The 43,285-nt window shown below is 72.8% G+C and carries 34 protein-coding genes, 1 tRNA gene and 1 rRNA gene; 22 read left to right on the top strand and 14 right to left on the bottom strand.

Going from position 1 to position 43,285, the window contains the following annotated elements; genetic code table 11:
• Window positions 1-8 precede the first annotated feature (8 nt).
• From rrf to ACOTKD_RS22380, 3 genes are all read left to right on the top strand, one after another.
• A 5S ribosomal RNA gene (rrf, locus tag ACOTKD_RS22390) occupies window positions 9-125 on the top strand.
• Window positions 126-217: 92 nt separating this feature from the next.
• Window positions 218-901: a DegT/DnrJ/EryC1/StrS family aminotransferase gene (locus tag ACOTKD_RS22385; protein ID WP_424890762.1), complete on the top strand. Its 684-nt coding sequence runs from the start codon at window positions 218-220 to the stop codon at window positions 899-901.
• A gap of 95 nt (window positions 902-996) precedes the next feature.
• Window positions 997-1,069, top strand: a tRNA-Thr gene (locus ACOTKD_RS22380).
• A 48-nt stretch (window positions 1,070-1,117) separates the two neighbouring features.
• Here the strand turns inward: ACOTKD_RS22380 and ACOTKD_RS22375 are convergent.
• Window positions 1,118-3,769 carry a SpoIIE family protein phosphatase gene (locus ACOTKD_RS22375; protein WP_424890761.1) on the bottom strand — a complete coding sequence of 884 codons (2,652 nt, stop codon included), beginning with the start codon at window positions 3,767-3,769 and terminating at the stop codon, window positions 1,118-1,120.
• Between the two features lie 214 nt (window positions 3,770-3,983).
• Between ACOTKD_RS22375 and ACOTKD_RS22370 the strand changes: the two genes are divergently transcribed.
• The 10 genes from ACOTKD_RS22370 to ACOTKD_RS22325 all read left to right on the top strand — a co-directional run bounded on the left by ACOTKD_RS22370 (window position 3,984) and on the right by ACOTKD_RS22325 (window position 18,601).
• The gene (locus ACOTKD_RS22370) at window positions 3,984-9,500 is read left to right on the top strand and encodes a HAMP domain-containing protein (RefSeq protein WP_424890760.1); all 5,517 of its coding nucleotides are present in this window, start codon (window positions 3,984-3,986) and stop codon (window positions 9,498-9,500) included.
• Between the two features lie 266 nt (window positions 9,501-9,766).
• Window positions 9,767-10,453: a response regulator gene (locus tag ACOTKD_RS22365; protein WP_030368719.1), complete on the top strand. Its 687-nt coding sequence runs from the start codon at window positions 9,767-9,769 to the stop codon at window positions 10,451-10,453.
• A 161-nt stretch (window positions 10,454-10,614) separates the two neighbouring features.
• Window positions 10,615-13,395 carry a DNA translocase FtsK gene (locus ACOTKD_RS22360; RefSeq protein WP_424890759.1) on the top strand — a complete coding sequence of 927 codons (2,781 nt, stop codon included), beginning with the start codon at window positions 10,615-10,617 and terminating at the stop codon, window positions 13,393-13,395.
• A 198-nt stretch (window positions 13,396-13,593) separates the two neighbouring features.
• Window positions 13,594-14,424, top strand: a complete 831-nt coding sequence (locus ACOTKD_RS22355) for a helix-turn-helix domain-containing protein (RefSeq protein WP_030368717.1) — start codon at window positions 13,594-13,596, stop codon at window positions 14,422-14,424.
• Window positions 14,425-14,552: 128 nt separating this feature from the next.
• Window positions 14,553-16,028 (top strand): 30S ribosomal protein S12 methylthiotransferase RimO, encoded by a 1,476-nt coding sequence (gene rimO / locus ACOTKD_RS22350; RefSeq protein ID WP_424890758.1) that lies wholly within the window; start codon window positions 14,553-14,555, stop codon window positions 16,026-16,028.
• Entirely contained in the window at window positions 16,025-16,645 is a 621-nt protein-coding gene (gene pgsA, locus ACOTKD_RS22345) for a CDP-diacylglycerol--glycerol-3-phosphate 3-phosphatidyltransferase (RefSeq protein ID WP_424890757.1), read from the top strand. The genes rimO and pgsA overlap by 4 nt, the downstream gene beginning before the upstream one ends.
• Complete coding sequence (locus ACOTKD_RS22340; protein ID WP_424890756.1) at window positions 16,642-17,190, top strand: CinA family protein; 549 nt, start codon at window positions 16,642-16,644, stop codon at window positions 17,188-17,190. Before pgsA ends, ACOTKD_RS22340 begins: the two co-directional genes overlap by 4 nt.
• Window positions 17,191-17,284: 94 nt before the next feature.
• Window positions 17,285-17,668, top strand: coding sequence for a helix-turn-helix domain-containing protein (locus ACOTKD_RS22335; protein WP_030368713.1), 384 nt, complete (start codon window positions 17,285-17,287; stop codon window positions 17,666-17,668).
• Window positions 17,669-17,834: 166 nt separating this feature from the next.
• On the top strand, window positions 17,835-18,305 hold the full coding sequence (locus tag ACOTKD_RS22330) for a Dps family protein (protein WP_030368712.1): 471 nt from the start codon (window positions 17,835-17,837) through the stop codon (window positions 18,303-18,305).
• Between the two features lie 83 nt (window positions 18,306-18,388).
• On the top strand, window positions 18,389-18,601 hold the full coding sequence (locus tag ACOTKD_RS22325; protein WP_235487252.1) for a hypothetical protein: 213 nt from the start codon (window positions 18,389-18,391) through the stop codon (window positions 18,599-18,601).
• Window positions 18,602-19,025: 424 nt separating this feature from the next.
• On the opposite strand, the gene ACOTKD_RS22320 is transcribed toward ACOTKD_RS22325, so the two are convergent.
• The 3 genes from ACOTKD_RS22320 to ACOTKD_RS22310 form a co-directional block, all read right to left on the bottom strand.
• Window positions 19,026-19,865 (bottom strand): DNA-formamidopyrimidine glycosylase family protein, encoded by an 840-nt coding sequence (locus ACOTKD_RS22320; RefSeq protein ID WP_424890755.1) that lies wholly within the window; start codon window positions 19,863-19,865, stop codon window positions 19,026-19,028.
• A gap of 58 nt (window positions 19,866-19,923) precedes the next feature.
• Window positions 19,924-24,672 (bottom strand): ATP-dependent helicase, encoded by a 4,749-nt coding sequence (locus ACOTKD_RS22315; RefSeq protein ID WP_424890754.1) that lies wholly within the window; start codon window positions 24,670-24,672, stop codon window positions 19,924-19,926.
• Between the two features lie 163 nt (window positions 24,673-24,835).
• Complete coding sequence (locus tag ACOTKD_RS22310) at window positions 24,836-25,756, bottom strand: hypothetical protein (RefSeq protein WP_424890753.1); 921 nt, start codon at window positions 25,754-25,756, stop codon at window positions 24,836-24,838.
• Window positions 25,757-25,835: 79 nt separating this feature from the next.
• Here ACOTKD_RS22310 and ACOTKD_RS22305 point away from each other — a divergent pair, with 79 nt between their 5' ends.
• The 4 genes from ACOTKD_RS22305 to recX all read left to right on the top strand — a co-directional run bounded on the left by ACOTKD_RS22305 (window position 25,836) and on the right by recX (window position 29,178).
• Window positions 25,836-26,030 carry a DUF3046 domain-containing protein gene (locus tag ACOTKD_RS22305; RefSeq protein WP_030368707.1) on the top strand — a complete coding sequence of 65 codons (195 nt, stop codon included), beginning with the start codon at window positions 25,836-25,838 and terminating at the stop codon, window positions 26,028-26,030.
• A 64-nt stretch (window positions 26,031-26,094) separates the two neighbouring features.
• Window positions 26,095-27,234, top strand: a complete 1,140-nt coding sequence (locus tag ACOTKD_RS22300; RefSeq protein WP_424890752.1) for an AI-2E family transporter — start codon at window positions 26,095-26,097, stop codon at window positions 27,232-27,234.
• A 186-nt stretch (window positions 27,235-27,420) separates the two neighbouring features.
• A complete protein-coding gene (gene recA, locus ACOTKD_RS22295; RefSeq protein WP_189382889.1) occupies window positions 27,421-28,548 on the top strand; it encodes a recombinase RecA in 1,128 nt (375 codons plus the stop codon).
• A 3-nt stretch (window positions 28,549-28,551) separates the two neighbouring features.
• Window positions 28,552-29,178, top strand: a complete 627-nt coding sequence (gene recX / locus ACOTKD_RS22290) for a recombination regulator RecX (RefSeq protein WP_424890751.1) — start codon at window positions 28,552-28,554, stop codon at window positions 29,176-29,178.
• Between the two features lie 278 nt (window positions 29,179-29,456).
• Here recX and ACOTKD_RS22285 read toward each other — a convergent pair whose 3' ends face one another.
• The 8 genes from ACOTKD_RS22285 to ACOTKD_RS22250 form a co-directional block, all read right to left on the bottom strand.
• Window positions 29,457-29,852: a rhodanese-like domain-containing protein gene (locus ACOTKD_RS22285; RefSeq protein ID WP_424890750.1), complete on the bottom strand. Its 396-nt coding sequence runs from the start codon at window positions 29,850-29,852 to the stop codon at window positions 29,457-29,459.
• Window positions 29,849-30,403 (bottom strand): cysteine dioxygenase, encoded by a 555-nt coding sequence (locus tag ACOTKD_RS22280; RefSeq protein ID WP_424890749.1) that lies wholly within the window; start codon window positions 30,401-30,403, stop codon window positions 29,849-29,851. The genes ACOTKD_RS22285 and ACOTKD_RS22280 overlap by 4 nt, the downstream gene beginning before the upstream one ends.
• Before the next feature lie 84 nt (window positions 30,404-30,487).
• A complete protein-coding gene (locus ACOTKD_RS22275) occupies window positions 30,488-30,574 on the bottom strand; it encodes a putative leader peptide (protein WP_353620253.1) in 87 nt (28 codons plus the stop codon).
• A 32-nt stretch (window positions 30,575-30,606) separates the two neighbouring features.
• Window positions 30,607-32,376, bottom strand: coding sequence for an FAD-dependent monooxygenase (locus ACOTKD_RS22270; protein ID WP_424890748.1), 1,770 nt, complete (start codon window positions 32,374-32,376; stop codon window positions 30,607-30,609).
• A gap of 234 nt (window positions 32,377-32,610) precedes the next feature.
• Entirely contained in the window at window positions 32,611-33,519 is a 909-nt protein-coding gene (locus ACOTKD_RS22265) for an amino acid ABC transporter permease (RefSeq protein ID WP_424890747.1), read from the bottom strand.
• Window positions 33,516-34,166, bottom strand: a complete 651-nt coding sequence (locus ACOTKD_RS22260; protein ID WP_424890746.1) for an amino acid ABC transporter permease — start codon at window positions 34,164-34,166, stop codon at window positions 33,516-33,518. Before ACOTKD_RS22260 ends, ACOTKD_RS22265 begins: the two co-directional genes overlap by 4 nt.
• 88 nt (window positions 34,167-34,254) lie before the next feature.
• Window positions 34,255-35,178: a glutamate ABC transporter substrate-binding protein gene (locus ACOTKD_RS22255; RefSeq protein WP_424890745.1), complete on the bottom strand. Its 924-nt coding sequence runs from the start codon at window positions 35,176-35,178 to the stop codon at window positions 34,255-34,257.
• A gap of 159 nt (window positions 35,179-35,337) precedes the next feature.
• The gene (locus ACOTKD_RS22250) at window positions 35,338-36,114 is read right to left on the bottom strand and encodes an amino acid ABC transporter ATP-binding protein (RefSeq protein ID WP_424890744.1); all 777 of its coding nucleotides are present in this window, start codon (window positions 36,112-36,114) and stop codon (window positions 35,338-35,340) included.
• A 270-nt stretch (window positions 36,115-36,384) separates the two neighbouring features.
• Between ACOTKD_RS22250 and ACOTKD_RS22245 the strand changes: the two genes are divergently transcribed.
• Both ACOTKD_RS22245 and ACOTKD_RS22240 read left to right on the top strand, forming a co-directional pair.
• Window positions 36,385-37,092, top strand: coding sequence for a response regulator transcription factor (locus ACOTKD_RS22245; RefSeq protein WP_424890743.1), 708 nt, complete (start codon window positions 36,385-36,387; stop codon window positions 37,090-37,092).
• Between the two features lie 15 nt (window positions 37,093-37,107).
• Window positions 37,108-38,550 (top strand): sensor histidine kinase, encoded by a 1,443-nt coding sequence (locus ACOTKD_RS22240; RefSeq protein ID WP_424890742.1) that lies wholly within the window; start codon window positions 37,108-37,110, stop codon window positions 38,548-38,550.
• A gap of 132 nt (window positions 38,551-38,682) precedes the next feature.
• On the opposite strand, the gene ACOTKD_RS22235 is transcribed toward ACOTKD_RS22240, so the two are convergent.
• Together ACOTKD_RS22235 and ACOTKD_RS22230 are read right to left on the bottom strand one after the other, a co-directional pair.
• Window positions 38,683-39,681, bottom strand: a complete 999-nt coding sequence (locus ACOTKD_RS22235; protein WP_424890741.1) for a TAXI family TRAP transporter solute-binding subunit — start codon at window positions 39,679-39,681, stop codon at window positions 38,683-38,685.
• A 167-nt stretch (window positions 39,682-39,848) separates the two neighbouring features.
• The gene (locus ACOTKD_RS22230; protein WP_424890740.1) at window positions 39,849-41,276 is read right to left on the bottom strand and encodes an MFS transporter; all 1,428 of its coding nucleotides are present in this window, start codon (window positions 41,274-41,276) and stop codon (window positions 39,849-39,851) included.
• A 110-nt stretch (window positions 41,277-41,386) separates the two neighbouring features.
• On the opposite strand from ACOTKD_RS22230, the gene ACOTKD_RS22225 reads away from it, so the two are divergent.
• From ACOTKD_RS22225 to ACOTKD_RS22215, 3 genes are read left to right on the top strand one after another with little or no spacing between them, the layout of a single operon-like run.
• Complete coding sequence (locus ACOTKD_RS22225; RefSeq protein WP_424890739.1) at window positions 41,387-42,466, top strand: GlxA family transcriptional regulator; 1,080 nt, start codon at window positions 41,387-41,389, stop codon at window positions 42,464-42,466.
• Between the two features lie 48 nt (window positions 42,467-42,514).
• The gene (locus tag ACOTKD_RS22220) at window positions 42,515-42,745 is read left to right on the top strand and encodes a tautomerase family protein (protein WP_424890738.1); all 231 of its coding nucleotides are present in this window, start codon (window positions 42,515-42,517) and stop codon (window positions 42,743-42,745) included.
• A gap of 41 nt (window positions 42,746-42,786) precedes the next feature.
• Window positions 42,787-43,218 carry a carboxymuconolactone decarboxylase family protein gene (locus ACOTKD_RS22215; protein WP_424890737.1) on the top strand — a complete coding sequence of 144 codons (432 nt, stop codon included), beginning with the start codon at window positions 42,787-42,789 and terminating at the stop codon, window positions 43,216-43,218.
• Window positions 43,219-43,285 lie beyond the last annotated feature (67 nt).

Raw genomic sequence — 43,285 nt, 5'->3', positions numbered from 1 at the left:
CATAGTGTTTCGGTGGTCATAGCGTTAGGGAAACGCCCGGTTACATTCCGAACCCGGAAGCTAAGCCTTTCAGCGCCGATGGTACTGCATGGGGGACCGTGTGGGAGAGTAGGACGCCGCCGAACAAATTTTAGAAGCTCCGGTAGCTGAACTCATGTTCAGCTACCGGAGCTTTTTTATTTGCACCGCGTTCACGTCCTGCGGAAACCCTCCCCTCATGGGGACAGTGGAAGCTCTCACGGCAGCCGGCATCGGTGCAGGTGACGAGGTCGTCGTACCGTCGTACGCCACAGCGGACGCGGCCGAGGCCGTCCGCCGGGCCGGGGCCGTGCCCGTGTTCGCGGACATCGACCCGGACAGCCTCTGCCTCGACCCCGCCTCGGTCGCCGCGACCCTCACGCTCCGCACCGCCGCACTGATGCCCGTTCACCTCTTCGGCCGCCGCGCCGACCTGGCCGGCCTGCGGGCCGTCGCCGAACGGCGCGGGCTGATCGTCGTCGAGCACGAGCCCTCAAGCCCCCTGGACGAGAACACCCGGAGGAGGCAGGCGAACGCCGCGTACCTCAACACCCGGCTCAGGGGCGTGGTGACGCCCGCCACCGGCCCGGGCATCGAACACACCTACCGCACCTACGTCGTCCGCATCCCGGGCAACGGCCGGCCGGACCGCGACGCCTTCGCGCGGGCACTGCGGGCCCGTGGCGTACGCTGCCACATCCCCGTACAGACACCCGTGCACCGACTGCCCGCCTACCGGCGGGAGTTGTGGCTCGCCGAAACCGAGCGGGCCGCCGACCAGTGCCTCGCCCTGCCCGTGGACGCCGCACTCACCCCAAGGGAACTCCACCGCGTCGTGGCGGTCTGCAACGCGCTCGGCGGACTGGTCCCGGAAGCCGCCTGAACCGCTGACCGGGGCGGGTCCGGCACCTTTCGCCCCACCCCGTCCACGTGGTCAAAAGGGCGTACGAACATGGGGTATGCTTTATCTCGTTGCCGGCCCCAATAGCTCAGTCGGCAGAGCGTCTCCATGGTAAGGAGAAGGTCAACGGTTCGATTCCGTTTTGGGGCTCGATAAAGAAGGCCCCCGCCAAATGGCGGGGGCCTTCTTCGCGTTCACTCACTGCAGTTCCGGCACCCGCATCGCCAGGATCGCCATGTCGTCCGACGCGGGCTCGGCGGCGAAGCGCTCGACCGCCCGCAGCACCCGCGCGGCCACCGCGCCGGCCGTCAGGCCCGTACACGTCGTCAGCAGGTCCGTGAGGCCGTCGTCGCCGAGCATGCGCGTGCCCTCGCGGCGCTCGGTCACGCCATCCGTGACGCACAGCAGCACGTCACCCGGCTCCATAGTGACGGTCTGCTCGTACAGCTCCAGGTCCTCCATGACGCCCAGCAGCGGCTGCGGGTCGGCCGCGGCCTCCACCGTGCCGTCCTGGCGCAGGCGCAGCGGGAGCGGGTGCCCCGCGCAGACGACCTTGAGGACCGCGCTGCCGTCCTCCTGCGGCCGCAGCTCGCCGTACAGCAGCGTCAGGAAGCGGCTGCGGGCGCCCTCGTCGAGGATGGCGGCGTTCAGGCGCTCCAGGACGGCCGGGCCGCCGTAGCCCTCGCGGGCGAGCAGGCGCAGTGCGTGCCGGGCGAGGCCGGTGACCGCCGCGGCCTCCGGGCCCGTGCCGCAGACGTCGCCGATGGCGAAGCCGTACGCGCCGTCGCGGATCGGGAAGAGGTCGTAGAAGTCGCCGCCGACCTCGTTGCCCTCGCCCGCGGCGCGGTAGATGACGTCGACCTCGACGCCGGGGACGTGCAGCAGCTCCGGCGGGAGGAGGCTGCGCTGCAGGGACTGGCTGATGGCGGTGCGCTCGCTGTAGAGGCGGGCGTTGTCGAGGGCGAGGGCCGCCCGGCGCGACAGGTCCTCGGCGAGCTCCAGGATCTCCTGGCGGAAGTGGTCGTCGGTGGGCTTGCCGAGCGTGAGCATGCCGATGACGCGGTTGCGGGCCACGAGCGGCAGGACGACGGTCTCGCCGCCCACGGCCGCCGCCGTGGCGAGGGACGTGCTGGGCGCGGCCGGGTGGTCGGTGGAGTCGGCCAGGCCGAGGGAGCGCAGGGAGCCGCGCAGGGCGGAGGCGTGGGCGGCTTCGGAGGGGGCCGTCCAGACGCGGGCGCCGGGTGTGGGGACCGGGTCCGGCGGGGCGAGCTTGCCGAGGAGCGTCTTGAGGCCGTCGATGCGGTCCTCGTCCTCGTGCAGGACGTAGGACAGCTCGGGCTCGGATGCGGGGTCGGCGACGGTGTAGACGGCGCACCAGGTGGCCAGGGTGGGGACCGTCATCTGGGCCATGAGGGCGAGGGTCTGGTCGCGGTCGAGGGTGCCGGCGAGCAGGTCGGAGGCCTCGACCAGGAAGGACAGGGAGCCGCGGCGGAGCCGTTCGAGCTCGTTGAGGCGGGCGCGCTCGACGGCGAGCGCGATGCGGTCCGCGGCGAACTGGAGGCGGAGGGCCTCCTCGTTGCTGTAGCGGCCCGGGGCCTCGGCGGCGACGCCCAGGGAGCCGGTGAGGCGGCCTTCGACCTTGAGGGGGACGGTGACGACGGAGCGCATGCCGGTGTCGGCGAGGAGGGGCACGGCGCCGGGGATGACGGCGAGGTCCTCGTGGACGGCGGGCATGCGGGCGGAGCCGTAGCGGCCGGTGCCGGCCTCGACCGGGACGCGGGCGAAGCGCTGGCGGGCGGACGGCAGGCCGGTGGAGGCCCGTACCTCCAGCTCGGTCTCGTCGTCGGTGGCCAGCAGGAGGTAGGCGGCGTCGCCGTCGAGCATGTCGCGCGCCCGCTCGACGGTGCGCTGCAGGAGGCCGTCGAGGTCGTCGGGGGCGGGGGAGCCGATGAAGACCTCGAAGGGGTCGGCGGTGCTCCGGTCGGCGGCGCCGCTGTCGGGGGCGGGGGAGCGCTGCAGGCTCTGCAGGACGGCCCGCTCCTCCTCGCGCACCAGCAGGCAGACGGTGGAGGGCGCGCCTTCGGTGTCGCGGACGCGCAGGTGGGAGGCGTAGACGGGGGTGATGCGGCCGTCGGCGCCCCTTATGCCGTACGAGCCCTCCCAGCGGGACAGGCGCAGGGCCTCGGCGATGCCGGTGGAGGTGCCGGGGGTGTGCGGCCAGGCGGCGAAGTCGGTGAGCGGCTTGCCGGTGACCTGGTCGGCGGTGAAGCCGAAGAGGGCGGCCGCGTCGTCGTTCCAGCCGGTGATGGAGCCGGTGCGGTCGAGCTGGACGACGCCGACGCGGACGCGCGGGTCGGCCAGGGGCAGGGCCTCGGTGGGCAGGGCGGGGCCCGCGGAGCGGGTGCCGGCGGGGCGGTCGGGCAGGTCGAGCTGGAACCAGACCTGCTTGTGGGTGGGGGTGTACTCGACGCCCCAGCGGGTGGCGAGGGCGGCGCACAGCAGCAGGCCGCGGCCGCCTTCGCGGTCGACGCCGCCGATGCGGCGCGCGGAGCTCTGCAGGGGCACCTCGCGCTCGGGATAGCGGTCGGCGACCTCGACGCGGACGCCGGTGCCGGTGCGCATGCACAGGACGTCGGCGGCGGTGCCGGCGTGGACGACGGCGTTGGTGACGAGCTCGCTGGTCAGGACGACGGCGTCGTCGATGATGTCGGGATGGCCCCAGCCCTGGAGGGTGTCCCGGACGAAGGCGCGGGCGGAGGCGACCGAGCGTCCGACCGGCTCGAAGGTGGCGGCAGCCCGCGCGGTGATCACAGGTCTCCTCGTGTAGGTCTCGGCGGTCTGCTCGCCCATGTCGCAGCGCCCCTCCATTGCCCTGGCCGGATGCCAGGTTACTTACCTTCACCGCACGGGCGGAGGCCGGTGCGAGCTGATTCCACCTTCGGAGTGCCCGCGGACCGTGTGCGATGCTGCCGAACTGTTATGGCCTGGCCGGGCCGGGGTGAAACACTGGGAAAGATTGAAGTGGAAGCCCGACGAGGATGATCGACCCTGCGGGAGGGACACGGTGGAGTCTGGCGCGGCGGCGCGGGGCGTGAGCACGCGCGCGAAGGGCGGACGGTCCCGGGCCAATGGGACGACGGAAGTGGACACGGCGGCCTTGACCAGGCTGCTGACGGCACTGTCCGCCATGCGCGACGGCAACTTCCGGAAGCGGCTGACGGTCTCCGGCGACGGGGTGATGGCCGAGATCGCCGCGGTCTTCAACGAGGTCGCGGACCGGAACCTGCAGCTCACGGGTGAGCTGGCGAGGGTCCGCAGGGTCGTGGGCCGTGAGGGAAAGCTCACGGAGCGGCTGGAGGTGGGTGCCTGCGAGGGCGCCTGGGCGGCCGCGATCGACGCGTCGAACGCGCTGGTGGACGACCTGGTGCGGCCGGTGTCCGAGGTGGGCCGGGTGCTGTCGGCGGTGGCCGAGGGCGACCTGGAGCAGCGGATGGACCTGCGCTCGCAGGGCGCGGACGGGGCGGCGCACCCGCTGCGGGGCGAGTTCCTCAAGGTGGGGCGTACGGTCAACGGCCTCGTGGACCAGCTGTCGGCGTTCACCGACGAGGTGACGCGGGTGGCGAGCGAGGTCGGCACCGAGGGCAAGCTCGGCGGGCAGGCCCGGGTGCGCGGTATGTCGGGTTCGTGGAAGGACCTCACGGATTCCGTCAACACGATGGCGTCGCGGCTCACCGCTCAGGTGCGTGACATCGCGCTCGTGACGACGGCGGTCGCCAAGGGCGACCTCTCCCGGAAGGTCACGGTGCACGTGGCCGGGGAGATGCTCGAGCTGAAGAACACCGTCAACACGATGGTGGACCAGCTGTCGTCCTTCGCCTCCGAGGTCACGCGCGTGGCGCGCGAGGTCGGCACGGAGGGCGAGCTGGGCGGTCAGGCGCAGGTGCCCGGCGTCGCGGGCGTCTGGAAGGACCTGACCGACTCGGTCAACCTCATGGCCGGGAACCTGACCGCGCAGGTGCGGGGCATCGCGCAGGTCACGACGGCGGTGGCCAACGGCGACCTGTCGCAGAAGGTGACGGTCAGCGCGCGGGGCGAGATCGCCCAGCTGGCCGAGACGATCAACCAGATGACGGAGACGCTGCGCACCTTCGCCGACGAGGTGACGCGGGTGGCCAGCGAGGTCGGTGCCGAGGGCCGGCTGGGCGGTCAGGCGCAGGTGCCGGGGGCCGCGGGCACGTGGAAGGACCTCACCGATTCGGTGAACACGGCCTTCCGCAACGTCACGACGCAGGTGCGGGACATCGCCCAGGTGACGACCGCCGTCGCCAACGGCGACCTGGGGCAGAAGGTGACCGTCGATGTCTCCGGCGAGATGCTGGAGCTCAAGAACACGGTCAACACGATGGTCGACCAGCTGTCCTCGTTCGGTGCCGAAGTGACGCGCGTGGCGCGGGAGATCGGTGTCGAGGGCGAGCTCGGCGGCCAGGCGGCGGTGCCCGGTGCGGCGGGTACGTGGAAGGACCTCACGGATTCGGTGAACACCGCTTTCCGTAACCTCACGGGGCAGGTCCGCAACATCGCCCAGGTGACCACGGCGGTGGCCAACGGCGATCTCTCGCAGAAGGTGACGGTCGACGTCTCCGGCGAGATGCTGCAGCTGAAGAACACCGTGAACACCATGGTCGACCAGCTGTCGTCCTTCGCCGACCAGGTCACGCGCATGGCGCGGGACGTGGGCACGGAGGGCCGGCTGGGCGGTCAGGCCCGGGTGGACGGCGTCAGCGGCACCTGGAAGGAGCTGACCGACTCGGTCAACTTCATGGCCGGCAACCTGACTTCCCAGGTGCGGCAGATCGCGCAGGTGACCACGGCGGTCGCCCGCGGCGACCTCTCCCAGAAGATCGACGTGGACGCGCGCGGCGAGATCCTGGAGCTGAAGAACACCATCAACACGATGGTCGACCAGCTGTCCGCCTTCGCGGAGCAGGTCACGCGCGTGGCCCGTGAGGTGGGTACGGACGGCCGGCTGGGCGGTCAGGCGCAGGTGCCCGGTGTGGCCGGCGTCTGGCGGGACCTCACGGACTCCGTCAACGGCATGGCGGGCAATCTGACGGCGCAGGTCCGCAACATCGCGCAGGTCGCCACGGCGGTGGCGCGCGGTGACCTCTCGCAGAAGATCGACGTGGACGCCCGGGGCGAGATCCTGGAGCTGAAGAACACCCTCAACACGATGGTGGACCAGCTGTCCTCGTTCGCCGACCAGGTCACGCGCGTGGCGCGGGAGGTCGGCACCGAGGGCATCCTGGGCGGCCAGGCCGAGGTCCAGGGGGTGTCCGGCACCTGGAAGGACCTCACGCAGTCGGTTAACTTCATGGCCAACAACCTGACGTCGCAGGTGCGCAACATCGCCGAGGTGACGACGGCGGTCGCCAAGGGCGACCTGTCGAAGAAGATCACCGTTGACGCGAAGGGCGAGATCCTCGAACTGGTCACCACCGTGAACACGATGGTGGACCAGCTCTCGGACTTCGCCGAGCAGGTGACGCGGGTGGCCCGCGAGGTCGGCACCGAGGGTCAGCTGGGCGGTCAGGCGCGGGTGCGCGACGTCACCGGCATCTGGAAGGACCTCAGCGACAACGTCAACCTGATGGCCAACAACCTGACCAGCCAGGTGCGGAACATCTCGCAGGTCGCGGCGGCGGTCGCCAACGGCGACCTGACCAAGAAGGTGACGGTCGAGGCGCGCGGCGAGGTCGCGCAGCTGGCCGACACCGTCAACACCATGGTGACGACGCTGTCGTCCTTCGCGGACGAGGTCACGCGCGTGGCCCGCGAGGTGGGCACCGACGGCATCCTGGGCGGCCAGGCCCGCGTGCCGGGCGTGAGCGGCACGTGGAAGGACCTCACGGAGTCCGTGAACGCCATGGCCTCCAACCTGACCGGCCAGGTCCGCAACATCGCGATGGTCACCACGGCCATCGCGCAGGGCGATCTCACCAAGAAGATCGACATCGACGCGCGGGGCGAGATCCTCCAGCTGAAGACGACCATCAACACGATGGTCGACCAGCTGTCGTCCTTCGCCGAGCAGGTCACGCGGGTGGCCCGCGAGGTGGGAACCGAGGGGCAGCTGGGCGGCCAGGCGCGGGTGCGCGACGTGGACGGCACCTGGCGGGACCTGACCGAGTCGGTCAACGAGATGGCCGGGAACCTGACCCGTCAGGTGCGGGCCATCGCCGAGGTCGCCACCGCGGTGACCCGCGGCGACCTCAACCTCAAGATCGACGTGGATGCGGCCGGCGAGATCCTGGAGCTCCAGGACAACATCAACACGATGATCGCCAACCTCCGCGAGACCACCCTGGCCAACAAGGAGCAGGACTGGCTCAAGGGCAACGTCGCCCGGATCTCCGGCCTCCTGCAGGGCCGCCGGGACCTCGACGACGTCGCCGGGCTGATCATGAGCGAGCTGACGCCGGTGGTCTCCGCGCAGCACGGCGCGTTCTTCCTGGCGATGCCGACGGGCTCGCCCGGCGGTCAGGGCGGCGAGCACGAAGAGGACGCGTACGAGCTGCGCATGCTCGGCTCGTACGGTTACTCGATGGGCTCCATGCCCACCTCCTTCCGGCCGGGCGAGACGCTGATCGGCACCGCCGCGAAGGAGAAGCGGACCATCCTGGTGGAGAACGTGCCACCGGGCTACCTGAAGATCGCCTCCGGTCTGGGCGAGGCGCCGCCGGCCCACGTCATCGTGCTGCCGGTGCTCTTCGAGGGCCAGGTGCTCGGGGTGATCGAGCTGGCCTCGTTCCAGCCGTTCGCCCAGATCCAGAAGGACTTCCTCAACCAGATCGCCGAGATGATCGGCACCAGCGTCAACACGATCAGCGTCAACACCAAGACGGAGATCCTGCTCAAGCAGTCGCAGGAGCTGACGGAGCAGCTGCGCGAGCGGTCGGCCGAGCTGGAGAACCGGCAGAAGGCGCTGGAGATCTCCAACGCCGAGCTGGAGGAGAAGTCCGAGCGCCTGGCCCGGCAGAACCGCGACATCGAGGTGAAGAACACCGAGATCGAGGAGGCCCGGCAGGTGCTGGAGGAGCGCGCGGAGCAGCTCGCGGTCTCGATGCGCTACAAGTCCGAGTTCCTCGCCAACATGTCGCACGAGCTGCGCACCCCGCTCAACTCGCTGCTCATCCTCGCGAAGCTGCTCGCCGACAACGCGGACGGCAACCTCTCGCCGAAACAGGTGGAGTTCGCCGAGACCATCCACGGGGCGGGCTCGGACCTGCTGCAGCTGATCAACGACATCCTGGACCTGTCGAAGGTCGAGGCGGGCAAGATGGACGTGAGCCCGACCCGTATCGCGCTCGTCCAGCTCGTGGACTACGTGGAGGCCACGTTCCGGCCGCTGACGGCGGAGAAGGGCCTGGACTTCTCCGTCCGGGTCTCGCCCGAGCTGCCGGCCACGCTGCACACCGACGAGCAGCGGCTGCTGCAGGTGCTGCGCAACCTGCTGTCGAACGCGGTCAAGTTCACCGACACCGGCGCCGTGGAGCTGGTCATCCGGCCCGCCGGCGGCGACGTCCCGGACACCATCCGCGAGCAGCTCCTGGAGGCCGGTTCGCTGCGCGACCCGGACGGCGAGGTGATCGCCTTCTCGGTCACCGACACCGGCATCGGCATCGCGGCCAGCAAGATGCGGGTCATCTTCGAGGCGTTCAAGCAGGCCGACGGGACGACCAGCCGCAAGTACGGCGGCACGGGCCTGGGGCTGTCGATCAGCCGGGAGATCGCCCGGCTGCTCGGCGGTGAGATCCACGCCGCGAGCGAGCCCGGCCGCGGCTCCACCTTCACCCTCTACCTCCCGCTCAACGCCGGTGAGCTGCCGCCCCAGGGCTATCCGCAGCTCGCGCCGGGCACCCGGCCCGAGCCGGGCGGCGCCGAGCACACGGGCGGCCCCGAGGACGTCACGGCGGTGGAGGCGGGCCTGCCCGGCGCCGGCCCGGAGGCGTCCGCGCGCGGGGCGGCCGGTCTGCTCCTGCGGCGCCAGCGAGCCGCGCAGGCCGCCGCGCAGTGGCCCGCCCCGGCCGCTCCGGCGGACCGGTCCCCGGCGGTCCCGCAGGGCGGCGAGCCTTGGCCAACGGAGCCCTTCGGTGACACAGAGCAACCGACGGCCAAGGGCTTCGGCTCCGGGTTCGGCGGAGGCTTCCACGGCGAGAAGGTGCTGATCGTCGACGACGACATCCGCAATGTGTTCGCCCTCACGAGCGTGCTGGAGCAGCACGGGCTGTCGGTGCTCTACGCGGAGAACGGGCGCGAGGGGATCGAGGTCCTGGAGCAGCACGACGACGTCGTGGTGGTCCTGATGGACATCATGATGCCGGAGATGGACGGCTACGCCACGACGGCCGCCATCCGCAGGATGCCGCAGTTCGCGGGCCTGCCCATCATCGCGCTGACCGCCAAGGCGATGAAGGGCGACCGGGAGAAGAGCCTGGATGCCGGCGCCTCCGACTACGTCACCAAGCCGGTCGACACCGATCACCTGCTCACGGTGATGGAGCAGTGGATGCGCGCCGAGTGACGCCCGGCCGCGGGCCCCGTGCGGGCTCCGCGGCCGGCTTCCGGGCGAGCGCTGACGGACTGTGCACGAGGACGTGTGGGGACCGGCGAATCGGGGAACCTTCTGGTCCCCCACTACGTTTCTGCTACGTGCACAGTGACATCGCGGTGACAGGGTGTGGCGACCGGCGGGGTGCGGCTACCATGACCGGCACAAGGACGGGCGGCGCAAGGGAGTCGTCCCCTGGGGCGGCGCCCGGTGCACTGCCGGGGCGAGGAGGACGGGCCATGGTGCAGAAGGCCAAGATCCTCCTGGTCGATGACCGGCCGGAAAATCTGCTGGCGCTGGAGGCGATCCTCTCGGCGCTCGATCAGACACTGGTACGGGCATCGTCAGGGGAGGAAGCGCTCAAGGCGCTGCTGACGGACGATTTCGCGGTGATCCTGCTGGACGTCCAGATGCCTGGCATGGACGGTTTCGAGACCGCGGCGCACATCAAGCGGCGGGAGCGCACGCGGGACATCCCCATCATCTTCCTGACCGCCATCAACCACGGCCCGCACCACACCTTCCGCGGCTACGCGGCGGGCGCGGTGGACTACATCTCCAAGCCCTTCGACCCGTGGGTGCTGCGCGCCAAGGTCTCGGTCTTCGTCGAGCTGTACATGAAGAACTGCCAGCTGCGCGAGCAGGCGGCCCTGTTGCGGCTGCAGCTGGAGAACGGCCAGTCGGGGCGTACGGGCGCGGCCGCGGCCCAGGAGCCCGCGGGGCTGCTCGCCGAGCTGTCCGCACGGCTGGCCGCCGTCGAGGAGCAGGCCGAGGCGCTCACCAAGCAGCTGGACGAGTCCGCCGACGCCGCGGCGGTCGCCACCGCCGCCCACCTCGAGCGCAAACTCACCGGGCTGCGCCGGGCGCTGGACGCCCTGGAGCCCGGGGCCGGCAGCGGGGCGAGCCCGCTGCCCGCCTCCAGCTGACCCTTCCGCCCCTTCCGGCCGTCGGTTCACCGCCTTCGGCTTCCGGTCTCCGGCCGGTCCTTTGACGCCGCGTCACCCTTGGAATCACAAGGCCCCGACACGAACGGGTGAACGCCGGGGCGCGGGTGTCCCTCGCGCCCGGCAACGGTAATCTCGGCACCATGGCCTCACGTACGTCCGGCAAGGGTTCCCAGAGCACGGCGGGCACCTCGAAGCAGGGTGCCGGGCGCTCGGGGGGCGCTGCCAAGAAGTCCCAGCCCAGGCCCGCCGGCCGGGCGCCCGCCAAGAAGGCGCCGCCCCGCAAGCCGCCCGCGAAGAAGGCCGCGGCCAAGCGGGCCCCCAAGCGCGCGCCCGCTCCTCCCGGCGGCGTCCGCCGCGTGGGGCGGGGCGTGGCGCACGGCGTGGGCGCGCTCTTCCGCGGCGTCGGCCGCGGCGCGCGGGGCCTCGACCCGGCCCACCGCAAGGACGGCCTCGCGCTGCTCCTGCTGGGCATCGCCCTCATCGTGGCCGCGGGCACGTGGTCCAGCCTGGAGGGCCCGGTCGGCGATCTGGTGACCATGCTCGTCACCGGCGCGTTCGGGCGGCTCGACCTCGTCGTGCCGATACTCCTCGGCATCATCGCGGTCCGGCTCTTCCGCCACCCCGAGCGTCCCGAGGCCAACGGACGGATCGTCATCGGCCTGTCCGCGCTGGTGATCGGCGTCCTCGGGCAGGTCCACGTGGCCTGCGGCTCCCCGGGCCGCGGCGACGGCTCGCAGGCCCTGCAGGACGCCGGCGGGCTGATCGGCTGGGCCGCGTCCAAGCCCCTGGTCTACACGGTCGGCGAAGTCCTCGCCGTACCGCTGCTGGTGCTGCTCACGGTCTTCGGGCTGCTGGTCGTCACGGCCACTCCGGTCAACGCCATTCCGCGCCGGCTGCGGCAGCTCGGCATACGCCTCGGCGTCGTCGAGCCCCTCCCCGGCGAGTACGAGGGGGAGGACGCCGGCGGCTACGGGGCGGACTACGCCGACGACTGGCGCGAGGATCCTCCCGCGCGCCCCCGCCGCGCTGCCACGCGACGGGCCGCCGGTGAGGCCCTCGACCCGGAGCGGGCCGAGGAGGAGGCGCTCAGCAAGCGGCGCAAGCCGCGGCGGCAGGCCGGCGGGCCCGTGGAGCCCCCGTCCGCCCGCGAGCCCGACGCCGTGGACATGGCGGCCGCGGCCGCCGCCGCGCTCGACGGTGCCGTGCTGCACGGCGTGCCGCCCACCCCGCTCGTCGCCGGGCTCAGCAGCGGCATCGGCCAGGAGACCGGGCAGCCGGGCGCCGTGCCGGGCGCGCGGGGCCGCGGCAAGGAGCCCGGGGCGGCGGACCGCACACAGGGCGTCCCCGACCTCACCAAGGGCGTGCCGGACCTCACCAAGCCCGCGCCCGCCCCCGAGGCGGGCTCCGGCCTGCCCGCCCGCGCCGAGCAGCTCCAGCTCTCCGGCGACATCACCTACTCGCTGCCCACGCTCGACCTGCTGGAGCGGGGCGGGCCGGGCAAGGCGCGCAGCGCCGCGAACGACGCCATAGTGGCCGCGCTGACCAACGTCTTCTCGGAGTTCAAGGTCGACGCCGCCGTCACCGGCTTCACCCGCGGCCCGACGGTCACGCGCTACGAGGTGGAGCTGGGCCCGGCCGTCAAGGTCGAGCGCATCACGGCCCTCGCCAAGAACATCGCCTACGCCGTCGCCAGCCCGGACGTGCGCATCATCTCCCCGATCCCCGGCAAGTCCGCCGTGGGCATCGAGATCCCGAACACCGACCGGGAGATGGTCAACCTCGGGGACGTGCTCCGCCTGGCCGACGCCGCGGGCGACGACCACCCGATGCTCGTCGCGCTCGGCAAGGACGTCGAGGGCGGCTACGTGATGGCCAACCTGACGAAGATGCCGCACATCCTCGTCGCGGGCGCCACCGGCTCCGGCAAGTCCTCGTGCATCAACTGCCTCATCACCTCCCTGATGGTGCGGGCGACGCCCGACGAGGTCCGCATGGTGCTCGTCGACCCCAAGCGCGTGGAGCTGACCGCCTACGAGGGCATCCCGCACCTGATCACCCCGATCATCACCAACCCCAAGCGCGCGGCCGAGGCCCTGCAGTGGGTCGTCCGCGAGATGGACCTGCGCTACGACGACCTGGCGGCCTTCGGCTTCCGGCACATCGACGACTTCAACGCGGCCGTCCGGGCGGGCAAGGTCACTCCTCCGGAGGGCAGCGGACGCGAGCTCTCCCCGTACCCCTATCTGCTGGTCATCGTCGACGAGCTGGCGGACCTGATGATGGTCGCCCCGCGGGACGTCGAGGACTCGATCGTGCGCATCACCCAGCTCGCGCGCGCCGCCGGCATCCACCTCGTCCTGGCCACCCAGCGCCCGTCCGTCGACGTCGTCACCGGCCTGATCAAGGCGAACGTGCCGTCCCGGCTCGCCTTCGCCACCTCCTCGCTCGCCGACAGCCGCGTCATCCTCGACCAGCCGGGCGCCGAGAAGCTGATCGGCAAGGGCGACGGCCTCTTCCTGCCCATGGGCGCGGGCAAGCCGGTCCGCATGCAGGGGGCCTTCGTCACGGAGGCCGAGGTCGCGGCCGTCGTGCAGCACTGCAAGGACCAGATGGCGCCCGTCTTCCGGGACGACGTCACCGTGGGCACGGCCAAGAAGAGGGAGATCGACGAGGAGATCGGCGACGACCTGGACCTGCTGTGCCAGGCCGCGGAGCTGGTCGTCTCCACCCAGTTCGGTTCGACCTCGATGCTGCAGCGCAAACTGCGTGTGGGATTCGCGAAGGCGGGCAGACTCATGGACCTGATGGAGTCGCGGGGCATCGTGGGGCCGAGCGAGGGCTCCAAGGCCCGCGACGTCCTCGTCAAGCCCGATGAGCTGGACGCGGTGCTCGCGGTGATCCGTGGGGACGGCGGGGCCTGACGGGGCCTGAGTTTCCTGCCCAACCGTTTCTCTCGGCGGCGTGTCGAGTTGAGAAAGGGGGGCGATCCGATGTCCCACCGTCGGCGCCGCAGAATCATCTGATGGCGTACAAAGTCCGGCTTCCGGCTTGCCCGCGGCTTTCGTATCCCCCCTAGACTGAACTCCCAGCAGGTGGCTACACGCTCGAAAGGCGCCCACGTGTCCATCGGCAACTCCTCCGCAGACGGCGGGGACATCCCCGCAGACGACCGGCCGTCGATCGGCCGGGTCCTCCAGCAGGCCCGTATCAGCGCCGGACTGACCGTCGACGAGGTCAGTTCCACCACCCGAGTACGCATCCCGATCCTGCACGCGATCGAGCAGGACGACTTCTCCCGCTGCGGCGGCGACGTCTACGCACGTGGGCACATCCGCACCCTCGCGGTCACCGTCGGCCTCGACCCGGCCGAGCTGATCGCGCGCTACGACGCCGAGCGCGGCGGGCGCCCCGCGCCGACCCCCGCGGCACCCCTCTTCGACGCCGAGCGCATCCGCCCCGAGCCCCGCCGGCCCAACTGGACGGCGGCGATGGTCGCCGCGATCGTGGCCGTCGTCGGCTTCGTCGGCTTCACGCTCTTCAACGGCGGCTCCCAGAGCACGGGCGGCTCCGTCGCGGCCGAATCGCCCTCCGCCAAGCCGCCCGCGTCGCCGAGCAAGAAGCCGCCGTCCGGCAAGCCGGCGGACCCCAAGCGGGAGCCCGGCGGCGGAGCCATCGCCGGCGTCCCGGCCAACAAGGTCACGGTCAAGCTCGCCGCCGAGAACGGCCAGACCTGGATGTCCGCAAAGGATCACAACGGCCGGCTGCTGGAGGAGGGCGTCCTCAAGCAGGGCGAGGCCAAGACCTTCACCGACCCCACCCGGATCGATCTCGTCCTCGGCAACGCGGGCGCCGTTCGGCTGTTCGTGAACGGCAAGGAGGTCAAGAACGTCGGCGACAACGGCCAGGTCCAGCGCCTCAGCTACACCAAGGGCGACCCCGTAGCGGGCTGACCTGCGGCGGAGGGCGGTCACGGACAACCGGAGGGCACCTCTCCGGGTGATCGTTCTCTCGTGCCGTCGTGGCCCCGCCCCGGCACTCGGCAGCGGATGCGGCCCCGGGACAAAGTAGGCTGAGCCCTATGCCCGAACGCCGTACCGTCGCTCTTGTCACACTTGGCTGCGCCCGTAACGAGGTGGACTCGGAGGAGCTGGCAGGCCGCTTGGCGGCGGATGGCTGGGACCTCGTGGAGGACGCCGCCGACGCCGATGTGGCCGTCGTCAACACCTGTGGCTTCGTAGAAGCCGCGAAGAAGGACTCCGTCGACGCCCTGCTGGAGGCCAACGACCTCAAGGATCATGGTCGTACGCAGGCCGTCGTGGCCGTCGGCTGCATGGCCGAGCGGTACGGCAAGGAGCTCGCCGAGGCGCTGCCCGAGGCCGACGGCGTGCTCGGCTTCGACGACTACGCCGACATCTCCGACCGGCTCCAGACCATCCTCTCCGGCGGCGTCCACGCCTCCCACACCCCGCGCGACCGCCGCAAGCTGCTGCCGATCAGCCCCGCGGAGCGGCAGACCGCCGAGGTGGCCCTGCCCGGCCACGCCCAGGACACCCCGCCCGCCGACCTGCCCGAGGGCGTGGCGCCGGCCTCCGGGCCGCGGGCGCCGCTGCGCCGCCGGCTGGAGACCAGCCCCGTCGCGTCCGTGAAGCTCGCCTCCGGCTGCGACCGGCGCTGCTCGTTCTGCGCCATCCCGTCCTTCCGCGGCTCCTTCATCTCCCGCCGCCCCTCCGACGTGCTCGGCGAGACGCGCTGGCTCGCGGAGCAGGGCGTCAAGGAGATCATGCTGGTCTCGGAGAACAACACCTCCTACGGCAAGGACCTCGGCGACATCCGCCTGCTGGAGACGCTGCTGCCCGAGCTGGCGGCCGTCGACGGCCTGGAGCGCATCCGGGTCAGCTACCTGCAGCCGGCGGAGATGCGCCCGGGGCTGATCGACGTGCTGACCTCCACCGAGAAGGTCGCGCCCTACTTCGACCTGTCCTTCCAGCACTCCGCCCCCGGCGTGCTGCGCGCCATGCGCCGCTTCGGCGACACCGACCGCTTCCTGGAGCTGCTGGAGACCATCCGCTCCAAGGCCCCGCAGGCCGGCGCCCGCTCCAACTTCATCGTCGGCTTCCCCGGCGAGACCGAGGACGACCTCGCTGAGCTGGAACGTTTCCTGACCGGGGCCCGCCTGGACGCCATCGGCGTCTTCGGCTACTCCGACGAGGACGGCACCGAGGCGGCCACGTACGAGGACAAGCTCGACCCCGAGACCGTCGCCGAGCGCCTCGCGCACATCTCCCGGCTCGCCGAGGAGCTGACCGCGCAGCGCGCCGAGGAGCGGATCGGAGAGACCATTGAGGTGATGGTCGACCGCGTGGACGAGGAGGACGGCGTCGTCGGCCGGGCCGCCCACCAGGCGCCCGAGACCGACGGGCAGGTCCTGCTCGGCGCCCGCCCGGAGCTCGTCCCCGGCCGTATGGTCGTGGCCGAGGTGGTGGCGAGCGAGGGCGTCGACCTCATCGCCGAACCGCTCGGCGACGGAGGGTGTACCGAGGAGGCGGGCAGATGACCGGAGTCCCGGCCTCCGCCACCGGAGGCCATGCCCCGGCGGCTGCCGCACGGCCGGCCGGGCTGTGGAACATCGCCAATATCCTCACCATGGTGCGGCTGCTGCTCGTGCCCGGGTTCGTGCTGCTGATGCTCCACAACGGCGGCTACGATCCGGCCTGGCGCTCCTTCGCCTGGGCGGCCTTCGCCGTCGCCATGATCACCGACCTGTTCGACGGCCACCTGGCTCGCACGTACAACCTGGTCACGGACTTCGGCAAGATCGCCGACCCGATCGCGGACAAGGCGATCATGGGTGCGGCGCTGATCTGCCTGTCCGCGCTGGACGACCTGCCCTGGTGGGTCACCGGCGTGATCCTCTTCCGCGAGATCGGCATCACGCTGATGCGGTTCTGGGTGATCAAGCACGGCGTGATCCCCGCCAGCCGCGGCGGCAAGATGAAGACCCTCGCCCAGGGGGTCGCCGTGGGCATGTACATCCTCGCGCTGACCGGTCTGCTGGCCACCGCCCGCTTCTGGGTGATGGCCGTGGCGGTGGTGCTGACGGTGGCCACCGGGCTCGACTACGTGCGGCAGGCCGTCGTCCTGCGGCGGGCCGGACGGGCCGCGGGCCGATGAGTGCCGCGAGCGACGCGTGCGCCCCGACGGCATCGGCGGTCCTGGCCGCCCTGGTGGCGCGCGGTGAGACCGTGGCCGCCGCCGAGTCGCTCACCGGGGGGCTGGTCGCGGCCGGGCTGACCGCGGTGCCGGGCGCCTCCCGTGCGGTGCGCGGTTCGGTCACCGCGTACGCCACCGACGTCAAGGCCGCGGTGCTGGGCGTCGAGGAGGAGCTGCTCGCCGAGCGCGGCGCCGTCGACGGCGCCGTCGCCCGGCAGATGGCCCGCGGTGTGCGGACGCTGCTGGGCGCCGACTGGGGGCTCGCGACGACCGGTGTCGCCGGTCCCGACGCCCAGGACGGCAAGGCCGTGGGGACGGTCTTCGTGGCCGCCGCGGGGCCGGACGGCCGCACGCCGGTGCGGGAGCTGTCGCTGGACGGGGACCGCTCCCGGATCCGGTCGGAAAGCGTCCGGGCGGTGCTGGAACTGCTGCTGAACGAACTGACGGAAAACGTGGGCGCAAAGGATACGGAACACAACGGGGGGAATGGATGTTTGCAGCCCTGAGTGAACACGACATAGCTCCCCGCACGGCCGGAGCCCGAGGCGGTACGGTGGGGCGTGAAGGATCCGGATTCGCGGTCCAAGGAGGGAGCCACCGATGATTCTGCTCCGTCGCCTGCTGGGTGACGTGCTGCGTCGGCAGCGCCAGCGCCAGGGCCGCACTCTGCGCGAGGTCTCCTCATCCGCCCGGGTCTCGCTCGGTTACCTCTCCGAGGTCGAGCGGGGGCAGAAAGAGGCGTCCTCCGAGCTTCTCTCCGCAATCTGCGACGCTCTGGACGTACGGATGTCCGAGGTCATGCGCGAGGTCAGCGATGAATTGTCGCTCGCCGAGCTGGCGCAGTCGGCAGCGGCGAGCGAGCCGGTACCCGCGCCGATGCGGCCGATGTTCAATGCGGTGTCCGTGACGTCCGTGACGGGCGTGCCGGGGGAGCGAGTGACGATCAAGGCTCCCGCCGAGGCCGTGGACGTGGTCGCGGCCTGACAGGCGTTATCCACGAAATCCCGGCCGGACATCCGGCCGGGATTTCGTGTTTCCGGAAGCCGCCCGTTTTGTGATGGTGTGCGATGGCGGGTCGACGGGAAGGCGGATAAAAAGACGAACAACACGGAACAAACCGGGCCGAACCATTGAGATGGGGAGAATCTGGATGTCTGTCGTCAAGAGCTCGCTGCCCGAGCACGACCGCAAGACCGTCGGAGACGCCCTCCAGGGCGCCCTGGTCGACCTCGTGGACCTCTCACTGGTGGCCAAGCAGGTGCACTGGACCGTCGTGGGCCCGCGCTTCCGCTCCATCCACCTCCAGCTGGACGAGGTCGTCGCGAGCGCCCGCGTGCACGCCGACACCGTCGCCGAGCGTGCCTCCGCCCTCGGCATCGCGCCGGACGGCCGCGCCGAGACCGTCGCGAAGACCAGCGGCATCGACCCGGTCGGCGGCGGCTGGTGCCGGGACACCGAGGCCGTGCAGACCCTCGTCTCCGCGCTCGGCGCCGTGATCACCCGGATGCGGGAGCGCATCCGCGCCACCGAGGAGCCGGACCCGGTCACCCAGGACCTCCTGATCGGCCTGACCGGAGACCTCGAGAAGCACCACTGGATGTTCCAGGCGGAGAACGCCTGAGCGCGCCCGGGACGGCCGGGGGACGCTTCCGTACGGGGCGCTCTCCGGTGGCGGCCGCGCCCCGGCCGCGCTCTCCTGGGGGCATGGAAGAGCACCCCGTGATCCGCTTCACGAACGAGCTGATGGTGCTCACGGACCTCGACCAGACGACCGCCGGGGCCTTCGTGCGCCGGGTGTACCAGGAGGGCACCCACGAGGGGGAGCAGCGGCTGATGGCCGACCTGCACCAGCGGGACCGCAGGATCACGGAGCTGGAGCGGGAGCTGGCGGGGCTGCGGGGCGAGGCCCCCGGCTGAGCGCGGGCACCCGGCCGTAGGTTCTGCCCGGCCACGGGCCGCTTGCCGGCCGTGGGTGCCGCAGGGCGCGTACGGGCCCGCAGCGCGCCGCCGCCGGTTCCCGGTGCGCTCTGCCACGCCCAGGGGAAGCCGGTCTAGCGTCGGCCGAAGGAGGCAGCCATGGTCCGGCGTGAACTCTGGGGCTGCCGCAGGCCGTACGTCCTGCTGGGGCGGGTGACTGCGCTCGCCGCCGGCGGTGTGTGGTGGTGGGTGCTGCTGCGCCTGCTCACGCAGCCGGGGCGGCCCGCGGCCGTCGACGGGCTCGTCCTTGCGGGCGGCTGGGGGCTGAGCCTGCTGCCGGTGCACTGCGCCCCCTGGCGGCGGCGCCCGGCCGGGGAAGGCTGGGGTGGACGTCTGCGGAAGCTGAGGGCTTCACTCGTTCGGATCAATCGTCTCCGGCGCCCGGAGGCCTCGCGGTGCCCGGAGGCCCCGCGGGGCCAGGACCGGGCTGACAGCCGGGGCACCAGTACGTGACGCGCTCCCGGCCCGCATCCCCCTGCCCGGCCGTCAGCAGCGGCGTCCCGCAGCGGCGGCAGGGCCGGCCCGCGCGCCCGTACACCCACACGCGGTGGTCGTGGCGGGGGTCGCCCGTGGTGATGCGGGCGGCCCGCGACTTGTTGGCTTCCAGGAGCTTCCTGGCGAGGGCGGGCAGGCGCTCGGGCGCCGGGACGTCGCGGACCGGGAGCCAGGGCGAGAGCCGGAGCATGAAGCAGAGCTCGGACTTGTAGACATTGCCGATGCCGGCGAGGTTGCGCTGGTCGAGCAGGGCCTCGCCGACGGGGCGGCCGGGGTCGGCGAGCAGCCGGCGCAGCGCCTCCTGCGCGTCCCAGCCGGGGCCCAGGAGATCCGGGCCGAGGTGGCCGACCACGGTGTGCTCGTCGGCGGTGCGGAGCAGCTCCAGGACGGGGAGGCGGTATCCCACGGCCGTGCGGTCGGCGGTGGCCAGCACGGCGCGGATCTGGTGCCCGGGGCCGCCGCGCCAGCGCTCACCGGTGGCGTAGACGCGCCAGGCACCGTCCATCCGCAGGTGCGAGTGGAGCGTGAGGCCGCCTTCCACGCGCGTGAGCAGGTGCTTGCCGCGCGGGAGGACCTCGGTGACGCGGCGGCCGGTGAGGTCCACGGTGGCGAGCGCGGGGACGCGCAGGTCGGAGCGGACGAGCGGACCGCCGGTCAGGGCGTGGCCGAGCTCCCGCGCGGTGCGCCAGACCGTGTCTCCCTCGGGCATGTGCTCCTCCGTTTCGTCCGCCCTCCGGCTCCGTCCTCCGGCTCCGTCGGCTTCCGGCTCAGGGCGCGCGCAGGCGCAGGCCCTTAGGTGTGGCGTGGAAGCCCGCAGCCTCCAGCAGCGCCCCCAGGGGGGACGAGAGGGCGGAGGCGCCGTTGACGCGCTCGACCGTGACGGTGCCGAGCGCGCCCGCCCGCGCGGCCCCGGCCAGCGCCTCGGCGGCCTCGCGCAGCCCCGCGTCGTCGGCGTCCGCGGTCTCCGCCCCCTCCTGCTGCGGCCAGGCGAGCAGGGTCTTGCCGCCGCGCTCCATGTAAAGCGCGAGGGCGCCGTCGAGGAGGACGACCAGGGAGCCCGCCTTGCGCCCCGGCTTGTGCGTCGCCCCGGCGGGCGGCTCGGGCCACGACAGGGCCGCGCCGTAGGCGTTGGCGGGGTCGGCGGCGGCGAGGACGACGGCCCGGGTGCGGCGGGGGGTGGCCGACGGAGCCTCCCAGGGGGCCCCGGGCGCCTCGGCCGGACCGCCGGCGGCGCGCTCGCGGGCCGTGCTCGCGGCCCGCAGCCGGTCGACGGCGCCGTCCATGGCGAACTGCGCGGCGCCCAGGCCCTCCACCACGTAGCCGCGCCGTGCCTGGCCGCTCTCCTCGAAGACGGACAGCACGCGGTACGCCGCGGAGAAACCGCCTTCGAGGCCCTCGGCGGCCACGGCTCCCCGGGTGACCACGCCGTGCCGGTCGAGGAGCGTGCGGGCCAGGGCGTGGGCGCGGTGCGTGGGGTCGGGCTCGTGGGCGGGCAGCAGGGACCAGCGGCCCGCGACCGTGGGCGGCCCGCTGCGCGAGGCGGTCGGCGTGGTGGGCAGGCCGCCGCGGGCCGTGAAGGAGCCGTAACGGCCGCGCGGGACCGCGCGCTTGGCGCGGTGCGCCGTCGAGCCCGCCGTCCGCCCCGAGCCGAGGAGGGCGCGGAGCGGGGCGAGGGTGTCGTTGGTGAGCCGCCCGGACCAGGCGAGGTCCCAGACGGCGTCCGCGATCTGCGGCTCCGTGCCGTCGGGGACGGCGGCGCGGACCCGCTCGGCGATCTGACGGAAGAACAGGCCGTAGCCCCCGGAGAGCGCGTCGAGGACCGCCTGGTGGAGCGGCGAGAGCTCCAGCGGGTGGGGCGCGGGCAGCAGGAGCGGGGCCGCGTCGGCGAGGAGCAGCGACACCCAGCCGTCCTTGCCGGGGAGGGCGCCCGCACCGGCCCACACGACCTCGCCCGCCGCGGTGAGCTCGTCGAGCATCGCCGGGGTGAAGTCCCGCACGCGGCCGGGCAGCACCAGCTTCTCCAGGGCCGACGCCGGGACCGGCGCGCCCTGCAGCTGCTCGACGGCGCGCAGCAGACCGTCGATGCCGCGCAGGCTGTGCGTGCCGACGTGCTGCCACTGGGGTAGGAACGCCGCCAGCGCGGTGGGCGGTACGGGCTCCAGCTCGTGCCGCAGCGCGGCGAGGGAGCGGCGGCGGAGCCTGCGCAACACGGCGGCGTCGCACCACTCCTGGCCGATCCCGGAGGGGTGGAACTCGCCCTGGACGACGCGGCCGGCGGCCATGAGGCGGTGGAGCGCGCCGTCGGTGACGGCGGTGCCCAGGCCGAAGTGCGCCGCTGCCGCGGCGGAGGTGAAGGGGCCGTGGGTGCGGGCGAAGCGGGCGAGGAGGTCGCCCAGCGGGTCCTTGACGGGCTCGGTGAACGCCTCGGGGACGCCGACGGGCAGCGCCGTGCCGAGGGCGTCGCGCAGCCGTCCCGCGTCCTCCACGGCGGCCCAGTGGTCCTCTCCGGCGATCCGTACGCGGATGGCGCGGCGGGCCTCGGCGAGCTCCCGGACCCAGGCCGGCTCCGCGCCGCGCGCGGCCAGCCCGGCGTCGGTCAGCGGGCCGAGGAGGCGCAGCAGGTCGGCGACGCTCTCCGGGTCCTTGGCCCGGCGGTCGTCCGTGAGCCACTGCAGCTCGCGCTCCAGGTCGGCCAGGACCCCGGCGTCGAGGAGCTCGCGCAGCTCGGCCTGGCCCAGGAGCTCGGCCAGCAGCCGCGAGTCCAGCGACAGGGCGGCGGCGCGGCGCTCCGCGAGCGGCGAGTCGCCCTCGTAGAGGAACTGGGCGACGTAGCCGAAGAGCAGCGAGCGGGCGAACGGCGACGGCTCGGGGGTGGTCACCTCCACCAGGCGGACGCGGCGGGCCTCGATGTCGCCCATGAGCTCGGTGAGGCCGGGGACGTCGAAGACGTCCTGGAGGCACTCGCGCACGGCTTCCAGGATGATCGGGAACGAGCCGAACTCGCTCGCCACCTGCAGCAGCTGCGCGGCGCGCTGGCGCTGCTGCCACAGGGGGGTGCGCTTGCCGGGATTGCGGCGGGGCAGCAGCAGGGCGCGGGCGGCGCACTCGCGGAAGCGCGAGGCGAACAGGGCGGAGCCTCCCACCTGGTCGGTGACGATCCCGTCGATCTCGCCCTTGTCGAAGGTGACGTCCGCGGCGCCGACGGGCGACTGCTCGCCGTCGTACTCCGTGCCCTGACCGGCGGGGTCCGCGTCGAGCAGGTCGAGGCCCATGAGGTCGGCGTCGGGCAGCCGCAGCACGATGCCGTCGTCCGCGTGCATCACCTGGGCGTCCATGCCGTACCGCTCGGAGAGCCGGGCGCCCAGGGCGAGCGCCCAGGGCGCGTGCACCTGCGCGCCGAAGGGCGAGTGGACCACGACGCGCCAGTCGCCCAGCTCGTCGCGGAAGCGCTCCACGACGATGGTCCGGTCGTCCGGGACGTGCCCGCACGCCTGGCGCTGCTCGCTCAGGTAGGCCAGGACGTTGTCCGCCGCCCAGGTGTCGAGCCCGGCGGCCGTCAGCCGCTCGCGGGCGGCGTCCGGCCCGGCGGAGCCCACCTCGCGCAGGAACGCGCCCAGGGCCCGGCCCAGTTCGAGCGGGCGGCCCAGCTGGTCGCCCTTCCAGAAGGGCAGCCGCCCCGGGACGCCCGGGGCGGGGGTGACGAGGACCCTGTCGCGCGTGATGTCCTCGATCCGCCACGAGGTGGTGCCCAGGGTGAAGACGTCGCCCACGCGGGACTCGTAGACCATCTCCTCGTCCAGCTCGCCGACCCGGCGTCCGCCCTTGGCGCCGTCCTTGGAGTCGGCTCCGGCCAGGAAGACGCCGAACAGGCCGCGGTCGGGGATGGTGCCGCCGGAGGTGACGGCCAGCCGCTGCGCGCCGGGGCGCCCCGTGACCGTGCGGGCCACGCGGTCCCACACCAGGCGCGGCCGCAGCTCCGCGAAGGCGTCGGACGGATACCGCCCGGCGAGCATGTCGAGCACCGCCGTGTAGGCGGACTCGGGCAGCGCGGCGAAGGGTGCGGCCCGCCGCACCAGGGCCAGGAGCTCCTCCACGTCCCAGGTGTCGACGGAGACCATGGCGACGATCTGCTGCGCCAGGACGTCCAGCGGATTGGCGGGCACCCGCAGCGACTCGATGGACCCCGAGCGCATCCGCTCGGTCACCACGGCCGCCTGCACCAGGTCTCCCCGGTACTTGGGGAAGACGACGCCCGTGGACACGGCGCCGACCTGGTGGCCCGCCCGGCCCACGCGCTGCAGCCCGGAGGCGACCGAGGGCGGCGACTCGACCTGGACGACCAGGTCCACCGCGCCCATGTCGATGCCCAGCTCCAGGCTGGACGTCGCGACGACGGCGGGCAGCCGGCCCGCCTTGAGGTCCTCCTCGACCAGGGCGCGCTGTTCCTTGGAGACCGAGCCGTGGTGCGCGCGGGCGAGGACCGGCGGCGCCCCCTTGGCCGCGCCGGACTCGGCCATCAGCTCGGCGGGGGAGTGGTGCTCGGGCAGGGACTCGCCGGTGGCGCGCTCGTAGGCGATCTCGTTCAGCCGGTTGCACAGCCGCTCGGCCAGGCGGCGGGAATTGGCGAAGACGATGGTGGAGCGGTGCGCCTGGACGAGATCGGCGATGCGCTCCTCCACGTGGGGCCAGATCGACGGCTTGTCCTTGCCGTCCCCGCCGTCCTGCACCGGTGAGGCGCCCAGCTCGCCCAGGTCCTGCACCGGGACGACCACCGACAGGTCGAACTCCTTGCCGGACGGCGGCTGGACGATCTCCACCCGCCGCTGCGGCGAGAGGTAGCGCGCCACCTCGTCCACCGGCCGGACCGTCGCGGACAGGCCGATGCGCCGCGCGGGGCGGGGCAGGAGGGCGTCGAGCCGCTCCAGCGACAGGGCGAGGTGCGCGCCCCGCTTGGTGCCGGCGACGGCGTGCACCTCGTCGAGGATGACCGTCTCCACGCCCGCCAGCGCGTCCCTGGCGGCGGACGTCAGCATCAGGAACAGCGACTCGGGCGTCGTGATGAGGATGTCCGGCGGCCGGTTGACGAGCGCGCGGCGCTCGGCCGGCGGGGTGTCGCCGGAGCGGATTCCCACGCGCACCTCCGGCTCGGGCAGCCCCAGCCGCACGGCCGCCTGCCGGATGCCGGTCAGCGGGCTGCGGAGGTTGCGCTCCACGTCGACGGCGAGGGCCTTGAGCGGGGACACGTAGAGCACCCGGCAGCGCTTCTTGGCCTCGGCCGGCGGCGGGCTGCTCGCCAGCCGGTCCAGCGAGGCGAGGAAGGCGGCGAGGGTCTTGCCGGACCCCGTCGGCGCGACCACGAGGACGTCCGACCCCTCGCCGATCGCGCGCCAGGCCCCGGCCTGCGCCGCCGTGGGCGCGCTGAAGGCCCCCGTGAACCAGGCACGGGTCGCCGGGGAGAACCCCGCCAGAGCCCCGCCCGCATCCGCCGCCGCACCGGTCGCCGTCTCGTCCGCCATGCCACCCATCGTGCACCGCGCCACTGACAATGCCCCGGACCCGCAGGTCAGTCCTGGTGAGGGCGGGCGCATGGGGCGCCGGCGGCCGGGCGCATGAGGCGCCGGTCGCGGACGGGGCGGTGGGGGTCGGACGGGGTGGTGGTGCCCGGGCGTGGGACGGGCGTCACACGGCGCGGTCGTAGGCGCGCAGGGTCAGCAGCGCGGTGAGGGTCACCATCGGCCGGCACTCCAGGCGGGTGCCGGGCGCCCACTCGCGCCAGCGGACCGGCCAGCCGCCGTCCTCCTGCTGCGAGGCGGCCAGGAAGTCCAGCGACCGCTCCATCTCGGCGTCGGTGAACCAGGAGCGGGCCGACGAGTCCGGGGTGGCCGCGAAGTCGTGCGGGTAGTGGTGCTCGCCCGGTGCGTAGCCCTCCGGAACGGGGTAGTCGGCCACCCGCGCGGGGTCCAGGACCGCCAGCCGCTGCTCCCGGACGACCCGGCCGAGCCGTTCGGCCGCCGCCTGCGCCCGCCGCCGGTCCGGCGCCCCGTCCAGGAAGGCGACCGCCGCCGAGACCTCGTACGGGTGAGTTCTCGCACCGCTCCCGAGGGCCTCCACCGCGGCCCAGCAGAAGTCGGTGGCCCGGAACAGCCACGCGTGCCACACCTCGTTGCGGTGCAGCAGGCCCACCACGGGGCCGGTGGCCAGGAGGTCGCTCGGCGGGTCGTCCACCACCGGGGTCCAGGGGGCCGCCGGGTAGCCGCGCAGCGAGGGGTGGAGCGCGGGCAGCGCGCCGTCGGGGGTGGAGACGGCGGTCAGATAGCGGCAGACGCGCTCCATGCGCCGGTCGCCGCAGCGGCCGATCTCGTCGAGGACGCGCAGGGCGTGGGCGGTGTGCAGGGGCTGGCTCACGGGGCCGCGCAGATCCGGCTCCAGGGCGAAGCCGTAGCCGCCGTCCTCGCCGAGGTACGCGGCCAGGGCCGCCTCCACGGCGTCGGGGCCGCCGTCCAGGAAGTGGAAGGCGAATCTCCGCTGTTCCAGGACGCGGGCGGTGAGCCAGATGAACTGTTCGGCACGGACTGCGGGGGATGTTCCGGATCGGGCCATGCACCGACCGTAGGCCGGAAAACGGCCCCGGTCAGCGGCTCGTGGCGGGCAGCACCCTCAGGGGCGGGATACTGGGCGCATGCGGTTGACGGTTTTCTGGCAGCGGATGGCGAATCATTTCGGCGCGGCGTACGCCGACTCCTTCGCGCGCGACCACGTGATGTCCGAGCTGGGCGGGAGGACGGTGCACGAGGCGCTGGACGCCGGCTGGAACGCCAAGGACGTGTGGCGCGCGGTGTGCCGGGCACTGGAGATCCCCGACGACAGACGCTGACGTGCCGCGCCCGCGGCCGCGGGATTCCGTTTTTCCGCCTCACCCGGTAGGCCACACTTGCGGCGTGGCAGACGACCCCGTTCCGGAAGAACCCGTCCCACCCGCCCCGCCGCCTGCGCCCGGCCCCGCCGCCGGCATGCCGCCCTGGCTGCCCCGTGCCATGGTGTCGGCGCTCGCCCTGGTCGCCTGCTTCATGCTGGCGGTCTGGGCCTTCCAGCAGCTGATCGGGCTGCTGCTGAACATCGTCATCGCCTTCTTCCTCGCCCTGGCCATCGAGCCGGCCGTGTCCCGGCTGTCCGCCCGCGGACTGCGCCGCGGCCTCGCCACGGGCCTGGTCTTCCTCGCCGTCACCGTCGTCGTCGCGGGCTTCTTCGCCCTGCTCGGCTCGATGCTCGCCGACCAGATCGTGACCATGGTCGAGAACTTCCCCTCGTACCTCGACGCGGTCATCAAGTGGGTCAACCGGGTGTTCCACACGAGCCTGTCCCGCGTGCAGGTCCAGGAGAGCCTGCTGCGCTCGGACTGGCTGCAGCGGTACGTGAAGAGCAGCGCCAGCGGCGTCCTGGACGTCTCGGCCACCGTCCTGGGCGGGCTGTTCCAGCTGCTGACCGTGGTGCTGTTCTCGTTCTACTTCGCGGCGGACGGGCCCCGGCTGCGCCGGGCCCTGTGCTCCGTGCTGCCGCCCCGCCGGCAGGCCGAGGTGCTGCGCGCCTGGGAGCTCGCCGTCGCCAAGACCGGCGGCTACATCTACTCGCGCGCCCTCATGGCGCTGATCTCCGGCGTCGCCCACTACGTGCTGCTCGTGGTCCTGGGGGTGCCCTACGCGCCCGCCCTCGCGATCTGGGTGGGCTTCGTCTCGCAGTTCATCCCGACGATCGGCACCTACCTGGCGGGCGCCCTGCCCGTGCTGCTGGCCTTCACGGTGGACCCCTGGTACGCGGTCTGGGTGCTGGGCTTCGTCGTGGTCTACCAGCAATTCGAGAACTACGTGCTGCAGCCGCGCATCACCGCCCGGACCGTCGACATCCACCCCGCCGTCGCCTTCGGCTCGGTGGTCGCGGGCGCCGCCCTGCTCGGTGCGGTGGGGGCGCTGGTGGCCATTCCGGCGGCGGCGACGCTGCAGGCGTTCCTCGGTGCGTACGTGCGGCGGTACGAGGTGTTGGGGGCGACGGGAGCCGCGGCGGGCCCGGAGTGGCGCGCTTGACAGCAAAATCGAACATCCATTCTTATGGGTTCCCCGGCGCTGTGGAGCCGTGTGCGGAACCGCTTCCCGGGCCTCTTCGCGGGCCGGGTTATCCACAGGCCGGAGCGACGCCCGGGCGCATTGTCAGTGGCAGGCGTTAGCGTCGTGGACGTGAAGCGATCGACTCAAGCAAACCGGGTGGAACCCATGGCAGGCACCGACCGCGAGAAGGCGCTGGACGCCGCGCTCGCACAGATTGAACGGCAATTCGGCAAGGGCGCCGTGATGCGCCTCGGAGAGCGGCCGAACGAGCCGATCGAGGTCATCTCCACCGGGTCGACCGCTCTCGACGTCGCCCTCGGCGTCGGCGGGCTCCCGCGCGGCCGTGTGGTGGAGATCTACGGCCCGGAGTCCTCCGGTAAGACGACCCTGACCCTGCACGCCGTGGCCAACGCCCAGCGCGCCGGCGGCACGGTGGCCTTCGTGGACGCCGAGCACGCCCTCGACCCCGAGTACGCCAGGAAGCTCGGCGTCGACATCGACAACCTGATCCTGTCCCAGCCGGACAACGGCGAGCAGGCCCTGGAGATCGTCGACATGCTGGTGCGCTCCGGCGCGCTCGACCTGATCGTGATCGACTCCGTGGCGGCCCTGGTGCCGCGCGCGGAGATCGAGGGCGAGATGGGCGACTCCCACGTGGGTCTCCAGGCCCGGCTGATGAGCCAGGCGCTCCGGAAGATCACCAGCGCGCTCAACCAGTCCAAGACCACCGCGATCTTCATCAACCAGCTCCGCGAGAAGATCGGCGTGATGTTCGGCTCCCCGGAGACCACGACCGGTGGCCGGGCGCTGAAGTTCTACGCCTCGGTGCGCATCGACATCCGCCGCATCGAGACCCTGAAGGACGGCACCGAGGCCGTCGGCAACCGCACCCGCTGCAAGGTCGTCAAGAACAAGGTCGCGCCGCCCTTCAAGCAGGCCGAGTTCGACATCCTCTACGGCCAGGGCATCAGCCGCGAGGGCGGCCTGATCGACATGGGCGTGGAGCACGGCTTCATCCGCAAGGCCGGCGCCTGGTACACGTACGAGGGCGACCAGCTCGGCCAGGGCAAGGAGAACGCCCGCAACTTCCTCAAGGACAACCCCGCCCTCGCCGACGAGATCGAGAAGAAGATCAAGACGAAGCTGGGCGTGGGCGGCGCGTCCGAGGCCCCGGAGGGCGAGCCCGGCGCGGCCGCGGCCGGCGCCGAGGGGGATGCTCCGGCCAAGTCCGTGCCCGCCCCGGCGGCGAAGTCCACGGCGAAGGCGGCCAAGGCCACGGCTGCCAAGAGCTGATCCATGACACGGCGATGGGAGTACCCCCGGCCGGGCGCCGGGGAAGACCCTCCGGGGCCGGACGTGGACGACCGTACCGGCGGTGGCGCCCCCTCCTCGTCGAGGGCCGGGGAGACCGGGGCGCCGCCGCGGCCCGAGGAGCAGGCGCGGGCGATCTGCCTGCGCCTGCTCACCGGGACCCCGCGCACCCGTAAGCAGCTCGCGGACGCCCTGGCCAAGCGGGGCATCCCGGACGAGGTCGCCGAGGAGGTCCTCTCCCGCTTCGAGGACGTGGGCCTGATCGACGACGCGGCGTTCGCCGGGGCCTGGGTCGAGTCCCGGCACCACGGCCGGGGCCTGGCCCGCCGCGCCCTCGCGCGCGAGCTGCGCACCAAGGGCGTGGACTCCACGGTGATCGACGAGGCCGTGGGGCAGCTCGACGCCGAGCAGGAGGAGCGCACCGCCCGCGAGCTGGTCGAGCGCAAGCTCCGCTCCACCCGCGGGCTGGACCGCGAGAAGCGGCTGCGCCGCCTCGCCGGGATGCTGGCCCGCAAGGGCTACTCCGAGGGCCTCGCCCTGCGTGTGGTGCGCCGCGCGCTGGAGGAGGAGGGCGAGGACCCGGAGCTGCTGGACCACCTGGCGGACATGTAGGCGGCCCGCGAGCGGCACGGCGTCCGTGGCCCCAGGCGGGCCCTGTGCGCCGTCACGAGGTCCGGGAGGCGGCCCGGATCGGGTGCTCTCCCACGGCTTGGATCGGGAGCTCCCCCACCGCGAGAACGGGCGAGGCCGTTGACGGCCCGGCCGCCGCCATGGCCGGCAGGCCGGCGAGGCCGTGCTGCGCCACACGGCGGCGTCACGGCGCCGAGGGGCCGCAGGCGCATGACGACGCGTCCCGGTGCCCGGCACGGGCGTGCCCCGCCAGCCCGGCGCTACGGCACCTGCGCGGCCGTGCCCGGCGCCACCGGCAGCCCCGCCGCGCGCCAGGCCTGGAAGCCGCCCGCCAGATCCGTGGCGCGGTGCAGGCCCAGCAGGCGCAGGGAGGCCGCCGCCAGGCTCGACGCGTACCCCTCGTTGCAGATCACGATCACCCGCAGGTCGTGCCCGGTCGCCTCGGCCGCGCGGTGCTCGCACTGCGGGTCGAGCCGCCACTCCAGCTCGTTGCGCTCCACCACGAGCGCTCCGGGGATGGTCCCGTCGTGCTCCCGCAGCGCCGCGTAGCGGATGTCGACCAGCAGCCCGCCCCCGGCCTGAGCGGCAGCGGCTTCGGCGGGGCCGAGCCGGTCCAGGCCCTCGCGGGCGGCCGCCAGCAGCTCCTCGACCCTCATGCCCACTCCTGCGGCCACTCGACCTGCTCCAGCCGCAGCACCTGCCCCGTGCGGCTGTACCGCCGCATCAGTGGCAGCGGCGGGTAGTACGCGTGCACGGACACCGCGTGCTGCTCCGCCGAGGCGTTGAGCACCTGGTGCACGTGGTGGGTGCCGAAGGCCCGGCCCCGGCCCTCGGAGAGCCGCCTCTCGCGGTCGATGCCGTCCGCCAGCTCCAGGGTCTTCCAGCCGTCCGTGGGCATCGGGGCCGCCAGCGAGTGCTCCGTCAGCACGCCGCCCGCGACGGCCAGCGCGCCGTGCGAACCGCCGTGGTCGTGCCAGCCGGTGCCGCTGCCCGGCGGCCAGCCGATCAGCCATGCCTCGCTGTCGCCCGGCCCGTTGAGCCGCATCCAGGTGCGGCCCTGGGGGTCCAGCGGGAGGGAGGAGACCAGCTGTGCGTCGGCGGCCGCGCGCTGGGCGAAGGCGAGGAGGTCGGCCTCGGAGGGCGCGCCCGGGGCGCCGGAGGAGACCGGGGAGGAGCCGGGCACGGGTGTGGGCAGGGGAAGGAACACAGGGACCGTCCTGAGTGATCGCGAAGGGGCGCGCGGCGGCCGGCGCACAGAGCGCACACGCAGGCCGCGCGAAGGGAATGCGGATCAGCAGGACGGACGACAGACGCAGCCCGCGTAGCGGACGAGGTCCAGGTGGACCCTCCGCCAGAAGTGCGCGCCACTGTCAGTCACGTTCAGTAGTCAATCATGGCGGTCGGTGCGGGTCAACGGTTGGCCGTGGCTTCGCTGGGGGCTTCTTCCGGCGCATGCGCGCCCCCGGCGCGCTCGCTGCTCGTCGCCGGCGCTTCCGACACCGCGGCCTCGGTGCCGCCGCCGGTCCGGGCGGCGTCACTGCCGGCCCGGCCCTCGCCCTCGTGCCCCTCGCCCGCGGCCCCGCCCCGTACGGCGTCCGCGCACGCGTACAGCTCCGCGGGCCGCACCCCCGCCAGCGCCGCCACCAGGTGCCCGTCCGGGCGCACCACCAGCACCGTGTGGGCGGGAGCGCCCGGGTACTCGTCGGTGACCAGCAGTTCGGCGCGCACGGGGAGGGCGCTGACGGCGGCCGCCAGCTGCGGCATGAGGCCGGCGTCCGCCCAGTGCCGCCGCTCCCACACACCACTGCCCGGTGCGGTCAGGACCACCAGGAGGTCGCCGCCCAGCCGCTCCCGCAGCGGCACGCGCGAGCCGTCCGGAGCGGTCACCCGCACGTTCTCGGCCAGGGCCCCCAGGGGCGTGGCCACCGCGACGGACCCGGCGGGGGGTGCCGCGGGCGCCAGGGGCGTCCGGACGTACGAGGGGGGCGTGCCCAGCTGCCCGCGCCCGACGTGGCCGTCGGTGAGCAGCTCGTCGTGCCCGCGCAGGGCGCCCGGCAGCAGCGCGCGGCGCACGCTGTTCCACCCCCCTGCGCCCCGTACCGCCGGCAGCGCCCGGTCGGCGGCGCGCAGCCGCGCCCCGACCGCCCCGCGCCGCTCGGTCTGGTAGCTGTCCAGCAGCGTCTCGGAGGCGCCGTGGTGCCAGGCGAGGGCCAGCTTCCAGGACAGGTTCTGGGCGTCGCGCAGCCCCTCGTCGAGGCCCTGTGTGCCGAGCGCGCCCAGCAGGTGGGCGGCGTCCCCGGCGAGGAAGGCGCGGCCGGTGCGCATCCGGCGCGTGAGGCGGTGGTGGACGGTGTGCACGCCGGTGTCCAGGAGCTCGTACGGCGGCACGTCGCCGCACCAGCCGGCCAGCGAGTCGCGCACGCGGGCGAGGAGCGCGTCGGGGGTGACGAGCTCGCCGCCGGGCGGCAGGGGCCAGTCAAGCCTCCAGACGCCGTCCGGCAGGGGACGGGCCGTCACTTCGCCGCCCCGTGCGGGCGACCGGTGCAGCACGGCCTCACCGGGCCACGGCAGTTCGGCCCGGAGCGCGGCGACCGCGTACCGCTCGACGGCCGTCCGTCCCGGGAAGCGCGCGCCGAGCAGCTTGCGCACGGTCGACCGGGCGCCGTCGCAGCCGACGAGGTAACTTCCCCGCCAGGTCGGGCCGTTGTCGCCGCGGAGCTGCGCGGTGACGCCGCAGGCGTCCTGCCGGATCGTCTCCAGGCGGCCGGCGCGGACGACGCGCACCTTGTCCTCAAGGGCGAGCGCGGCCCGCAGCTCCCGCGTCAGGACGTGCTGCGGCAGGTGTAGCGGCGACGGCCCGGCTTCCTCGGCGCCCTCGGCCCCGCCGGCGGCCGCGGCCGCCCCCGGAGCCGCGAACGACAGCCGGGTGACCACCGTGCGGCGCCGCATGGTGCGCCAGCCCGTCCACCGGGCGCCCTTCTCCGTGGCGCATCCCAGCCGCTCCAGCAGAGCGGCGGTGTCCGGGCTGAGCACGGCCGTGCGGGCCGGCCGCTCCTCGTCGGGCGCGGGTCCCTCTCCCGGGGTCTCGTCGAGGAGGACGACGCGCACCTCGTGGCGGGCCAGGCACAGGGCGAGCACGAGGCCGACCGGGCCGGCCCCGACGACGATCACCGGGTCCACAGCACGGCTCCCGGGCGTCCGCCGCGGCCGAGATCCCTGCCCGGGGCTCCACGGTACGTACGGGGCGTACGGGATGTATGGGGTCCGACGGGGGGAACGCGGTGCTCGATCACAGAACGTATGCAACCCACTGCGGGTGCGTGCGTCAAGTGATCAGGGCGCTCGCCGCGGCGCGCCGCACGGGGCGCGCCCCGCCGCCCGGAGGGGCCGACGGGGCGTCACCTGCGGGGTTGCTCAGCCGGAGTGGGAACCGTCTGCGCCGGAGGCGCCGTCCGCGCCGGTCGTGGAGCCGGTCGTGACGGCGGCTCCTGCCGTCGCCATCGCGGGCGGGGCGCCCTTGCGCGAGCGCTGCGTGCGCCGTTCGACCCAGGTGGCCACCGAAGACAGCGCGAGGCAGAGCACGATGTAGATCGAACCGAAGACGATCACCATGGGGATGAAGGCGTAGACGCCGTTCACCGGCTTGGTCTGCTCGGCGAAGGCCTTGCCGACGAACAGCAGTTCCTCGTAGAGGATGATGAATCCGAGCGAGGTGTCCTTGAGGGTCACCACGAGCTGGCTGATGATCGACGGCAGCATCGTCCGCACGGCCTGGGGGATCAGGACGCTCGACATCACCTGCGTCTTGCGCAGCCCGAGCGCGTAGGCCGCCTCGCTCTGCCCGCGGGGCACCGCGTTGATCCCGGAGCGGAAGATCTCCGCCTGCACGGAGCCGTTGTAGAGCGTGAGGCCCAGGACCAGCGCCCACATCGGGTCGGAGGTGAACGCCCCCGCGAACAGCAGGAAGATCATGATCACCAGCGGCATGGCGCGGAAGAACTCGACCACCACGGTGGCCACCCAGCGCACCGGCCGGTGGTCGGACAGCCGTGCGGACGCGAGCACCGCGCCGAGCGCGAGCGAGAGGACCGCGGCGATCGCGAACGTCTTCAGGGTCGTGAGCAGCCCGTCGACGATCCGCTGATGGGTGTCGGCGTACTCGTAGTCGTCCCACAGGCCCGGCTGGAACTGGCCGGTGTCGTCCAGCTTGTAGACGACGAAGGCCACCAGGCCGAGGATCGCGACGGTGGAGAGCGCTCCGTAGAGGCGGTTGCGGGCCCGCGCGCGGGGGCCGGGGGCGTCGTAGAGGACGTTCGCGCTCATCGGGCCACCGCCAGCCGGTTCTCCAGCAGCCGGAACAGACCGCTGATCGCGAGAGTGATGATGATGTAGCAGATCGCGATCCAGAGGAAGATCACGTAGATGTTGTAGCCGGTGTCGGCGTTGAGGGACTTCTGCACCGAGCCGAGCTGGGTCACGTTGAAGCCCGAGGCGATCGCCGTGTTCTTGGCGAGGGCGATCATCAGGCTGCCGATGGGGGGCACGGCGATGCGGGTGGCCTGGGGGAGGACGACCTGCCCCAGGGTCTGGCTGAAGGTCATCCCGATGGAGCGGGCCGCCTCCGCCTGGCCCACCGGCACGGAGTTGATGCCCGACCGGACGGCCTCGCAGACGAACGCCGAGGTGTAGCACCCGAGCGTCAGCACGGCGAGCCAGAAGGAGTCCCAGCCCTTGAGGCCGAGGGCGGGCAGCCCCAGGGTGACGGCGAGGAACAGCAGCACGAGGGGGGTGTTGCGCAGCAGGGTCACCCAGGCGGTGCCGAATATGCGCAGGGCGGGCACCGGGGAGACCCGGAACGCCGCCATCAGTATGCCCAGCACCAGGGCGAGCAGACCGCTGAGCCCGGTGAGCTCGACGGTGCCCAGGAAACCTTCGCGGAACTCCGCGAAGTGGTCCGACAGAACGTTCAAGGCGGCTCTCCCGGCGGGTCGTTACGGATCGGCGGCGGACGGGGCGGAGGCGGGGCGTGAGGCGGGCGGCGCGGGGCGGCGACGGCCGTCAGTAGCGGTCGATCGCGGGCGGGTTCGGCGCGGGGTTGCCGGCGAGGCCGATGGTGGCGTCGTACGCCTTCTTCCAGTCGCCGTTCTTCTCGTGCGCCTCGATGGCGTTGTTGACGGCCTCCCGCAGTGCCTTGTCGTCCTTCTTCAGGCCGACGCCGTACGGCTCCTGGGAGAAGGGCTTGCCGACGACCTTCAGGGCGCCGTTGTTCTCCGCGGCGTAGCCCTTGAGGATCGTGTCGTCGGTCGTCACGGCGTCGACCGTGCCGGACACGAGCTCCTGCACGCACAGCTGGTAGCCCTGCTGGGCCTTGGCCTCGGCCACCCCGTACTTGGGCTCCTTGATGCGCTTGAGCGGCGTGGAGCCGGTGGCCGAGCAGACCTTCTTGCCCTTGAGGTCGTCCGGGCCCTTGATGCTGCTGTCGGACTTCACCAGGAGGTCCTGGCCGGCCACGTAGTACGGTCCGGCGAAGTCGATCTGCTTCTTGCGCTCGTCGTTGATCGTGTACGTGCCGACATAGAGGTCGACGCCGCCACTGGCGATCTGCGTCTCACGGGCCTCGGACGGCACCGTCTTGAACTTGATGTGGTCCTCGTCGAAGCCGAGGTCGGCCGCGATCATCCGGGCGATCTCCACGTCGTAGCCGGAGCGCTTCTTGGAGGTCGGGTTCTCGTAGCCCATGCCCGGCTGGTCGGCCTTGGTGCCGATGGTGATCGTCTTGCCCTTGATCCGGTCGAAGACGGGCGAGCCCTTGACGTCGGCCGCGGTGTTCACCTTGTAGGTCGGCACGGCCGGCGCGGACTTGCCGTCGCTGGGCTTGCCGGCCTTGTCGTCGTCGGGGCTGCCCGACTTCCCGCAGGCGGTGGCGGCCGTGGTGAGCGCCAGCGCCACGGCGGCAGCTGCGACGGTCTTGCGGAGCTTCATGGTGAACATCCTTTGCGTCAGCAGGTGTTGCGGAGCGGAAGGGCGCAGGGGCCGGTACGGCGGCGGCGTGGGCTCCGGCGCGGTGGGGCGGTGGGCCGGCGCGCCGGTGGGGGGAGGGGCCCGGTGGGACGGATCAGCGATGCGGGATCTTCGAACGGATCAGTGGTGCAGGATCTTCGACAGGAAGTCCTTCGCCCGGTCGCTGCGCGGGTTGCTGAAGAACTGGTCCGGCCGGGCCTCCTCGACGATGCGGCCGTCGGCCATGAAGACGACGCGGTTCGCGGCGGAGCGGGCGAAGCCCATCTCGTGGGTGACGACGACCATCGTCATGCCGTCCCGCGCGAGTTGCCGCATGACCTCCAGCACCTCGTTGATCATCTCCGGGTCGAGCGCGGACGTCGGCTCGTCGAACAGCATCACCTTGGGGTCCATGGCCAGGGCGCGGGCGATGGCCACGCGCTGCTGCTGGCCGCCGGAGAGCTGGGCCGGGTACTTGTCCGCCTGGGCTCCGACCCCGACCCGGTCGAGCAGGCCGCGGGCCTTCCGCTCGGCCTCGCGGCGGTCCGTCCTGCGCACCTTGACCTGGCCGAGCGTCACGTTCTCCAGGACGGTCTTGTGCGCGAAGAGGTTGAAGGACTGGAAGACCATGCCCACGTCGGCGCGCAGTCTGGCCAGCTCCTTGCCCTCCTGGGGCAGCGGTCTGCCGTCGATGGTGATCGATCCGGAGTCCGTGGTCTCCAGACGGTTGATCGTCCGGCACAGCGTCGACTTGCCGGACCCCGACGGGCCGATCACGACGACGACTTCGCCGCGCGCGATGGTCAGGTCGATGTCCTGGAGGACATGCAGGGCGCCGAAGTGCTTGTTGACGCTCTTCAGGACGACCAGTGGGACCGCGGCGGCCGTGGCCTCTTCGGCCACCGATTCTTCGCTCATCGGCGTTCCTCGCTCCATCCTCCTCGATTGGGAGGACCCTAATGAGCGGGTACGACAAGCGTCATTACATCTGAGCTGAAATTGAGCATAACGATCCGGCCGCAAAGGGACACTCCGCGTGAAGGGGGCGCGCGGCGCGCTCGCCGGGCGCGCAGGCGTACCGGGTGGATAACGGAAGCCCCTTCGCTCCCGGAACCCCCTTGACGGACCGGGCGTCCATCAGCGTGGATGCGGGGGTGCCCACGCTGCGGTCACAGGGAGGGGGCCTGGATGAGGCTGCTGCTCGTGGAGGACGACGACCACGTCGCCGCGGCCCTGGCAGCGGTGCTGTCGCGGCACGGCTTCGACGTCACGCACGCCCGGAGCGGCGAGGAGGCGCTGCGGGCCCTGCTGCCGGACACCGGCGCGCCGTTCGCCGTCGTCCTGCTCGACCTCGGCCTGCCCGACCAGGACGGCTTCGAGGTCTGCGGCAGGATCCGCAAGCGCACCGGGACGCCCGTCATCATGGTCACCGCCCGCGCCGACACCCGGTCCAAGATCCACGGCCTCAACCTCGGCGCCGACGACTACGTGGTCAAGCCCTACGACACCGGCGAGCTCCTCGCCCGCATCCACGCGGTCGCCCGCCGCAAGCCCCCCGCGGGCGGCGGCCCGGAGGAGGCGCAGGAGACGCCCGGCCCGCACTCGCTGCGGCTGGGCAGCCTCGTCATCGAACTCCCCAACCGCGAGGTCTCCGTGGCGGGGGAGACCGTGCCCCTCACCCGCAAGGAGTTCGACCTGCTGGCCCTGCTCGCCCAGCGGCCCGGCGTCGTCTTCCGCCGCGAGCAGATCATCAGCGAGGTGTGGCAGACCAGCTGGGAGGGGACGGGCCGCACCCTGGAGGTGCACGTCGCCTCCCTGCGCTCCAAACTGCGCCTGCCCGCACTCATCGAGACGGTGCGCGGGGTCGGCTACAAAATCGTCGTCCCGGCCCGGTGAGGGCCGGCCGGACCCGTGCGCACCCGACTCCTTCCGCTCCTCATCGTCCTGCTCGCGGGCGTGCTGCTGGCCCTCGGCTTCCCGCTGGCCGGCGGCATCGCCGCGGCCGAGCAGCAGCGCGTGGTCGTCGACCGCATCGACGACACGGCCCGCTTCGCCGCCCTCGCGCAGTTCGTCACCACCCGCCCGTTCGATCCGGCGGCGGGGACCGACGAGCGGCTCAACACCCTGCGCTCCGAGCTCCTGCGCTACGAGGAGCTGTACGACATCCGCGTCGGCATCTTCTACCGCGACGGACAGGCCATGGCGGTCGCTCCCAGGCGCTGGACGGTACCGGCCGACGGCGAGGGCCAGAGGGCCTTCCAGGAGGCCCTGGCGGGGCGCCGCAGCCACGATCCGGGGCAGGTCTGGCCGCTGCAGAACCGCCGGCTCGCGGTGGCCTCCCCGGTCATCCGCGACGGAGACGTCGTCGCCGTCGTCGTCACCGACTCGCCCACGGGGCAGCTGCGCTCCCGGATCCTGCACTCCTGGCTGCTCCTGGGGGCCGGCGAGACCGCGGCCATGCTCGTCGCCGTCGCCGCCGCGTTCCGCCTCACGGGGTGGGTGATGCGCCCCGTGCGGACCCTCGACGCCGCCGCGCACGGCATCGCCACGGGGCGGCTGAACTCCCGCGTCGCGGCCGACAGCGGGCCACCCGAACTGCGCCGCCTCGCACGCTCCTTCAACGAGATGGCCGACAACGTCGAGTCCGTCCTGGAGCAGCAGCGCGCCTTCGTCGCCGACGCCTCGCACCAGCTGCGCAACCCGCTCGCCGCGCTCCTGCTGCGCATCGACCTGCTCGCGCTGGACCTCCCCCCGGGGCACGCGGAGGTCTCCTCCGTCCGGACGGAGGGCAAGCGCCTCGCGCGCGTGCTCGACGACCTCCTCGACCTCGCGCTCGCCGAGCACGCCGAGGCCAACCTCCAGCTGACCGACATAGCGGAGATCGTCATCGACCGGGTGGGAGCCTGGTCGCCGCTCGCCGACCGCGAACGGGTCGCACTCTCCTACGACGGCCCGACCGCCGTGACGGGCTGGGCCGACCCGGTCGCCCTCTCCAGCGCCCTGGACGCCGTGGTGGACAACGCCCTCAAGTTCACGCCGGAGGGCTCCCCGGTGCACGTCAGCGTCGAGGTGGAGGGCGACTGCGTGGGCATCACGGTCGCCGACGGCGGCCCCGGCCTCACGGACGAGGAGCTCACCCGCATCGGCGACCGCTTCTGGCGCAGCGGCCGCCACCAGAACGTCTCCGGCTCCGGCCTGGGGCTGTCCATCTCCCGGGCCCTCCTCGCGGCCGGCGGCGCCACGCTCACCTACGCGCCGAACGAGCCCCGCGGCCTGCGCGCCGTGATCAAGGTGCCGCGCCACGGCGGGGACGGCGGTGCGGGGCGCACACAGGCGGTGGAGGCGCATCCGTAGGCCGTGCCCGTGCCCTCGAATGCACTGCACCGGTTCTCAGGGCGTCACTGGTCTTTAGGGCGTCACCGGTCCTCAGGACGTCACCGGTCCTTAGGGCGTCACTGGTCCTTAGGGCGTTACCGCTCCTCAGGGTCAGGGCTTCACCGACGCGTAGTAGCGGCGCGCCCCCGCGTGCAGCTGCAGGGGATCGGTGAAGATCGCCGTACGGAGGTCCACCTTCTGCGCGGCGTGCACCTGCTTCCCTATGCGGTCCCTGCTGTTCATCACCGACCGCGTGACGCTCTCCGCCAGCTCCGCGTCCGCGTCGTCCATGGTGACGAGCAGGTTCGCGACCGCCAGCGTCTTCACCGCCTGGGACGCGCGCAGCTCCGGGTACGCGTCCACGGGCATCACCGCCGCCCTGTAGTAGCGCGTCTGCGGCCCCTGCGCGTGCAGCGGCTCGATCAGGTCGCCCAGCTGCACGAGGCGGATCGACAGCCGCAGGCCGAGCGACTGGACGGCGTTCGTGGGCAGCCCGCCGGACCAGAAGAACGCGTCCAGCCGCCCCCGCTCCAGCAGCCCCGGCATCTTGTCGATCCCGACCCGCACCGGCGTGATGTCCTTGTCGAAGTCCAGCCCCGCCGCCTTCAGCAGCCGCCGCGTGATCAGCTGCACCCCCGAGTCGTCCGTCCCCACGCCCACCCGCAGGCCCCGCAGGTCCCGGGCCGACTGGACGGGCGAGCCCTTCTCCACCACCAGCTGGATGTAGTCGTCGTACAGCCGGGCGCAGGCGCGCAGGCTGCCGGCGCCCGGCTTCCCCTCGTCGCGGTAGGTCGCGACCGAGTCGGCGGTGGCCAGGGTGAAGTCCGCCTCTCCGGACGTGAGCTGCCGGAGGTTGTCGATCGACCCCTGGCTGCGCCGCAGCCGTACGTCCAGGGAGGGCATGTCCTGCGCCAGGTCCTCCTTGAGGAGGTCCCCGTACTTCGCGTACACGCCGGTCGGCACCCCGGTCGCGAACGTCATCCGCCCGGCCGGCGACGTATCGCCGTGCACGGACACCAGCCACCACACCAGCAGGGCGAGCACCGCGGCGCTCAGAGCGGCCGCACGGGCGGCGCGGCGTCCGCCGGGGCGCAGGGAACGGGGAAGCATGGGCGGATCCTGCCAGGCCCCGGCGGGCTGCGGGAGAGGGGCGCCGAAACGGCGTGGCCCGGAGGGGGGCGCCCGGACCGCCCGCTCACTCCCCGCACGGCATGGAGAACCGCCCGGCCTGCCTGTCGGGGGAGTCAGGTAGGCCGGGCGGGGCCGGGGGAAGGCGCTCAGGCCTTGGCGGGAGCGGCGGGAGCGTCCGCGTGGTAGCGCAGGCCGGCCAGCGTGGCCAGCAGAGCGGTGACGATCATGTAGATCCAGCCGTGCCGGAAGGCGCCCATCGTCGGGTGCTCCGAGCTGCCGAGGATCGCGGTGAGCAGGGCGACACCCAGGGCGGAACCGATCTGGCGGGACATCATCAGCGTGCCCGAACCCACCGACAGCTGCTCGGCGGGGAGCCCGCTCGCCGCCCCGAAGAGGGCCGGCTGGATCAGGGCGTTGCCCGCGCCGACGAGGATCGCGCCGGGCAGGTAGGCGGCGGCGTAGTGCGGCGTGGGGCCGGCCGCGGCGAACCACCAGGCGCAGCCCACGGCGAACACCAGGCCTCCGCTCACCGCGGAGGCCCGGGCGCCGATACGGCGGATGATCTTCCCCGAGAGGGCGGACAGGATCATGACGGTGACCGGGGTGGGCGCGATGCCCAGGCCGGCGCGCAGGACCGAGTAGTCCCACTGGCCGGTCAGGAAGAGGGCGGCCTCGAAGAGCATCGAGGCGAACGCCAGGTAGTAGAGGAAGATCCCGATGGTGCCGACCCGGAACAGCCGGCTCGCGAACAGTGCGGGGCTGATGATCGGGTCGGAGGTGTGGCGGACGTGGCGCAGGCAGGCGAGGATCAGGACCACGGCCGCGACGAAGCAGCCCAGGGTGCCGGGCGACGTGTAGCCCCAGTCGGGCGCCTCGACGAAGGCCATGGTCAGCGCACCGGAGGCGAGCAGGATCAGCGCCGACCCGAGGAGGTCCAGACCCTGTGACGCCTTGCGGGGGACCTTGGGCAGCAGGCGTGCTCCGGCCAGGACGGCCACGGCGCAGATGGGGATGTTGATCAGGAAGATCCACCGCCAGCTGATCTCCACCAGCAGGCCGCCCAGAACGGGGCCGCTGCCCGCGGCGACGGCCGCGACCGCCGTCCAGATGCCGATGGCCGTGGAGCGCTCGTGCTCGGGGAAGGCCGGCAGGGCCAGCCCCAGGGAGGTGGGCACGAGGACGGCGGCGGCCACCGCCTGCACCACACGGGCGATGATCAGCACGGTGAGGCTGGGGGCGAGGGCACAGCCGACCGAGGAGAGGCCGAAGAGGACCATGCCGATCAGGAAGCTGCCCTTGCGGCTCGTCTCGTCCGCGAGGCGCCCGGCGGGGATGAGGAGCGCCGCGAGGACGATCGTGTAGCCGTTCAGCACCCACGACATGGAGGCGAGCGAGGCCTGCGGGAACGACTTCTCCAGGGCGGGGAACGCCACGGTGACGGCGAACAGGTCGAGGATCGCGAGGAACTGGGCGGCCGACGCGACGGTCAGCACCAGCCAGCGCCGGGGATCCGCCGGTGCGGGAGCGGCTGCGGTGGCCGCATCCACCGGCTTGGTTTCGGGAGTTGAGGTCATGGACGTATCCGTCGTCTCTCCGTTGTCCGAAAAGGAGGCGCTTTCCACTATCGGCGCCCATGACCGCCCCATCGAGTGGCAGATCTGCCATGAGCCGTTAGATTGCTGCCATGACGCAGCAGCCCGGCGGTCCCGGTTCCGTGGCCGTGGCGGTCACCGACGGCATGCCGATCCTCGAACTGGCGGTGCCCTGCCACGTGTTCGGCACGCCGCATCCCGATCCCGACGTCCCCTGGTACGACTTCCGGCTCTGCAACCTCACGGAGGGCGAAGCCGTCCCGGCCCGGCAGTGGTTCACCACGCACACCCCGCACGGCTACCGCGAACTGGTCGAAGCCGACACCGTCATCGTCCCCGCCAGCGCGGACGTCCGCGGAGACCCGCCGGCGCGGCTCCTGGAGGCCATCAGGGAAGCCCACGACCGCGGCGCGCGCATCGTCTCCTTGTGCTCGGGGGCCTTCGTCCTGGCGGCGGCCGGGCTGCTCGACGGGCGCCGGGCCGCCACGCACTGGCAGCACGCCCCGCTCCTGGCCGAGCGCTACCCCGAGGTGGACGTCGACCCCACCGTCCTCTACATCGACGACGGCGACATCCTCACCAGCGCCGGGAGCACCGCCGGCATCGACCTGTGCCTGCACGTGCTGCGCAAGGACCTGGGGTCCCGGGTGGCCGGCTCGGTCGCCCGCCATCTGGTCGTCCCCGCCCACCGGCCCGGCGGGCAGGCCCAGTACATCGAGACGCCCGTGCCGCCGACGGAGACCGACAGCGGGCTGGCCCCGTTGCTGCACTGGGCCGCCGAGCGCCTCCACCAGCCCCTCACCACCCCCCAGCTGGCCCGGCAGGCCGGCACGAGCGTACGGACGCTGGTGCGGCGCTTCCACCGGGCGACGGGCACCACCCCCCTCCAGTGGCTCCAGGCCCAGCGCATCTCACGCGCCAAGGAACTGCTGGAGACCACCGACCAGCCGATGGACAAGATCGCGGAGCAGTGCGGCCTGGGCGGCGCCGGCAACCTCCGGCTCCACTTCGCCCGCAGCGTCGGCATTCCCCCCAGCGAATACCGCCGCGCGTACCGCACCGCGGACGGCGGGACACATGCTTCCGCCACTTCCGCCAACGCCACTTCCGCCGGTTCCGCCGCCGGTTCTTGTACCAAAGTCGGATATCCGGCCCCCCTGCTCCGAGGGTAGAAACGAAGGCGATCGCCTTCGTCGGAACCTCCCTGGGAAGGGATTTGCATGCCCGTCATCTCCGTCGACATGTGGCACGGCCGGTCCGAGACGGACAAGGCCGCCCTGGCACGTGAACTCACCGACGCCTTCCAGCGCGCCTGCGGGAGCACGCGCGAACGCATCTACGTCATCATCCGCGACGTCCCGAAGGAGAACTGGGCGATCGGCGGTGAGATGTCCACGGACCTTCCTACCGTCGCCCCTGTATCCGAGCCCGCGCCTTCCGCGGCGGAATGACCGGGCCTTCCATGCTTGAGTCATCCAGTCCTGGCCCACCCATGCCTGAGCCGTCCATGCCCGAGCCGTCCATGCCCGAGCCGTCTATGTCCGAACGGTACGCGGAAGGCGACCGTATCCGCAGGGAAGTGCTGGGCGACGAGCACGTCAACTCCCTGCTGAGTGACTGGCCTCCGGCGAAGCCCCTGCTCGACCTGATCACCACGTACCCCTGGGGCTCTGTCTGGGCGCGCGAGGGTCTGGACCGCCGGACACGCAGCCTCCTCAACCTCGCCCTCCTCACCGCCTTGAACCGGCCCGAAGAACTGCGCCTCAACATCCACGGCGCGCTGCGCAACGGATGTTCCGTCGAGGAAATGGCCGAAGTGGCCCTGCAATGCGCCGCTTACGCCGGCGCTCCGGCCGGCATCGCGCTGATGAAGGCGGTCCATGAGGTCCACGAGGCTCACGACAGCGGACCGGGGCAGAACTGACCAGCCGGCAATGGGGGCGGGGGGGCGGGGCGCGCGCCCCCCGCGCCCCCCCCCCCCCCGACCCCCC

Origin of the sequence: Streptomyces sp. XH2 (genome assembly GCF_049725035.1) — a bacterium.
GTDB classification, from domain to species: domain Bacteria; phylum Actinomycetota; class Actinomycetes; order Streptomycetales; family Streptomycetaceae; genus Streptomyces; species Streptomyces roseoverticillatus.
The sequence above is the reverse complement of the archived record's forward strand: the minus strand, read 5'-3'. Positions and strand labels throughout refer to the sequence as shown.

Coding starts and splice junctions, on each gene's coding strand:
- ACOTKD_RS22385 (WP_424890762.1), top strand. CDS start 218: ATGGGGACAGTGGAAGCTCTCACGGCAGCCGGCATCGGTGCAGGTGAC.
- ACOTKD_RS22375 (WP_424890761.1), bottom strand. CDS start 3,769: ATGGGCGAGCAGACCGCCGAGACCTACACGAGGAGACCTGTGATCACC.
- ACOTKD_RS22365 (WP_030368719.1), top strand. CDS start 9,767: ATGGTGCAGAAGGCCAAGATCCTCCTGGTCGATGACCGGCCGGAAAAT.
- ACOTKD_RS22360 (WP_424890759.1), top strand. CDS start 10,615: ATGGCCTCACGTACGTCCGGCAAGGGTTCCCAGAGCACGGCGGGCACC.
- rimO (WP_424890758.1), top strand. CDS start 14,553: ATGCCCGAACGCCGTACCGTCGCTCTTGTCACACTTGGCTGCGCCCGT.
- pgsA (WP_424890757.1), top strand. CDS start 16,025: ATGACCGGAGTCCCGGCCTCCGCCACCGGAGGCCATGCCCCGGCGGCT.
- ACOTKD_RS22340 (WP_424890756.1), top strand. CDS start 16,642: ATGAGTGCCGCGAGCGACGCGTGCGCCCCGACGGCATCGGCGGTCCTG.
- ACOTKD_RS22335 (WP_030368713.1), top strand. CDS start 17,285: ATGATTCTGCTCCGTCGCCTGCTGGGTGACGTGCTGCGTCGGCAGCGC.
- ACOTKD_RS22330 (WP_030368712.1), top strand. CDS start 17,835: ATGTCTGTCGTCAAGAGCTCGCTGCCCGAGCACGACCGCAAGACCGTC.
- ACOTKD_RS22325 (WP_235487252.1), top strand. CDS start 18,389: ATGGAAGAGCACCCCGTGATCCGCTTCACGAACGAGCTGATGGTGCTC.
- ACOTKD_RS22320 (WP_424890755.1), bottom strand. CDS start 19,865: ATGCCCGAGGGAGACACGGTCTGGCGCACCGCGCGGGAGCTCGGCCAC.
- ACOTKD_RS22315 (WP_424890754.1), bottom strand. CDS start 24,672: ATGGCGGACGAGACGGCGACCGGTGCGGCGGCGGATGCGGGCGGGGCT.
- ACOTKD_RS22310 (WP_424890753.1), bottom strand. CDS start 25,756: ATGGCCCGATCCGGAACATCCCCCGCAGTCCGTGCCGAACAGTTCATC.
- ACOTKD_RS22305 (WP_030368707.1), top strand. CDS start 25,836: ATGCGGTTGACGGTTTTCTGGCAGCGGATGGCGAATCATTTCGGCGCG.
- recA (WP_189382889.1), top strand. CDS start 27,421: ATGGCAGGCACCGACCGCGAGAAGGCGCTGGACGCCGCGCTCGCACAG.
- recX (WP_424890751.1), top strand. CDS start 28,552: ATGACACGGCGATGGGAGTACCCCCGGCCGGGCGCCGGGGAAGACCCT.
- ACOTKD_RS22285 (WP_424890750.1), bottom strand. CDS start 29,852: ATGAGGGTCGAGGAGCTGCTGGCGGCCGCCCGCGAGGGCCTGGACCGG.
- ACOTKD_RS22265 (WP_424890747.1), bottom strand. CDS start 33,519: ATGAGCGCGAACGTCCTCTACGACGCCCCCGGCCCCCGCGCGCGGGCC.
- ACOTKD_RS22255 (WP_424890745.1), bottom strand. CDS start 35,178: ATGAAGCTCCGCAAGACCGTCGCAGCTGCCGCCGTGGCGCTGGCGCTC.
- ACOTKD_RS22250 (WP_424890744.1), bottom strand. CDS start 36,114: ATGAGCGAAGAATCGGTGGCCGAAGAGGCCACGGCCGCCGCGGTCCCA.
- ACOTKD_RS22245 (WP_424890743.1), top strand. CDS start 36,385: ATGAGGCTGCTGCTCGTGGAGGACGACGACCACGTCGCCGCGGCCCTG.
- ACOTKD_RS22235 (WP_424890741.1), bottom strand. CDS start 39,681: ATGCTTCCCCGTTCCCTGCGCCCCGGCGGACGCCGCGCCGCCCGTGCG.
- ACOTKD_RS22230 (WP_424890740.1), bottom strand. CDS start 41,276: ATGACCTCAACTCCCGAAACCAAGCCGGTGGATGCGGCCACCGCAGCC.
- ACOTKD_RS22225 (WP_424890739.1), top strand. CDS start 41,387: ATGACGCAGCAGCCCGGCGGTCCCGGTTCCGTGGCCGTGGCGGTCACC.
- ACOTKD_RS22220 (WP_424890738.1), top strand. CDS start 42,515: ATGCCCGTCATCTCCGTCGACATGTGGCACGGCCGGTCCGAGACGGAC.
- ACOTKD_RS22215 (WP_424890737.1), top strand. CDS start 42,787: ATGCCTGAGCCGTCCATGCCCGAGCCGTCCATGCCCGAGCCGTCTATG.